The following is a 57671-nucleotide window of genomic DNA, read 5'->3' as shown; positions in this document are numbered from 1 at the left end:
AAAAACCTGACCCTGACGCCAACCTCACTACAGGGCTTGCTGATCGCGCTGCCGAAAGTGGCCGAGGTGGCGCAGGAAGAGATCGTCGAGCCGAAGATCCAGAATCCGCAGCCGGAAGAAAAGCCGCTGGGTGAAACGCTGAAGGATCTCTTCTCGAAGCCTGTTCTGCCGGAAATGACTGACGTTCATCTGCCGCTGAACCTCAATATTGAGGAGTTCAAAGGTGAGCAGCTACGCCTGACCGGCGATACCGACCTGACCGTCTACAACATGCTGCTGAAAGTCAGCAGCATTGACGGCAACATGAAGCTCGACGCGCTGGATATCGACACCAACCAGGGGTCGGTGAATGCGTCTGGTAACGCCCTGCTGCGCGACAACTGGCCGGTGGATATCACGCTGAACAGCGCGCTCAACATCGACCCGCTGAAGGGCGAAAAAGTGAAGGTCAAAGTGGGTGGGGCGCTGCGCGATAAGCTGGACGTCGGGGTCAATCTCTCCGGCCCGGTGGACATGGTTCTGCGCGCGCAGACTCAGCTGGCGGAAGCCGGGCTGCCGCTCAATCTTGAGGTCGTCAGCAAGCAGCTTTACTGGCCGTTTACCGGCGAAAAACAGTTCCAGGCCGATGACCTGAAGCTGAAGCTGAGCGGCAAGATGACTGACTACACGCTCTCGTTCCACACGGCGGTGAAGGGACAGGGCGTACCGCCCGCGAACATCACGCTGGATGCGAAGGGCAACGAACAACAGGTCAACCTCGATAAGCTGACCGTCGCGGCGCTGGAAGGGAAAACGGAGCTGACCGCGCTGCTCGACTGGCAGCAGGCGATCAGCTGGCGGGGCGAACTGAAGCTGACGGGTATCAACACCGCCAAAGAGGTGCCGGACTGGCCGTCGAAGCTGGACGGGCTGATCAAAACGCGCGGTAGCCTGTACGGCGGTACGTGGCAGATGGACGTGCCGGAGCTCAAGCTCACCGGTAACGTGAAGCAGAACAAGGTGAATGTTGAAGGCTCGGTGAAAGGCAACAGCTACCTGCAGTGGGTGATCCCGGGTCTGCACGTCGCGCTGGGGCGCAACACGGCGGATATCAAAGGCGAGCTGGGGGTAAAAGATCTCAATCTTGACGCCACCATCGACGCGCCGAACCTGGATAACGCCCTGCCGGGCCTGGGCGGGACGGCGAAAGGGTTAGTGAAAGTGCGCGGTACGGTCGACGCGCCACAGCTCCTTGCGGATATCACCGCCAATAATCTGCGCTGGCAGGAACTGAGCGTTGCCCGCGTCCGCGTGGAAGGGGATGTGAAATCCACCGATCAGATCGGCGGTAACCTGAACCTGCGCGTGGAGCGCATTTCTCAGCCGGACGCGAACATTAACCTGGTCACCCTGGACGCCAAAGGGAACGAAAAACAGCATGACCTCCAGCTACGCGTGCAGGGTGAGCCGGTTTCCGGGCAGCTTCACCTGACCGGCAGCTTCGACCGCAAAGCGGAGCGCTGGAAAGGGACGCTGGACAATACCCGTTTCAACACGCCGGTGGGGCCGCTGGCGTTGTCACGTTCTCTCTCGCTGGACTACCGTAATGCGGAACAAAAGATCGCTATTGGGCCGCACTGCTGGATCAACCCGAATGCAGAACTGTGCGTGCCGCAGACCATTGATGCGGGCGCGGCAGGGCACGCGCAGGTAAACCTCAACCGCTTTGATCTGGCGATGCTGAAACCGTTTATGCCGGACACCACGCAGGCCAGCGGCGTCTTCAGCGGGAAAGCCGATGTCGCCTGGGATACGACCAAAGAGGGGCTGCCGCAGGGTAGCGTCACGCTTTCGGGCCGTAACGTGAAGGTGACGCAGGAGGTGAATGATGCGTCGCTCCCGGTGGCATTCGATACCCTCAACCTGAGCGCAGACCTGCATAACAACCGTGCTGAGCTGGGGTGGCTGATCCGTCTTACTAACAACGGTCAGCTTGACGGACAGGTACAAATTACCGATCCGCAAGGACGGCGTAATCTGGGCGGCAACGTCAATATCCGTAACTTCAACCTGGCGATGGTGAACCCGATATTCGCCCGCGGGGAGAAAGCCGAGGGTATGCTGAACGCCAACCTGCGTCTGGGCGGCAACGCGCAAAGCCCGCAGCTATTCGGTCAGATGCGCCTCAGCGGCGTGGACATCGACGGCAACTTTATGCCGTTTGATATGCAGCCCAGCCAGATTGCGATGAACTTCAACGGCATGAGCTCGACCCTGAGCGGTTCGGTGTTAACGCAGCAGGGGCAAATCAACCTGAGCGGTGAAGCGGACTGGAGCCAGCTCGATAACTGGCGTGCCCGCATCGCGGCCAAAGGCAGCAAGGTGCGCATTACCGTACCGCCAATGGTGCGCCTGGATGTCTCGCCGGATGTGGTCTTTGAGGCGACGCCAAGCCTCTTCACCCTGGACGGGCGCGTCGACGTGCCGTGGGCGCGTATTGTGGTTCACGAGGTTCCGGAAAGCGCCGTCGGTGTCTCAAGTGATGAAGTTATGCTCAATGAAAATCTGAAACCTGTCGAACAGAAGAGCGCTGGCATACCGATTAATAGTAACCTTATCGTACACGTGGGGAATAACGTGCGGTTGGATGCGTTTGGGCTGAAGGCGAGGCTCACGGGCGATCTGAAAGTGGCCCAGGATAAACAAGGGCTTGGCCTGAACGGGCAGATCAATATTCCTGAAGGGCGTTTCCATGCCTATGGTCAGGATCTGATTGTGCGTAAGGGCGAGCTGCTGTTCTCCGGTCCACCGGATCAGCCTCTGTTGAACATCGAAGCGATTCGTAACCCGGAAGCGACGGAAAACGACGTCATTGCAGGCGTACGCGTCACCGGCTCTGCCGACGAACCGAAGGCGGAGATCTTCTCTGACCCGGCGATGTCGCAGCAGGAAGCTCTCTCTTACCTGCTGCGTGGACAGGGTCTGGACAGCGGTCAGAGCGACAGTGCGGCGATGACCTCAATGTTAGTCGGCCTGGGGGTTGCACAAAGTGGGCAGGTTGTGGGTAAAATCGGCGAGACGTTCGGCGTAAGCAATCTGGCGCTGGACACCCAGGGCGTGGGTGACTCCTCGCAGGTGGTGGTCAGTGGCTATGTACTGCCGGGTCTGCAGGTAAAATACGGTGTGGGGATCTTTGACTCACTGGCAACACTCACGCTACGCTATCGCCTGATGCCTAAGCTATATCTGGAAGCAGTGTCCGGCGTAGACCAGGCACTTGATCTGCTCTATCAGTTTGAGTTTTAGCAATGCGAATATTTGTCTACGGCAGTTTACGAACCAAGCAAGGCAACAGTCACTGGATGACCAATGCCCTGCTGCTGGGGAATTACAATATCGAAAATTACCAGTTGTACAGCCTGGGCCACTATCCAGGCGCGGTTCCCGGCGAAGGAACAGTACAGGGTGAAGTTTATCGTATTGATAATGCTACACTTGCCGAACTTGATGCCTTGCGCACCAGGGGCGGTGAATACGCTCGCCAGTTGATCCAGACGCCGTACGGAAGTGCGTGGATGTATGTCTACCAGCGTCCGGTCGATGGGTTAACGCGGATTGTAAGCGGTAACTGGTTAGACAGAGACCAGTACTGAAAAACGACAACGCCACCGGAAGGTGGCGTTGTTTTTTTACTCTTTCAATTATCTTCTGTATTACGGCGTCTGGTTAAGAACAGAGGAACGAACAGCATGACGTACGGGGCAATAATCCATAAAAAACACAAGGCGCGTGAACGGCCATAGTAGTTTATGCACCGCGTATTGCTTGAAATGACGGGCAGGAAAAACAGTAAAAACAGCAGAATCGCATAATCGCTTCGATAAGGGATCCATAAGTAAAACAAAAACCAGGCAAGCTGGAATGTTATGATGCAGAGATACTGCCATTTGCTGTCTTTGCCGTAACAGTCAAACGCCTTTATGTAACCCATCTTTATGCTTTGAAGAAAGAAACTTAGCATGTATAACGCTCACGATCGCGACGGTCAGGAGTGTGCTCGTCAGCAACGCCCCTAAAAAATAGCTGTGGGTGATATCAGTAGCACCCGAGCCTAAAGTATGCAATTTACTATATCCTCTCTCTACTGCAACAAAAAGTGTATATAGCCCGATGTTGATACAGAACTGAAGTAGACAAGAAGCGACGATATTTTTGGGAATTCTTTTTAATAACATAAGTGATGCGTAGATAATACTTGCTGAAAGAGCAAAATAGAGTCCGTTAAATAAACTTGATAGTAAGGCGATATTAACTTCATTGAAGACTAAATTATCGCTTCCATAGTACCATGCCAGGTATTCAACATACGTGCTTCTGCCAAAGATAAAGGCAGCAATAATAAGGATGAATAGACTCAAGATATGGCTTTTCTTACTCATAATTTTGCTCCCTTAGAAAGCAGTTCCTTCATTGTTTTACCAGCTTCCAGCTGATCTTTGATTATGGCAAGGTCACGAGTATTGTGGTTATACTTTGCAATAGCGGTTGGCGTACCTTTACCACCATTGTCCATAAAGAAGACAATATCCTTACGACCATAAAGAAGTACCTGTGGGATGGGATCACGCCCATAACTCACTGCTTGCGGAAGGGAGTGAATAGACTCTGTCGTGAGGAAGCGAGGAATGCTTTCATGCTCAATATTGCCTAAAGGTGTAGTGGCAACAAGGGAGCCGATAAAATCGGTCGTATACACTAACGCATCGGTATCTTTAGTCGTGACTTTTGAACCCGTAAGATATTTTATCTGTTGCCAAAGGGTAATATCTTTTGGGATTACTTTTATACCATCCATAAACATATCTTGCTTACGTTTTAGCTGAATGACTGTACGATGCACCTGTGTCAAAGAGGGGCTTATTTCCCCAATAGAAGGCATAAGTCCATCGCGGGAATACAGTCGTTCAATGATAAAATAAATTCCAGTTGGGCGGGCAACATCAATGTTAATGGATGACATATGAATCCTGTTATGAATGGGGATTAATGATCATCATTACAGTATGTTATTAATTTCCATGCTATTCAACCACTCCCACCATAAATGATAGGGTGTCCTTTTTTTAAGAATATACAAGATAAAAGAAATGGGATTTATCTTAAAAACTCATGTGGTGCTTTTAACTAATCTATAAAAAAGCCCCGACTCGCGGGGCCTTCATTATCAGCGTAAGAATTACTTCTTAGCCGCGCGCTCGAAAGAGGCGATGATTTCTGCTTTCGCCGCTTCTGCGTTGTCCCAGCCGTCAACTTTAACCCACTTGCCTTTTTCGAGGTCTTTGTAGTGCTCGAAGAAGTGAGTGATCTGCGCTTTCAGCAGTTCTGGCAGGTCGTTCACATCTTTAATGTGATCGTACTCTTTGCTCAGCTTGGTGTGCGGTACTGCAACCAGCTTCGCATCTTCACCGGATTCGTCGGTCATTTTCAGCACGCCAACTGGACGGCAGCGAATGACTGCGCCTGGCTGCAGCGGGTATGGCGTTGGGACCAGTACGTCAACCGGGTCACCGTCCAGAGACAGGGTGTGGTTGATGTAACCGTAGTTGCATGGATAGAACATCGCGGTAGACATGAAACGGTCTACGAACAGGGCGCCGCTCTCTTTGTCCACTTCGTATTTGATCGGATCTGCGTTTGCCGGGATTTCGATAACTACGTAGATGTCTTCTGGCAGTTCTTTACCCGCTGGGACGTTGAGTAAGCTCATGTCGGTGTCCTTTAAAATGGATGGTAAACAAGTGGCAGGTATTATAGCCAACTCACGCTGAATGTCTCCGCCTGTTTTCGCATTCTCTCCCCGCCAGCACCACTTTTCAGACCGATTCCATGACAGAAAAATCCATAAACTCAGCCGCATTTTTAATGGTGAAATGAAAGCGATTACAAACTTGTGATTAACGTTTTATTCACTTTTCCGAAGTGTGATGTAACGCAATTCGTTACATATTTCATTGGCTATAGTCATTTCGCAGAACATCTTTTAACCAACAATAAACACCCCTACGAGGACGCTCATATGTGGAAGCGCTTACTTCTTGTCACAGCAGTTTCGGCAGCCATGTCGTCTATGGCGATGGCCGCCCCTTTAACCGTAGGTTTTTCGCAAGTTGGCTCTGAATCCGGCTGGCGTGCGGCAGAAACCAACGTTGCGAAAAGCGAGGCTCAGAAACGCGGCATCACGCTGAAAATCGCCGATGGTCAGCAAAAGCAGGAAAACCAGATCAAAGCCGTGCGCTCATTTATTGCTCAGGGCGTGGATGCCATCTTTATCGCGCCAGTGGTGGCGACCGGCTGGGAACCGGTTCTGAAAGAAGCCAAAGATGCTGAGATTCCGGTCTTCCTGCTCGATCGTTCCATCGACGTTAAAGACAAATCTCTCTATATGACCACCGTGACGGCCAACAACGTGCTTGAAGGGCAATTAATTGGCGACTGGCTGGTAAAACAGGTCGACGGCAAGCCGTGTAACGTCGTTGAACTGCAGGGCACCGTGGGGGCGAGCGTGGCTATCGACCGTAAGAAGGGTTTTGCTGAGGCCATCGCGAAAGCGCCAAACATCAAGATTATCCGCTCTCAGTCCGGCGACTTTACCCGCAGTAAAGGTAAAGAGGTCATGGAGAGCTTCATTAAAGCGGAAAACAACGGCAAGAACATCTGCATGGTTTACGCCCATAACGATGACATGGTGATTGGTGCGATTCAGGCGATTAAAGAAGCGGGCCTGAAGCCGGGCAAAGATATCCTCACCGGCTCTATCGACGGTGTGCCGGATATCTACAAAGCGATGATCGACGGCGAAGCCAACGCCAGCGTAGAACTGACGCCAAATATGGCGGGTCCGGCATTTGATGCGCTGGAGAAATTCAAGAAAGACGGCACGATGCCTGAGAAGGTGACCGTCACCAAGTCCACGCTCTACCTGCCTGACACGGCGAAAGAAGAGTTAGAGAAGAAGAAAAACATGGGCTACTAAGCCAGTGAAATTGCCGGGTGGCGCTGCGCTTGCCCGGCCTACGATACGCTCTTTTGTAGGCCGGATAAGCGTAGCGCCACCCGGCTTGATGTAGGGGGAACCATGACCACTGAACAGCACCAGGAAATCCTCCGCACAGAGGGCTTAAGCAAATTTTTCCCGGGTGTAAAAGCGCTGGATAACGTTGATTTCAGCCTGCGGCGCGGTGAAATTATGGCGCTGCTGGGCGAGAACGGCGCGGGAAAATCGACGCTGATTAAATCTCTGACCGGCGTTTATCACGCCGATCGCGGCACCATCTGGCTGGAAGGCAACGCCATTTCGCCAAAAAATACCGCCCATGCTCAACAGCTTGGGATTGGGACGGTCTACCAGGAAGTGAACCTGCTGCCAAATATGTCGGTGGCGGATAACCTGTTTATTGGTCGTGAACCAAGACGTTTTGGCCTGCTACGGCGCAAAGAGATGGAAGCGCGGGCGACGAAACTGATGGAATCCTACGGCTTCTCCCTCGACGTTCGCGAGCCGCTGAACCGGTTTTCCGTCGCGATGCAGCAGATCGTCGCCATTTGCCGCGCGATCGATCTCTCCGCGAAGGTGCTGATCCTCGACGAACCTACTGCCAGCCTCGATACCCAGGAAGTCGAGATGCTCTTTACCCTGATGCGCCAGCTGCGCGATCAGGGCGTCAGCCTGATCTTCGTCACACACTTCCTCGATCAGGTGTATGAAGTGAGCGATCGCATTACCGTACTGCGTAACGGCAGCTTTGTCGGCTGCCGTGAAACCCGCGAGCTGCCGCAGATTGAGCTGGTCAAAATGATGCTGGGCCGTGAGCTGGAGACCAATGCGCTCCAGCGCGCAGGGCGCACGCTGCTGAGCGAAAAACCGGTGGCCGCGTTCAGCGATTACGGCAAAAAAGGGATCATCTCACCGTTTAACCTCGAAGTGCGCCCCGGCGAAATTGTCGGGCTGGCGGGGCTGCTAGGGTCAGGCCGGACCGAAACCGCCGAGGTGATCTTCGGCATCAAGCCTGCGGACAGCGGTACCGCGTTGATCAAAGGTAAACCGCAAACCCTGCGATCGCCGCATCAGGCCTCCTGTCTGGGAGTGGGGTTCTGCCCGGAAGACAGGAAAACAGACGGCATTATTGCCGCCGCCTCGGTGCGGGAAAATATCATTCTGGCGCTACAGGCGCAGCGCGGATGGCTGCGTCCAATTCCGCGTAAAGAGCAAAACGCCATTGCCGAGCGCTTTATTCGCCAGCTGGGTATTCGTACGCCGAGCGCGGAACAGCCGATCGAATTTCTCTCCGGCGGTAACCAGCAGAAAGTGCTGCTGTCACGCTGGCTGCTGACCAAACCGCAGTTCCTGATCCTGGATGAACCCACGCGCGGCATTGACGTTGGCGCGCACGCCGAAATTATCCGGCTTATCGAAACGCTGTGTGCCGACGGGCTGGCGCTGCTGGTCATTTCGTCCGAGCTGGAAGAGCTGGTGGGGTATGCCGATCGCGTGATCATCATGCGCGATCGCAAACAGGTGGCTGAGATCCCGATGGATAAGCTGTCCGTTTCGGCGATCATGAATGCCATCGCGGCATAAGGAGTGAATTGTGATGTCCCGTTCGCTTTCGCAAACCGGTGAGTCAAAGCGCCGCTTTAACTGGCCAACCGGCACGCCGCAAATCGCAGCGCTGCTGGTGGTGTTACTGGTGGATAGCCTTGTCGCACCGCATTTCTTCCAGATTATTGTTCAGGATGGTCGCCTGTTTGGCAGCCCGATCGATATTTTAAACCGTGCCGCGCCCGTCGCGCTGCTGGCGATTGGTATGACGCTGGTGATAGCCACCGGCGGGATTGATCTCTCCGTCGGCGCGGTGATGGCTATTGCCGGGGCCACCGCAGCCTCCATGACCGTGGCGGGCCATAGCCTGCCGGTGGTACTGCTGGCGGCATTGGGAACCGGCGTGCTGGCCGGACTGTGGAACGGCATTCTGGTGGCGGTACTAAAAATTCAGCCTTTCGTCGCCACCCTTATTTTGATGGTGGCCGGGCGCGGGGTGGCGCAGCTGATCACCTCCGGACAGATAGTCACCTTTAACTCCCCGAGTCTGGCGTGGATCGGCAGCGGCAATTTCCTGTTCTTTCCAACACCGGTGATCGTGGCTCTGGTTACATTAGTGGTGTTCTGGCTTTTCACCCGCAAAACAGCGCTCGGCATGTTTATTGAAGCGGTGGGGATCAACATTCGTGCGGCACGAAATGCCGGGGTCAATACGCGGCTGATGGTGATGCTGACCTACGTGCTGAGCGGCGTTTGCGCCGCCATTGCCGGGGTGATTGTCGCGGCCGATATCCGCGGGGCCGATGCCAACAATGCCGGGCTCTGGCTGGAGCTGGATGCCATCCTCGCGGTGGTGATTGGCGGCGGATCGTTGATGGGCGGGCGCTTTAACCTGCTGCTCTCGGTCATTGGCGCGCTGATCATTCAGGGCATGAACACCGGGATCCTGCTCTCCGGTTTTCAGCCGGAACTCAACCAGGTGGTAAAAGCGGTGGTCGTACTCTGCGTGCTGATCGTCCAGTCACCGCGCTTTGTCAGCATCATTAAGGGGATCCGTGGCCATGATAAAACGTAATTTACCGTTAATGATCACGCTGGGCGTGTTTGTGCTGGGGTATCTCTACTGTCTGACCCAGTTCCCCGGTTTTGCCTCAACACGCGTGATTTGCAACATCCTGACCGATAACGCCTTTTTAGGCATCATCGCCGTCGGGATGACCTTTGTGATCCTCTCCGGTGGGATCGATCTCTCCGTTGGCTCGGTGATCGCGTTTACCGGCGTGTTCCTCGCCAAGGCGATCGGTTTCTGGGAGATCTCCCCTCTGGTGGCGTTTCCGCTGGTGCTGGCGATGGGCTGTGCGTTTGGCGCCTTTATGGGGCTACTGATCGACGCGCTAAAAATTCCCGCTTTTATTATTACCCTCGCCGGGATGTTCTTCCTGCGCGGCGTGAGTTACCTGGTATCGGAAGAGTCCATCCCGATTAACCACCCGGTGTACGACACGCTCTCCAGCCTGGCGTGGAAAATCCCCGGCGGTGGCCGTCTGAGCGCGATGGGGTTGTTGATGCTGGGCGTGGTGGTGGTGGGTATCTTCCTTGCCCACCGTACCCGGTTCGGTAATCAGGTTTACGCCATTGGCGGGAACGCCACGTCGGCAAACCTGATGGGGATCTCGACCCGCAGCACGACCATCCGCATCTATATGCTCTCAACCGGCCTGGCAACGCTGGCGGGTATTGTCTTCTCGGTGTATACCCAGGCGGGCTATGCCCTTGCAGGCGTAGGCGTGGAGCTGGACGCGATTGCCTCTGTGGTCATTGGCGGCACGCTGCTCAGCGGCGGAGTGGGGACGGTGCTGGGAACGCTGTTCGGCGTAGCGATCCAGGGGCTGATCCAGACCTATATCAACTTTGACGGCACGCTCAGTTCCTGGTGGACCAAGATCGCCATCGGCATTCTGCTGTTTATATTTATTGCCCTGCAGCGCGGTCTGACGGTGCTCTGGGAGAACCGTCAAAGCTCGCCTGTTACTCGCGTAAACACCTCGGTAACAGAGCGATAACACGCTGAATTTGCTTAAAGTCTAAACATTTTCCGGTAGCGGCCGATAACCTTTTTTTCTGTCCAGAAATATCTCGCTACCGGAAATAATATCATGCTTAAAACGCTATCGATTCGTACCGGCTTGCTCTCTTTACTGGCCGTTATGACCCTTCTGCTGCTGATTGTCAGCGGCATTGGCATTTATGCTCTCACACAGAGTTCTTCTTCACTGCAGCGCATTAATCACCTTCAGGGTGAGCAGATGGTGCAGCTAAATACCGGCTATACGCTGATTCTGCACGCGCGCAATGAGGCGGGCCAGGCCGTCCGGATGATGGAAATCGGCATGCTCGATGATGCGGCCAAATCGGTCAAAAACATCAATCAGGAAATCGCCGTGGCTCAGAAAACGCTGAAAGGCGTGATCGACGGCGGCGTGGCTGACGAGCAGGGGCAAAAGTTGCTGGATAACGTGGCAACCAGTCTGGCGACGTATAACCAGCAGGGCATCAACCCGATGCTAAAAACCCTGAATGACCAGAGCGCGGACAGTTATTACGACCTGCTGGAGAATACGCTGATCCCCGTGGCGAAGCAGTTTGATAACGATATGCAGGCGTTTCAGACATGGAGCGAAGCGCGAGGGAAGGCGGAAGTCACTGCCGTACAGGCGAGCAAAACCCGCGTGCTGATCCTGATTATTGTCGCCGCGCTGCTGACGGCTGGCATCATCGTGCTTGCCTGGCTGGTGCTGCGCCATATGCTGCTTAAGCCGCTCTCTGCTTCCATTGCTCAGCTGGAGAATGTGGCGGCGGGCGATTTAACCCACACGCTGAATGCCCCGGCGAGCCAGGAATTTAACCGCCTTAACGCGGCGATAGAGGTGATGCGTCAGTCGCTGATGCACTCGGTGATGCGGGTACGCGATGCCAGCTCGCAAATCGACACCGGCAGCCGTGAGCTGACGGCGGGCAACCGGGATCTTGCCGAGCGTACAGAATCCACCGCCACCTCGCTGGAGCAGACCGCTGCCAGTATGGAACAGATTACCGCCACGGTGAAACTCAACGCCGATAATGCCGAGCAGGCGCACCAGCTGGCGAAATCGGTTTCTGATACCGCCGATCACGGCAGCGAAATGGTCTGCTACGTGATTGAAAAAATGCGTGATATCTCCGGCAGTTCAGCGCGTATTGCTGACATCCTGAGCGTGATCGATGGCATTGCCTTCCAGACCAATATTCTGGCCCTTAACGCCTCCGTGGAAGCGGCGCGCGCGGGCGAGCAGGGGCGCGGGTTCGCCGTCGTGGCGGGTGAAGTGCGCAATCTTGCCAGCCGCAGCGCCGACGCGGCGAAAGAAATCCGATCCCTTATCAGCGATTCGCAGACCCACGTTAACGAGGGCAGCGAGCTGGCCCAGCAGGCGGGTGAAACGATGGATGAGATTGCCACCGAAGTGCTGCGCATGACCAAACTGATGCGCGAGATTGCGACCGCGTCTCAGGAGCAGAGCCGCGGCATTGAGCAGGTGAATATTGCGGTGAATCAGATGGACGAAACGGCGCAGCAGAATGCGGCGCTGGTGCAGCAATCCTCCGCCGCGACCCGCTCTCTGGAAGAGCAGTCGCGTCAGCTGATGGAGGCCATGTCATCATTTAAATTAACGGCTCAGACTGCGGCATAATATTTCCCAATCCCGGTACGTTCTGTGCCGGGGATTTATTTCGCCCTGAATTAATGGCCGCAATATTATCGTGAATATCGCCCATTAATATTTCCAGTGAGTGGGTTAACGCTAAGGCTTTTTCAGTTGGCTCAAGGTATAAACCTTTGCGGAAAAATAATGGCTCATCAAACAGTTGATTAAAACGCTTCAGGGCCAGGCTCACCGCAGGACGTGACATCTCCAGGCGCACAGAGGCCTTTGCCATGCTGCCGCAGCGGACGACTTCAATAAATACAGGAATAAGGTTTAAATCAATGCCGGTATTCGCCCGGGAATAATTTTTCATTGCGATGCTGCTCCACGAAATATCTGTCAAACTGTTATGGAAATAATGCAGGAGCAATGGCGAATATTAAAGCGTGTTTTTTATAAACACTTATACGGTAAAAGATATAAATGTGTTGGGGAGCCAGACGGGCTCCCCGGGAGTGAGAGATTACGCGTCCGGATACTCGCGGATAAAGCGCTCAACGTCTTCAACCATGTGGTTGTTGCCGACGAAGAAGGAACGACGCTGGTGGAGGCTTTCCGGCACGATGTCCAGAATACGCTCTTTACCGTCGCTCGCCTTGCCGCCCGCCTGTTCGGCCAGGAACGCCATTGGGTTGCACTCGTACAGCAGGCGCAGCTTTCCGTCAGGGTGGCTGGCGGTACTTGGGTAGAGGTAGATACCGCCTTTCAGCAGGTTACGGTGGAAATCCGCGACCAGCGAGCCAATATAGCGGGAGGTGTACGGGCGCTGAGTCGCTTTATCTTCTTCCTGACAGAATTTGATGTACTTCTTCACGCCGTTCGGGAATCGGATGTAGTTGCCTTCGTTGATGGAGTAGGTGTTGCCCTTCTCCGGGAAGCGCATACGCTCCTGGCTCAGACAGAAGACGCCCAGCGATGGATCGTAGGTAAAGGCGTGAACGCCACACCCGGTGGTGTACACCAGCATGGTGGAGGAGCCATAGACGACGTAACCGGCAGCCACCTGATTACTGCCCGGCTGCAGGAAATCTTCCTCGGTCACCGGCGTACCAACAGGCGTGACGCGGCGGTAGATGGAGAAAATGGTACCGACAGAAACGTTAACGTCGATGTTGGAGGAACCGTCGAGCGGATCCATCAGTACAACGTATTTCGCGTGTTCACACCCTTCGAAAACAACAATTTCATCTTCTTCTTCGGAGGCGATACCCGCAACGATGTCGCGCGCGCGCAGTGCAGCTTTCAGTTTTTCATTTGCGAACAGATCGAGTTTCTGTTGAACCTCGCCCTGAACGTTCTCGGCACCGCTGGCACCCAGGATATCGACCAGACCGGCCTTGTTGATATCACGATGGATGATCTTAGCGCCCAGCTTTATTGCCGACAGCAAAGCAGTGAGTTCACCCGTAGCATGAGAGAACTCGTGCTGCTTTTCGACAATAAATTCACCTAACGTTTTCATAACACTTTCCCTGCATCTTTGTGAGTAGAGCGATTGTATGTTCACTAAAACGACTAAAGCCCAACAATCTTAACAAATATTCAAATAGTAGCGCAGAGGTGAATCGCGCCAGCAACATACGGATTTACCTGAAATGCGTTTCACAGCCGCTAACATGTGAGTAAAATGTGCGCCACATTGAAGAAGGATAGTGACGTATGCGCATTCATATATTGGGGATTTGTGGCACTTTCATGGGCGGGCTGGCAATGCTGGCGCGCTCGCTGGGCCAGAAGTGACAGGTTCGGACGCCAATGTGTATCCGCCGATGAGCACGCTTCTGGAGAAGCAGGGTATCTCTCTGATTCAGGGCTACGATGCCAGCCAGCTGGATCCCGAGCCGGATCTGGTCATTATTGGCAATGCCATGACCCGCGGCAATCCGTGCGTTGAAGCGGTGCTGGAGCGCAATATTCCATTCATGTCCGGCCCGCAATGGCTGCATGATTTCGTCCTGCGTGACCGCTGGGTGGTTGCCGTTGCGGGTACCCACGGCAAAACCACCACCGCCGGCATGGCGACCTGGATCCTCGAAGCCTGTGGCTACAAGCCGGGCTTTGTGATCGGCGGCGTGCCGGGTAACTTCGACGTTTCTGCGCGTCTGGGCGATAGCCCATTCTTTGTCATTGAAGCGGATGAATACGACTGCGCGTTCTTCGACAAACGCTCCAAGTTTGTCCATTACTGCCCGCGCACGCTGATCCTCAACAACCTTGAGTTCGATCACGCGGATATTTTTGACGACCTGAAAGCGATTCAGAAGCAGTTCCACCACCTGGTGCGCATCGTGCCGGGGCAGGGCCGTATCATCCTGCCGGAGAATGACATCAACCTGAAGCAGACTCTGGCGATGGGCTGCTGGAGCGAGCAGGAGCTGGTGGGCGAGCAGGGTCACTGGCAGGCGAAGAAACTCAACGCGGATGCCTCCGAGTGGGAAGTGTTGCTCGACGGCGAAAAAGTGGGTGAGGTGAAGTGGGGCTTGGTGGGCGAACACAACATGCACAACGGCCTGATGGCGATTGCAGCTGCGCGTCATGTCGGCGTTCTGCCTGCGGATGCCGCCAATGCGCTGGGCACGTTTATCAATGCCCGCCGCCGTCTGGAACTGCGCGGTGAAGCGAATGGCGTGACGGTGTATGACGATTTCGCGCACCACCCAACGGCTATTCTGGCGACGCTTGCCGCGTTGCGTGGCAAGGTCGGCGGCACCGCGCGCATTCTGGCCGTGCTGGAACCGCGCTCGAACACCATGAAAATGGGCATCTGCAAAGACGATCTGGCCCCGTCGTTAGGCCGTGCCGATGAAGTCTTCCTGCTGCAGCCGCAGCATATTCCGTGGCAGGTGGCGGAAGTGGCCGATGCCTGCATTCAGCCTGCCCACTGGAGTGCGGATGTGGATGCGCTCGCGGATATGGTGGTCAAAGCCGCACAGCCTGGCGACCATATTCTGGTGATGAGCAACGGCGGGTTTGGTGGGATCCATCAGAAGCTGCTGGACGGTCTGGCGAAAAAGGCCGAGGCCGCAGAGTAAAAAAAAGCCCGGTGGCGCTAGCGCTTACCGGGCCTGGATTTTGCACGACCTTGTAGGCCGGATAAGGCGTTTACGCCGCCATCCGGCGCAAAACCGCACCGATTATCCTTCGTTCTCAGACAGCTCGCGCAGATACTGGAAAATCAGACGCGCAGACTTCGGCGGTTTATTCCCTTCTTTCTCTTTCTTCGCGTTGCGGATCAAAGAGCGCAGCTGCTGACGGTCGGCATTCGGCCACAGGTTCAGCACTTCCGGTACTGCATCATCGCCCTGTTCAATCAGACGATCGCGGATCTGCTCCAGCTTATGGAACAGCGCAACCTGCTGGTTGTGGCGGTTTTTCAGTTTATCCAGCGCCTGGCGGATCGGATCTACGTCGCGCTGACGCAGCATTTTCCCGATAAGCTGAAGCTGGCGACGACGGCCTTCTTTTTTGATTTTCTGTGCCAGTTCAATGGCATCACGCAGATCCTGGTCGAGCGGGATTTTGTCCAGCGCGTTTTTACCCAGTTCTACCATTTCTGCGCCAAGCTGTTTTAACTCTTCGGCGTCGCGTTTAATTTCACTTTTACTGACCCAGATGATCTCATCATCTTCGTCTTCGATGTCATCACCGGGAACGTCGTCGAGCCAGTCTTCGGGCTGCTTAGTCATGTCAGGCTCCTTAAAAAAAGAGGCTAATGTTACCAGTTAAGACGCGCACTGAAAAACGGTTCTCTGTTAGACTTCATTTAACTCTCTCTTACAGTATGGCATTTGCGATGAAAGTAACCTCACAAGTTGAAGCGCAGCGTAAGATTCTGGAAGAAGCCGTCTCCACCGCGCTGATGCTTGCTTCAGAAAAATCAGATGGCGCCGAAGTGGCGGTCAGCAAAACCACCGGTATCAGCGTGAGCACCCGCTATGGCGAAGTGGAGAACGTAGAATTCAATAGCGATGGCGCGCTTGGGATCACGGTGTATCACCAGAATCGCAAAGGCAGCGCGTCGTCTACCGATCTCAGCCCGGATGCCATTGCCCGCACGGTGCAGGCGGCGCTGGATATCGCCCGATACACCTCGCCGGATCCTTACGCCGGCGTGGCCGATAAAGAGCTGCTGGCCTTTGACGCGCCGGATCTTGATCTCTTCCACCCGGCAGAAGTCACCCCGGATGAAGCCATCGAGCTGGCCGCGCGTGCCGAGCAGGCTTCCCTGCAGGCCGACAAGCGCATCACCAATACCGAAGGCGGCAGCTTCAACAGCCACTACGGCATCAAAGTTTTCGGCAACAGCCACGGCATGCTGCAGGGCTACTGCTCCACCCGTCACTCGCTCTCCAGCTGCGTCATCGCCGAAGAGAACGGTGACATGGAGCGTGACTACGCTTACACCATTGGCCGCGCGCTGGGGGATTTGCAGTCGCCGGAGTGGGTGGGCAAAGAGTGTGCCGAACGCACGCTGTCTCGCCTGTCGCCGCGTAAACTCTCTACCATGAAAGCCCCGGTGATTTTTGCCAATGAAGTGGCAACCGGTCTGTTTGGTCATCTGGTGGGCGCTATCGCCGGTGGCTCCGTTTACCGTAAATCCACCTTCCTGCTCGACTCGCTGGGCAAGCAGATCCTGCCGGAATGGCTGACCATTGAAGAACACCCGCATCTGCTGAAAGGGCTGGCCTCTACGCCGTTCGACAGCGAAGGTGTGCGCACGGAACGCCGCGATATCGTTAAGGACGGCATTCTGACCCAGTGGCTGCTGACCAACTACTCCGCGCGCAAGCTGGGGCTGAAAAGTACTGGTCACGCGGGCGGTATCCATAACTGGCGTATTGCCGGGCAGGGCCTGAACTTTGAGCAGATGCTGAAAGAGATGGGCACCGGTCTGGTGGTAACCGAACTGATGGGCCAGGGCGTCAGCGGCATCACCGGAGACTATTCTCGCGGGGCGGCGGGCTTCTGGGTCGAAAACGGTGAAATTCAGTATCCGGTGAGCGAAATCACCATCGCCGGCAACCTGAAGGACATGTGGCGCAACATCGTTACGGTCGGTAACGATATTGAAACACGTAGCAATATACAGTGTGGTTCTGTACTGCTGCCCGAGATGAAAATTGCGGGTCAATAAAGATAGCGTTTTGTTAATAATAAAAAAGGAAGTGAGCAATGCGTAAACATCTGTTAGCGATCGTCGCGGCTTCAACGCTGGTTCTTGGCTCTTCTGCGTTTGCTGCCGATCTTGAAGAAGACATGGGCATCCTCGGGCAAAACCTGAAGGTGGTGCAAAAGACGGACAATGCGGCGGAAATGAAAGACGCCCTGACCAAAATGCGTGAAGCGGCGCTGGACGCCCAAAAAGCGACACCGCCGAAGCTGGAAAGCAAAGCGGCTGACAGCGCAGAGATGAAAGACTATCGCCACGGCTTTGACGTGCTGGTCGGCCAGATCGACGGCGCGCTGAAGCTGGCCAACGAAGGCAAAGTCAAAGAAGCTCAGGCGGCGGCCGAGCAGTTCGTGACGACCCGCAACACGTATCACAAGAAATACCGTTAACCGATCGCGCATCGGACCAACACCCAACGGGAGCCAGTGGCTCCCGTTTTTTTTTGCGTGGTGATAAGTAAACCCTATCGCCATCACATTTTTGCATTACCACGCCTGAACGTTTTCGTTGCCTCTGCCCGCCTTTGACCGCTGGAATCAGTGATATTCATCACGTAAATGCATTGATTTGACCGCATTCACCGTATTTATGTGGCACAGATCACTGCCGCGGCTTGCCTTTCCACTTCGAAGTGGAAAACAACTCTCTACAAACCCTTCCTCCCCACCGTTAGTTTTATTCCAGAGCCATTAACGGGGTAAGACGAGTGATTAACGGAGCGGTAATGAACGATGTTGGGGAACAGGCGGTGCAAACAGAACAGCTCGCGAACACCATGCTACAGCAGGTCTATGCCCTGCTGGCCCGGCACAACATCATCCCCAACGCAGTACAGGAGCAGATGCTCACCTCCCACGTTCGCGCCATGGCGCACCGGTCCGTGACCGGCGAGCCGCTGCCGGAGGTTGAAGCAGAGCTGTTTGACGAAATTTCACCGGATTCAATGCGGCTTGCCCGTGAAGTGGTGGCGCAGTTTGGCAACCTTCCTGATGAAGAGGCCTGGCTGCTCTCCGTTCACTTTGAAGTCGCGAAAGACAACCTTTAAGGAGCAACACATGGAACAGATTACAGTCGTGATTGGCGATCGCCTGGGTAAAGGTCAGAAAGTGGCGGCCGGGGTGGAAAAAGCAGGTGGACGCGCGGTGGTTGTGCCGGGCATGGCAGCGGATATGAAGCTCGGCGACGTAATGAAAGCGGAAAACGCCACCTTCGGCATCTCCTTCTGCGGCAGCGGCGGCGCGGGCGCGATTACCGCGCAAACCAAGTATGGCTACAAAGCCAAATACGGCATGCGTTCGGTGGATGAAGGCGTCACCGCCATCAACGAAGGCTGCAACGTGCTGGGCTTTGGCTTTATGGACAAAGAAGAGCTGGGCGAGCGTCTGGTGCAGGCGTGGCAGAAGAAACACGGCGCATAAGCATGAAAGAACAGTTCACAACCACGGTGAGAGTGAAGGGGAAGGGCGACGCCAAAGCGCGCGCCTTTGCCGACGCGCTCAACCACGTTCAGGCCGCGGTGATGAAAGCCTCACCGCATATCTTACTGCGTATTGAGCCACAGGATGTGCAGGTCGTTCAGGCGCAAGAAGCGGTGCGTAAAGAAGCGTTTCTGTTCTTCTTTTTGCGCCGGGAAAGACGCACCTACAGCGTGGAGCTGGATGTGATCGTCAACGTGACCGCCATCAATCTCGATCGGGTGGACTTCGTCACGCAACGCTGATTATTCATAAAAGGGCAGACTGATGTTCTTAATTATATTAATAAAATCGCTCATTATCGGCGGCCTGGTAGGCGTCGGTGTTGGGGCCGGGGCTGCACGCATGTTTCATGCGCCTACCACTCAGGGTATGGGCGCGTTTCGTACGTTGGGGGAACTGAACTCCTGCGAAGGGGATCCCGCTTCTCACTTCTCCTTTGGGTTAGGTTTCTTCTTTAACGCCTGGGCCTCTTCCGTGGCCGCGGGTGCTTTCACACAGGACGTTGACCACCGCATCATCCCAAACTGGGGCGCGGCGGCACTGATGATCAAAAACCGTAACGTCGGCGAAACGCTGCACGATCCGCGCAAAATGGCGATTGCCTGTGGCGTGATCGGCATGATCGTCGTGACTTTCCTTAACCTGACGGCCTCCTCCGTACCGGCTGCGCTTCAGGTCACCGCCGTGAAGGTGCTGGTGCCCGCTGCGAACCTGCTGGTCAACACCGTGATGCCGGTGATCTTCTGGCTGGCGGCCATCGACGCCGGTAAAAAATCGGGCTTCTGGGCCACCATCTTTGGCGGCGCGGCACAGCTGATCATGGGTAACGCCGTACCGGGCCTGGTGCTGGGGATCCTGATCGGTAAAGGCGTTGAAGAGTGCGGCTGGAACCACGTCACTAAAGTGATGATGGCGGCGATCGTTCTGCTCTTCGTGCTGAGCGGCTTCTTCCGCGGCTTCGACATGAAGATGATCGAATCCTTCCATCTGACCGTGCCGAACTGGCTCGACATGATCCACAACTCGCTCAGCGGTAAATAACAGGAGCCTCGACATGGAACAGAATAAAGGTTTTTGGTATGCCGACTGGTCGTTCCCGATCTTCGTTGGCCTGCTCTCCTCCGGCGTGTTCGCCGGGACGCACATGTACTACCTCTACGGCATCGGCGCGTTTAACGAAGTGGCCTTCGTGGCGATGCTGAAAGCGGGAATGGACACCGGCGTGTACGGCGCGGTCGCCGCGTTTGGCGCCAGCTTCCTGTTCGCGCGCATTATTGAAGGGTCGCTGGTCGGTATTCTGGATATCGGCGGGGCGATCCAGACCGGCGTAGGCCTTGGTGTACCGGCGCTGCTGCTGGGCGCGGGAATTATGTTCCCGGTGACCAACTTTATTGCCGCGCTGATAACCGGCCTGGTGATTGGCCTGGCGATTGGCTACGTCATCATCCTGGCGCGTAAGTTCACCATCAACCAGAGCAACTCCACCTACGGGGCTGACGTGATGATGGGCGCGGGTAACGCCTCAGGCCGCTTCCTCGGGCCGTTGATTATCCTCAGCGCCATGACCGCCTCTATTCCTATCGGCGTCGGTTCGCTGGTGGGCGCGCTGCTGTTCTACATCTGGCAGAAGCCGATCACCGGTGGCGCCATCCTCGGTGCAATGATTTTGGGCTGGCTGTTCCCGGTCGCCCTTTAATACCCGCGGGCGCTCAGGCGCCCGCCTTATCAGGAGAACCCCATGTTTGATTTACTCCTGCGCCGCGCGCGCCTCGCCGACGATACCCTGACCGATATCGCCATTCAGGACGGGAAAATCGCCGCGCTGGGTGACATTGACGCTCCCGCCCGTAAAACGGTTGAGCTGAACGGTGATGTGTTCGTCAGCGCAGGCTGGATTGACTCTCACGTCCACTGCTACCCGAACTCGCCGATTTATCACGACGAGCCGGACAGCGTAGGCATTGCCACGGGCGTCACCACCGTGGTGGATGCCGGCAGTACCGGGGCAGATGACGTGGATGATTTCTATGAAATTACCCGCAAGGCCGCCACCGAGGTGTTTGCCCTGCTGAACATCTCCCGCGTCGGGCTGATTGCCCAGAACGAACTGGCCAATATGGCGAATATTGATGCCGATGCCGTGAAGCAGGCAATAAAACGCCACCCTGATTTTATCGTCGGCCTGAAAGCGCGCATGAGCAGCAGCGTGGTCGGTGAAAACGGCATTACGCCACTGGAGCGCGCGAAAGCCATCCAGAGCGAGAACGGCGATCTGCCGCTGATGGTGCACATCGGCAACAACCCGCCGAACCTCGACGAGATTGCCGAACTGCTCAGTTCCGGCGACATCATCACCCACTGCTACAACGGCAAACCCAACCGTATTTTGACGCCCTCCGGCGAGCTGCGCGCCTCCATCACCTCCGCCCTGAAGCGCGGCGTGCGTCTGGACGTGGGGCACGGTACGGCGAGCTTCAGCTTTGAGGTGGCGAAACGCGCCATCGCGATGGGCATTCTGCCGCACACCATCAGCTCGGATATCTACTGCCGTAACCGGATTAACGGACCGGTCGGGTCGCTTGCAAGCGTGATGTCGAAGTTTCTCGCCATCGGCATGTCTTTGCCGCAGGTCATTGACTGCGTCACCGCCAACGCCGCGGACGGTCTGCGCCTGACGCGTAAAGGCCGCATCCAGCCCGGCCTCGACGCCGACCTGACGCTGTTCACGATTAAACGCCAGCCAACGGTGCTGACGGATGCCGAAAACGACAGCCTGCAGGCTGAACATATTCTGGTGCCGCTTGCCGCGATCCGCGCGGGCAAGGGCTACATGACCGAACAAGGGAGCACGGAACATGCCTTCGATTTATGAGAAGTACCACTTAAAGCAAGTTATCAACACCTCGGGCCGCATGACGGCGCTGGGCGTTTCCACGCCGCGCCCGGAAGTGGTGCAGGCCGCAATGGACGGCATGAATCACTATTTTGAGATGAAGGATCTGGTCAACAAAACCGGGGAATACATCGCGAAGCTTCTTGATGTGGAGGGCGCGACGGTGGTCTCCTGCGCGTCGGCGGGCATTGCCCAGTCCGTAGCGGCAGTGCTGGTCAAAGACAGCGACTGGCTGCTGGAAAACCTGCACGTGACTCCGATTGCGAACAACGAGATTGTCCTGCCGAAAGGCCACAACGTTAACTTTGGCGCGCCGGTGGGCACCATGGTCGCGCTGGGCGGCGGAAAACTGGTCGAAGCGGGCTATGCCAACGAATGTTCCGCCGATCAGCTGGCGGCGGCGATCACCCCGCGCACGGCGGCGATCCTCTATATCAAATCTCACCACTGCGTGCAGAAAAGCATGCTCAGCGTCGAGCAGGCGGCAGTAGTCGCTCGTAAACACGATCTGCCGCTGATCGTCGATGCCGCAGCGGAAGAAGATCTGCATGTTTACTACCGTTCCGGCGCGGATCTGGTGATCTACAGCGGTGCGAAGGCGATCGAAGGGCCAACCAGCGGGCTGGTGATCGGCAAAACCCAGTACGTTGAGTGGGTGAAACGCCAGACGGCAGGTATTGGCCGCGCGATGAAGGTGGGTAAAGAGGGCATTCTCGGCCTGACCTGCGCCATCGAACACTACCTCACGGCGACCAAAGAGAGCGGTGCCGAGATGGTGGCGAAGATGACGCCGTTTATCGACGCGCTTAACACCCTGAACGGCGTCACCGCGCGCGTAGTCTGGGACAGCGCCGGGCGCGATATTGCCCGCACCGAGATTAAATTTGACGAAGCGACCACCGGCGTGGGCACCGGTGACTTGGTGAATAAGCTCAAGCAGGGTGAATACGCCATCTATTTCCGTGGCTACAAGGCCAACGAAGGGATTATCGAAGCGGACGTGCGCAGCGTAAATGCTGACCAGCTGAACATCGTGTACCGCCGCATTAGCGAAGTGTTAGGACAGGAGAAAAAGGCATGAAACTGACCCCCAATTTTTACCGTGACCGCGTCTGCCTGAACGTGTTGGCAGGTTCGAAGGCCAATGCCAGCGCCATTTACGAGGCGGCGGAAGGCCATGTGCTGGTGGGCGTGCTCTCCAAAAATTACCCGGACGTGGCAAGCGCGGTGGCGGATATGCGCGAGTACGCGGCGCTGATTGATAACGCGCTTTCCGTGGGACTGGGCGCGGGCGACCCGAACCAGTCGGCGATGGTCAGTGAAATCTCCCGTCAGGTACAGCCGCAGCACGTCAACCAGGTCTTTACCGGCGTGGCGACCAGCCGCGCGCTGCTGGGGCAGAACGACTCTGTGGTGAACGGTCTGGTCTCGCCGACCGGCACCGTCGGTATGGTGAAAATTTCCACCGGTCCGCTGAGCAGCACGGCACCGGATGGTATCGTCCCGGTGGAAACCGCGATTGCCCTGCTGAAAGATTTTGGCGGCAGCTCGATCAAATACTTCCCGATGGGCGGCCTTAAGTGCCGTGACGAATACCAGGCGGTAGCGGAAGCCTGCGCCCGTCACGACTTCTGGCTGGAACCGACCGGTGGGATCGATCTGGAAAACTTTGAGGCGATCCTGCAGATCGCCCTCGACGCGGGCGTGAGCAAGATCATCCCGCATATCTATAGCTCGATTATCGACAAGGCCAGCGGTGATACGCGTCCGGAAGATGTGCGTACGCTGCTTGAGATGACGAAGAAACTGGTTAAGTCATAACACCCAAAGGAGCCACCATGCACACCCGTAACCTGCTTGTTGCTTCACTCTCTTTGCTTGCTACCGCCGCCGTCGCGCAAACCCAGTATGCCTGGGTCGGCACCTACAACCCCAACGGCGAAGGGCTGTACCGTTTTATCGTTGACGCGCAAACCGGCGCGCTCGGCAACAAAACGCTGGTGAGCAAACTGCCGAACGCCGCGCAGTTGGCCGTCTCACACGACGGCAAAACGCTCTATCTGGCAAGCGAAGTGGAGCAGGGCGTGGTGCAGGCGCTGCGGGTGGAAGATAACGGCGAGCTGAGCGAGTTGAATCAGGTGGCCTCCGGCGGCGCGGGGCCGGTTTATCTTTCGCTGACGCCGAATGGCCAGCACCTGCTGGTGGCAAACTACGTCAGCGGATCGATTGCCGTTTTGCCGGTCAAAGCAGACGGCAGCCTGGGAGATGCCACGGATAAACATCAGGATCAGGGCGAACCGGGTGCAGCAAAACCAGAAGCCGCTGTAGAGGGCAGTTTTGCTATCAGCGATCACAACGGTCCTCATGCGCACATGATCGCCGCCGATCCGAGCGGGAAGTACGTATTTTCGACCGATCTGGGGTTAGATCGCATCTATCAGTACCGTTTTGACGATCGAAGCGGAAAGCTGACCCCCAACGATCCGCCGTTTATCAGCGCCTCCTCGAAAGGGGCCGGACCTCGCCATTTCGTCTTTACGCCGAAAGGGGATGCCCTGTGGCTGATTAACGAAGAGGCCTCAACGCTCACCCATTATACCGTGAATACCAACGGCACCTTGAAAGCGGGTAAAACACTCTCTGCCCTGCCAAAAGGGTACAAAGGCACCAGTTTTGCTGCCGGGCTGGCGTTAAGCGCCGACGGTAAACAGCTGTATGTGGCTAACCGTTTGCATAACAGCATCGGGCACTTTACCGTAACAGCAGAAGGCACGCTGAGGCATCAGGATGACGTGTGGACGCGTGGCGACTACCCGCGCACCCTGACGCTCGATAAACAAGGACGCTGGCTGTACGTTATGAACCAGCGCAGCGATAACATTACCCGTTTTCGCGTGGCGCAGGATGGGAAGTTGAGCTTCGAGCCAGACTATACGCCGGTCGGCAGCCCATCCCAGATGGTCATTTCACCCTAAGCCGTAAGAGGACAACGACGTGCGATTTCCGAACCAACGTTTAGCGCAACTTTTCGATCTGTTGCAAAACGAGACGCTGCCGCAGGACGAGCTGGCGCAGCGGCTGTCGGTCTCCACGCGAACCGTCCGTGCTGACATCACCGCCCTGAACGCGCTGCTGGCGAGCCACGGGGCGCAGTTTATTCTGAGCCGTGGAAATGGCTATCAGCTTAAAATTGACGACGCCGCGCGTTATCAGCAGCTCCAGGCCTCCCATCCGCGCGCCCTGCGTATTCCCCGTACGGGCGCGGAGCGCGTGCATTATCTGGTGGTGCGTTTTCTGACGTCGGCGTTTTCGCTTAAGCTGGAGGACCTGGCGGACGAGTGGTTTGTCAGCCGCGCCACGCTGCAAAGCGACATGGCGGAAGTGCGCGAGTGTTTTCATCGCTATAACCTGACGCTGGAAACCCGTCCACGCCATGGCATGAAGCTGTTTGGCAGCGAAATGTCGGTTCGCGCCTGCCTGACCGATCTGCTCTGGGAGCTGGCGCAGCAGGACAGCCTGAACCCGCTGGTGACGGATGTCGCGCTCAATGCGGGCGTGGCGGAAAAGATGGTACCAGTGCTGCACGACGCGCTGACGCGTCACCACATTCGCCTGACGGACGAAGGGGAGTTGTTCCTGCGCCTGTACTGCGCGGTATCAGTGCGACGCATCAGCGAAGGCTATCCGCTGTCGGAATTCCATGCGGAGGATGTGGAGGAGAACGTGCGGGAAGCGGCGAAAGATATTGCTGTGGCCATTCAGGAACTGGCGGGCAAAGCGCTTGCACCCTCGGAGGAGAACTGGCTCTGCGTGCACATCGCTGCGCGGCAGATCCAAGAGATCGCCCCAAGCGCCATTAACGCCGATGACGAAGAGGCGCTGGTGAACTACATCCTGCGCTACATCAACACCCACTACAACTACAACCTGCTCAGTGACGCGCAGCTGCACGCGGATCTGCTCACGCACATCAAGACGATGATCACCCGCGTGCGGTATCAAATCATGATCCCCAATCCGCTGCTGGATAATATCAAGCAGCACTACCCGATGGCCTGGGACATGACCCTGGCGGCGGTATCGAACTGGGGAAAATACACGCCGTATGCGATCAGCGAAAACGAAATTGGTTTCCTGGTGCTGCACATTGGCGTCGGGCTGGAGCGTCACTACAACATTGGCTACCAGCGCCAGCCGCGCGTGCTGCTGGTCTGTGACGCCGGTAATGCTATGGTGCGTATGATTGAGGCGGTACTCCAGCGTAAATACCCGCAGATTGAGGTCACGCGCACGCTCACGCTGCGCGAGTACGAGCAGGTGGAATCGCTCAGCGAGGACTTTGTTATCGCCACCGCGCGCGTCAGTGAAAAAGCAAAACCGGTAGTGATGATCGCACCGTTTCCGACTGATTATCAGCTGGAGCAGATTGGCAAGCTGGTGCTGGTAGACCGCACCCGCCCGTGGATGCTGGATAAATACTTCGACGCCGCCCATTTCCGCATCATCGACGCGCCGATTGACCAGCAAACGCTGTTCCGCGAGCTGTGCGAACAGCTTGAAGGTGAGGGGTTTGTGGGGACGGCGTTTCTGGAGTCGGTGGTTGAACGTGAAGCCATCGTCAGCACCATGCTCGGTGACGGCATTGCGCTTCCGCACTCCCTCGGTCTGCTTGCCCAGAAAACCGTGGTCTACACCGTACTCGCCCCGCAGGGGATTGCGTGGGGTGACGAAACCGCGCACGTGATTTTCCTGCTCGCCATCAGCAAAAGCGAGTATGAAGAGGCGATGGCGATCTACGATATCTTCGTCACCTTCCTGCGCGAGCGCGCCATGACGCGGCTCTGTAGCTGCGGCGATTTTGCCGAGTTTAAAACGGTGGCGATGGAGAGTTTGAGTCGGTTTTGAGAGGCGTTATCCAGAATTCGATGTAATGCGAATGTAATGCTAAACTGCATTACACATTCACTTCTACTGGGGGCATAATGGCCACGCTGAACGTCCGTCTGGATGACAAACTCAAAAATGAGGCTTATGCCGTGCTGGAAAAACTCAATATCACGCCAACGGAAGCTGTGCGTTTACTGTTTCAGTATGTCGCGGAAACGGGACGCATGCCGGTGAAAACGGTCACCATTAGCGACAGTGAAGATGCACTGATACAGACAGTCCGGGAGCGACTGGCTAATCCGCAAAAGGGAATCAAGGTCAGTCTGGATGACTTATGAACTGGTATTTGACCCGAGGGCGTTAAAGGAGTGGAGCAAGCTGGGCGATACCGTAAAAAACCAATTTAAGAAGAAGCTTGCGGACGTGTTGGTGAATCCCAGGGTTGAATCGGCTCGCCTGCATGGCCTGCCTGATTGCTACAAGATAAAACTGAGATCCCAGGGTTATCGTTTGGTCTATCAGGTTCAGGATGACGTTGTAACGGTATTTGTTATTGCTGTCGGTAAGAGAGAGAAGTCAGCCGTTTATCATGACGCAAACAAACGGCTTTAGCGATTACCGCAAATGATGCACAACCTGGTTACTGCTGCCGCGCCAGATCAGCGCGGGGTCTTTTAAATCCTGAACGAACTTGCCGTCGACCAGCACGTTAATCAACTCCACCACTTCCATCTGAGCAGCATTCAGTTCATCCAGCCTGTAACCCGTCCAGACCCAGATATCCTTTCCTGCGCACTCGCGGCGAATGCGTTTTACCAGTTTCAGGATCTCCGGCACGTTTTGCGGGTGAAGAGGATCGCCGCCAGAGAGCGAAATTCCCTGTCGTTTGATGCGCGTATCGTTGAGATCGTTAATGATCCGGTCTGCCATTTCCGCGGTAAACGGCATACCGGAATTTAAGCGCCAGGTGCTTTTGTTATAGCAACCCGGGCACTCGTGGACGCAGCCTGACACGAACAGGGTGCAGCGGGTGCCGGGTCCGTTGACGATATCGACAGGGTAGTATTGATGGTAATTCATAGCGTTAACCTGATGCCCTCACCCCGGCCCTCTCCCACAGGGAGAGGGAGAAAACCGGAGCCTGGCTCAACAATATGCTCGATCGGTTCCCTCTCCCTTGAGGGAGAGGGGTAGGGTGAGGGGGAGAACCCAGCGCAGAACTTACCCGATCTGCCCATTCCCCAGATGCTTCACGCGGCGTTTCACCTCTTCCTGCTTACCGGCGTTAAACGGACGCGCATCCGGGCTACCGAGATAGCCGCACACGCGGCGGGTTACCGACACGCGTGCCGCGTCGTGGTTACCGCATTTCGGGCAGGTAAAGCCTTTGCTGGTACACTCGAACTCACCGGTAAAGCCGCACTCGTAGCATTCGTCGATGGGCGTGTTGGTGCCGTAATACGGCACATGCTGATAGCTGTAATCCCACACGTCTTCCAGCGCCTTCAGGTTGTGCTGAATGTTCGGGTACTCGCCGTAGCAGATGAAGCCGCCGTTGGCGATCGGCGGATACGCCGCTTCAAAGTCGATCTTGTCGTACGGGTTTACCTTCTTCTCCACGTCGAGGTGGAAGCTGTTGGTGTAGTAACCTTTATCGGTCACGCCTTCCACGATGCCGAACTCGGCGGTGTCCAGACGGCAGAAGCGGTCGCACAGGTTCTCGCTTGGGGTACTGTACAGGCTGAAACCGTAGCCGGTTTCCTCTTTCCACTGGTCCACGGCATCGCGCAGGCGCTGAACAATCGCCACGCCTTTTTCACGCAGCGCGTCGCTGTCATACATATGCGTACCGCCAGACAGGGCATTGATGGTTTCATGGATGCCGATATAGCCCAGCGAAATCGACGCGCGGCCGTTTTTGAAGATCTCAGACACGTCATCGTCCGCTTTCAGGCGCACGCCGCAGGCCCCTTCCATATAGAGGATAGGCGCCACGCGGGCTTTGACCCCTTCAAGGCGAGCGATACGGGTCATCAGCGCCTTGCGCGCCAGCTGCAGACGTTCATCCAGCAGCGTCCAGAATTCCGCTTCATTGCCTTTCGCCTCCAGCGCGATGCGCGGCAGGTTCAGGCTGATGACGCCGAGGTTGTTACGCCCGTCGTGGATCTGCTCGCCGTTTTCATCTTCGTATACGCCGAGGAAGCTGCGGCAACCCATTGGCGTTTTAAATGAACCGGTTACTTTTACGACCTGATCGTAGTTCAGAATATCCGGGTACATGCGCTTGCTCGCGCACTCCAGCGCCAGCTGTTTGATGTCGTAATTCGGATCGCCAACTTTGTGGTTCAGCCCGTCGCGAATGGCGAATACCAGTTTCGGGAACACCGCCGTTTTGCGGTTCTTACCGAGGCCGGAGATACGGTTGCGCAGGATGGACTGCTGGATCAGACGCGATTCCCAGCTGGTGCCCAGGCCAAAACCGAAGGTCACAAACGGCGTCTGGCCGTTGGCGGTATGCAGGGTATTCACCTCATACTCCAGCGACTGGAACGCGTCATAGCACTCTTTCTCGGTGCGCGAGTGTGCATAACCGTCGGCGTCCGGGATCTGCCACTCTTCGGCCGTTTTGCGGTGCTTGTTGAAGCTTGCGGTCACAAACGGGGCCAGCACTTCGTCAATGCGGTTAATGGTGGTGCCGCCGTAAATGTGGCTGGCGACCTGGGCGATAATCTGTGCCGTGACCGCAGTGGCGGTGGAGATGGATTTTGGCGGTTCAATCTCGGCGTTACCCATTTTAAACCCGTGGGTCAGCATGCCTTTCAGGTCGATCAGCATACAGTTGAACATCGGGAAGAACGGTGAATAGTCGAGATCGTGATAGTGGATCTCACCGCGCTCGTGCGCTGAGACCACATCGCGCGGCAGCAGGTGCTGACGGGCATAGTGTTTGGCGACGATACCGGCCAGCAGATCGCGCTGGGTGGGGATCACTTTACTGTCTTTGTTGGCGTTTTCATTGAGCAGGGCAGAGTTGGTCTGCTCTACCAGGCCACGGATCTCCTGGTTCAGGCGGCCGCGCTTTTCACGCTGCACGTCACGATCGTGGCGGTACTCAATGTAGGCGCGGGCCAGCTGCTTGTAGGGGCCCGCCATCAGCTGATTTTCAACCGCGGTCTGGATCTCGTTGATATCAACCTGGCTGCGTTCATTCATCTGGCTGCTAACGACTTCTGCGACGGTGGCGCAGTAATCTGCGTCATCGACTCCCGCTGCTTTAGCTGCACGCAGAATGGCTTCCTGGATGCGCTCTGATTTAAACGGCACTTTACAGCCATCACGTTTCATCACATGCGGTGTCATGATCACTCCATTTTTAAAAACAGTTTATCCACAGAGGTGGAGAAGTATTCACCGGGCGCATTCCCCGCCAGGCCAAAGACTTCCCGCGTTCCCGGCTCGTGTTATCCACAATTCCGGCCAGCGTAAGCGCCGTCTTGTTGTTGGAATAGTAGACGATTAATACAACATGTTGGGTCGGCGATCATTTTAAGTGCTACATATAGTGATTTGCATCAAACTTGTTTGCGATTTATTTGATGCAGAACAAAGTAAAAAGACGAGAGTACAAACGGCGGGCGCTTCAGCGATTGTAAAGACCAGAAGGAAAAATCTGATTAATTATTCAACAAAAACAAGCGCTCAGCACGGTCTGTACTGAGCGCTACGTGATTAATGGATGCCGCGCACCCAGCTTAAACCTGCCTGTAAAAAGGCGGCGATAGCGACAGTGCCCAGCACCAGTGGGATGAGAAGGGAACGCGCGGGCACCGCATCCTCAATGTGCGGTTCTTCCGTACTCAGGGCAGACAGCGCCTCTTCCCGGGTGCGTGCCGCCAGAAGCTGCTCACGCACACGGTCTTCTGTCAACAGGCTGGTTAGCGTCGTGAGCAGCTGCATATGCGTGCTGCCTGCTTCTGCAGGGGGAATGGCGAGCAGGAAGACCATTCTGACCTCTTCATCCCCCTCCAGCCCCGGCCAGCGTATCGGGTCGTCAAAGAGCGCCAGACAAAACGCCGCCTGATGCACCGTCTCGGTTTTACCGTGTGGAACGGCAAGTGCTTCGCCCAGAGCCGTGGGACCTTCACTTTCACGCTGTAAAACGCTCTGGATAAATGTCTCTTGATCGCCGATGACGTTTCGCCTGACGAGCGGTTCGGCGAGCCAGCGGATCAGCGCTTCAGGGGTACGGTGCGGCGGGTTGATAAAAACCAAATCGGGGTGCGTCAATGCAAGCAAGTTCATATTAAGCCTCTAACAAAAAATCGCAGGTCGCGGAAGGGGGGATCGCCGTGACCGGCTGCACGGGCTCTTCCAGATAGTTGATCTGAGGAAGCCCCACGAAATCTGCCGGAACGGGAACCGGCTGCGTGCCAGCGTTAAACACGCGGATGACCGTGCCATGCGACTGTTGGGCATGGGGCAGGGCAGACAGAATAAGCGGCTCCGGTAGGGTCAACAGCGAGAAGTGTGCCGGAAGCTGGCGTTCGGGCAGGCGCAACGAAAAGCGCTCAAGGCGATGATCGAGCGTGTGCAGCGTTTGCCGTTGATAGGTAAACGGCTGCCCGGTCGCGAGATTTTCCAGCTGGCGTAGCGTCAGATGATCGGCACTGTCGGCCAGCGCGACGCTGAATGAAAAGTGCAACGGCTTCAGCAACTGGGCATCGGGGGTCTCAACCACCGTATTATTAATCCCGGATGCCCGACCCGGTCGCCAGTCAAGGTCGTTTCGTCCGAGCACACCCGTTGACTTAAACAGCGTCAGGGCAATCACTGCCGGTTCGTGCCCGAGGATCTGAAACTCCTTCATGCCGCGGCTATTCACCACCAGCGCTTTGCCTTCTTCTGCGACAGCGATAATGCCCTCGCTGGTTTCGAGATCCACGGGCAGCTCGCGATAGCGTTCCTGCCAGTTTTCATCGTCATACCCCGTTTCGCGTTGGATGATCGCAAAGGGCTGTGAGGCGATAGCGTGATGCGTGTGAATATCGCTGTTGATCAGCAAGCGCAGCCGGTGATCGCAGTGGCTGTTTTCCAGCGCACCGTCGACATACAGGTTCGGATCGTCATGGCGCAATTCACACGCCAGACGCAGGCATAACGGTTTTCTGACTGCATCCTGATGTCCGGCGAGATCCGGCGGCAGAAGCAGCGTCGCCTCAATAATCAGCTTTTCGACAAGAGGCGTTTTCAGGCAATCAATGAGTGTGAAATGGGAACAGCGCGTTGGCGTATCGCCCGCAAGCGGGGAGAAATCGTAGCTGTCGCCCGCATCCGCGCAGTCTTCGAGGGTAAAGAACGCGGGGATGCATCTGCCCGTGTGTTTGTCCTCAAGGGTAAGTGTTCCGGCGTCCAGCATCAGCCGATAATGCGCATTTTCTATTTCGCGGCCCTTTTCCTGTTCAGGCTGCCGTAACGGCGCAGGGTTATTCTCAACGTTCACGGTGAGATAGCCAACCGACGGCAGAACCGGCGTCTGCACAGCAATGTGCCAGCGGAAATAGGGAGGAAGGGGCGTTTCACACTCGCCTTCGGCAGTGAGGGATATCGCCGTTCCGCCGGGTAAAATGTCTCTTTTCAGGACGTCGAAGCGCACGGGCTGCCCCTGATACGTCAGCGCGATATGTTCAGCCCGGCTATACAGCGTGGTTTTAACCACGCGCCGCATTGGGGTTGTCAGCGGATTGAAGATCAGCAGGTCCCCTTCCTGAGCACAGGCGGCCAGCGTTTTTACCACCAGATTCCACAGGCTGTGACACAGCTGCTCGGTTTGTTCCAGCCGATGCAGAATGTCGCGATTGGTCGCATCGCTATTACAGCCGCCGATAGAGTCGTGGGCGTGGCTTCGCAAAAGCGTCTTCCAGAGGGTATCGACCACAGAGAGATTGACCGGTAGCCCCTGATGCCGCGCCATGGCAATCGTCGGCTCCAGCTGTCGCAGGATAAACTGCTCAATCTCATCATTTTTCTTTTTAATGTCGTAGCGCACGGAGCCGATCGTTTTATGGATGCGGGTGTAGCGTGGCGATTTCAGCTCGCCTTCCCAGCATTCAAACTGCTCACGCTGCGCGCGCAGGATGTCGACGTAACGCTCCAGCGAACTGATGGTGTACCAATCCTGGTTGGGAGAGTGTTTGCTGGCGACCTGCAGGATAGTCGGCAGCGCCGGGTCGATGCTGACCTGATCGCCGCCGCAGGGCAGGAGCAGGTCATCGATACCGGCCCGTGAACGCAGCAAATCGACCATCGGGTAGATTTTCCCCTGCAGATGGCTGGCTTGCGAAGCGATATTTTTAGCCGCGCCATACCCGAGCGCCATCGCGCAGGCGATGACGCTCGCCCCTGACGGCGCGCGCCAGATAAACTGGCTGCGTTTGGCATGCCGGTCGTGATCGATACCGCGCCAGAAGACGATGTTATCGATATTGCAGCCCTGCAAAATCGTCGGCATTTGCGCATTGTGGCCGAAGGTATCCGGCAGATAACCGACCTGCATCGCATGTCCCAGCGTTCGTGCGGCGAAGATGCCGTACTTCAGGTTGCGGATAATGGATTCGCCATGCACGTTGTAGGTATCCGTCTGGGTATACCACGGCCCGACGAAAATCCTTTTTTCTTTGACCAGCTTTTCCAGCCTGGTGCGATAATCGGGATTGATCGCAAGAAAGTCCTCCACGACCGCCATCTGCCCGTCAAGGTGATAGCAGGCATAAGCCGGGTCCTGCTCCAGCGTGTTGATAACATCCGCAAAGTTATATGACGCCAGCACCATGCTGTCCTGACGGGTGAAATACCACTCCTGATCCCAGTGCGTGTGGGCAATAACGTGGATCTGACTCATGATGTTTCCCTCACCTGACGTTCTTTGGGCTGACATAAAGCACGCCCAGGGCGCAAATCAGTGCGCCAATAAAGACGCTCGCCAGATAGCCCGCCACATTGGTCGCCAGCGGCCAGCCCCAGATGGCGGGCAGAGGCAGCGTCTGCTTCACGCCGAGTGCAATCGCCACCAGCGCACCGGCGACGGCACCGGTCATGAATACCGGGATCAGGCGTGGGTTTTTCAGGATGAACGGGATAGCGCCTTCTGAGATCCCGATTACGCCCAGCAATAACGAGGTGCTGCCAACGGTTTTTTCTTCCCGGCTGAAGACATCCGGCAGACCAAAGCGGCCGTTGAGGAATGCGGCAAAACCGACGCCAATGGAGGGGATCACGATAGAGAGTTCGCGGGCGGTTAAATCAAACGTCTCGTTCATGCCATTCAGGCCGAGCGCGACCGAGCCTGCCGCCTTATTGACCGGACCACCAAGGTCGAAAGCGGTGCCCGCGGCGATCATTGCGGAATAGAACCCGCGTCCGGTGTCACCTGCCGAGGTAAAAAAGACCACCATCAGCTGATTAAGCGAGCCAAAAATCGGGTTAATCAGATATTCCATGACCATCACCAGCGTAATGCCGGTGATCAGCGGGACGATTAGCATGGTTTTAATGGTGGTGAGCTGCTGGCGGACATGAATCGAATCGTTGAGCCAGCGCACCAGATAGCCCACAAAGAAGCCAATCCCAATCGCGCCAAAAAAGCCGGAGGGCATAAAGCCCTCGATATCAAAGAAGCGCTTGTAGACTTCGTCTGACATGATGCCGCCGATAAGCCCGGGGATCAGCGCCGGTTTTCCGGCAATAGCAAACGCCAGATACATGGCGAAGACCGGATACATGAACTTGATGGTCATAAAGCCCACTTTATCCAGCACGCTGAACGGCGAATGTTCAATGTTAATAAACTGGCCGGTAATTTTGGCCGTCGCCATCATCAGGCCACCCATGACCACGACCGGTAACATATAGCTGATGGCCGCCATGATATGGCCAATAAATATCTGGTAAGCCGAACGCCGGAGATCGTCTTCGTCTTCATCTGCTACAGCGGTCGCATTTTTTTCCATTGCCAGCGCCTGACGCAGATAGCGGTCGGTGTGCTTGATCAGCTCTTGTGTTCGTGTCTGAAGGTGAGGAATGTCATCAAAACGTTCGGCATCCTGAATGGGGACGTCGGTTGCCAGAATAATGGCGGTGGCAGAGGCAATTTCCTGTTTTGTTAAGCGATTTTTAACACCGTCGCTACCCTGCGTTTCGACCTTTACCTCAATGTTATGCGCTTTAGCCCATGCGATAATTTTATTCGCGGCCATAAACGTGTGTGCAATGCCTGTCGGGCAGGCCGTTACCGCGACAACTTTTTGTTTCGTCATTGTCATAATTCCCTGGATGTGAAAACAGGGAAAGTATAAAGAGAAGCCAAAACAGTTTTTAATGTTTGCTAATACTTATTACGTATCGTCATACGCGGGCTTGCAATATGTGAAGCGCCTTCCAGAGGATATTTTTCGGCTGTGGTAAAATCATGGCAGGATTAAACAGGGTGTAATATATGAATTCATTTCAGGGAAGTGAGCGTTTGATATTTGAATACATTCAGCATCACGCTACTCATATTTCTACTATATCGGCAAAAGAGATTGCCCGTGATACTTTTACCACGACAACCTCCGTTAATCGCGTGTGTAAGAAAATGGGCTATAAGAGCTATACAGAGCTTCGGTATCGTTTTTTACGCGATCATTTTACCCCTGCGCCTGTAAACCCTGACGTGGGGCCGCAGGCGGAGGAGATTGTGGTGGAGATGTCCAGGTTGCTGACCCATTCCAGCCATATTTTTCTCTATGCACGGGGCGCATCACTCACCAGCCTCAACTACCTGTCGCGTTTTTTATCTCTGGCGAGCCTGCCGCACCTTATTCTCAACGATATGCACCAGCTGACGCGGGTATCGAAGGGAACGCTGGTGTTGATCAGTAAATCCGGAGAGACGCAGTCGTTAATTGAAATGGCGCGTAACGCGCTGCGCAAAGGATTAAAGATTATTGCGATCACGCGAGAGGGGTCTACGCTGGCCGCGCTCTCTTCTCTATGCTGGCCGTTGTTGATTGATATCAACGCGGTATCGTTATATCAGCGGGAAGGGCAGCTGGAACTGTTAAGTGCAGTAGACCGTATCGGCTGCAGGCTGCTGCAGCACGATACGGTGTAGTCAGGTCGTCAGAGCTGCTTCACTATCCCCAGACGGACGGCATAATCATTTTCATGGTTGCCGTCATCGTTGATATAGGTTTTATCCAGTGAAACCAGTTCGACGTAAGGCGTCCAGCCATCGTCGAGCTTGTAGTTGAAGGCGACGGTATGTTCCCAGTAGGTATCATCCCCGGTTCCCTGATCGACACCATCCTGCCAGCGGAAGCGCGGGTTGTAGGACATCCCGAATTTGCCAATGTTATACGCGAACCAGATGTCGAACTGGTGTGACTGGCGGCGGGTATACCCGCTGCCGTCGAGTTCTTTGTCGCTGTGCGCGTCATTGACGGTGTTATAGCGATAACGGGCGGCGAGATTCAGACCGTTATCGAACGCTTTCCAGCCCTGAATGAAGGGGCGGTAATGGGTATTGCTGGCGGTGAAAACCGTCACCATGCCCGGCGCTACGGCAAAGCCGTTTCCAAGATCGAAGCGCCAGCGCGTTTCAATCTCTTGTGCCGCCTCCGTTAAGCCTTTTTCGTCTGGGTTATATCGGTCGGTATCGCCAAAAAAGGTATCATTGTGGTTTTGTGCGGCTTCAACGGAGAAGTGAAAACCATTCTCCGCCTGATGCATGACCTTAATACGGGAATCATTGACGTCTGAGTTTGTGTTGTGACCAAAACGAAGGTCGACGGATGTATTTCCGCACCATCCCTGTGTGCTTAATAATAGTGCGCTAATACACGTTGCTTTAATAATTCTCTTTTTCATAATGTCCTGCCGAGGTTATTTGATTGGCAGGGCTATTTTTATTTTCGGCACGCCACGATGTAAAAGTTATCGTCGTACATTTAGCGTATCGCTAAACATAAAAAAAAGAGATACAGCATGCTGTATCTCCTGATAGTTATTCCTGCACCCACCAGATAGCTTCAAACGGGCGCAAGAGCAGCGTGTCGGGACGGGTGGGGACATCATCATAGTTGCTGAGTGCGACCCGCCATGCGCCCTGTACCGGCTCCGGTTGCCACTGCTGACGCTCGCGGCTCAGGTTCGCCACCACCTTCAGCGTCTGCCCCTGCCACTGACGGCGATAACACCACAGGGAAGGATGGTCCGGGAGCAGATCCTCGTAGTCGCCCCACGTGAGCAGCGGCAGCGTGTTGCGCAGGCGAATCAGCGACTGGTAGGTGTAAAACACCGAGTCCTGGTCGTCCAGCGCCGCGCGGGCGTTCACGGTTTCGTAGTTATCGCAGACGCCAATCCACGGCTCGCCCTCGCTAAAGCCGGCATTGTGCGAGGCGTCCCACTGCATCGGCGTGCGGCCGTTATCGCGGGATTTGCTTGCCAGAATCGCCAGCAGTTCGTCAGGATCGCGACCGTTTGCCCGCATTTCGGCGAACATATTCAGGCTTTCCACGTCGCGATAATCGGTGATGCGGCTGAAGTGCGGGTTGGTCATACCCAGCTCCTCGCCCTGATAAATGTACGGCGTGCCCTGCATACCGTGCAGCACCATGCCCAGCATTTTCGCTGCGGCCACGCGATGTTCCCCTTCGTCGCCAAAGCGTGAAACGATGCGCGGCTGATCGTGGTTACACCAGAACAGCGCGTTCCAGGCTTTGTTGTGCATCCCCTGCTGCCAGTGGCGGAAGAGGGTTTTCAGCGCGACAAAGTCCGGTTTCGCCTTCGTCCATTTTTCACCGCCCGGGTAATCCACCTTCAGGTGATGGAAGTTAAAGGTCATCGACAGCTCGCGCCCGTCGAGCGAGGCATACTGCTGGCAATTCTCCAGCGAGGTCGAGGACATTTCGCCCACCGTCATCAGGTTGCGCGGGGTAAAGACGTCGCGGCTCATCTCCTGAAGATATTCGTGGATGCGCGGCCCGTCCGTGTAGAAGCGGCGACCGTCGCCCGTTTCGTCATTCGGGAAATCCTGATCTTTTGAAATCAGGTTAATGACGTCCAGACGTAAGCCGTCCACGCCGCGATCGGCCCAGAACTCGCATACCTTTTTCAGCTCGGCGCGCACCTCCGGGTTTTCCCAGTTGAGATCCGCCTGCTCCGGCGCGAAGAGGTGCAGGTAATACTGCTCGCTCTCGGCGTGCCAGCGCCAGGCGTTGCCGCCAAACTTGGAGCGCCAGTTGTTAGGCAGTTGCTCCGGCGTACCGTCGCGCCAGATGTAGAACTGGCGGTACGGGCTTTCCTTATTCAGTGATTCCCGGAACCAGGCGTGCTGGGTTGACGTGTGGTTGAACACCATATCCAGCACGATGCGAATACCGCGTTGATGCGCCCCGGCGACCAGTTCGTCAAAATCATCCAGCGTACCGTACGCCGGGTCGATGGCGATGTAATTCGCCACGTCATAGCCGTTATCCACCTGCGGCGAGATATAAAACGGCGTCAGCCAGATGGCGTCAATGCCGAGGGTTTTCAGGTAGTCCAGCCGCGCGGTCACGCCGCGTAAATCGCCGGTGCCACTGCCGGTCGTGTCCTGAAAACTCTTTGGATAGATCTGATAGATGACGCCGTTCTGCCACCAGTGAGGAAGGGTATTCATAATGCGTTCCTGCAAATGCGAAGGGGCGCAACTGCGCCCCGAAAGATGAAGTTAAACAATCTGCAGCGCGCCCTGACGGAACTTACGCTGATAAACCACGGTGGTGAGTGCCATTGGGACGATAATCGCAATCGCCATTGCCAGGGCAAACACCTGCCAGTAAGCGGGCTGGATGGAGAGAATGCCCGGCAGACCGCCCACGCCAATCCCGTTAGCCATCACGCCGTTCAGACCACACACCAGGCCTGCCAGACCGGAACCGATCATCGCGCAGAGCATCGGGAAGCGGTATTTCAGGTTGATACCGTACATCGCCGGTTCGGTGACGCCGAGGTAGGCAGAGATCGCGGCCGGAACGGAGATCTCGCGCTCGTTGTGCTTACGGCTGACGATGATGATGCCGGTCACCGCAGACGCCTGCGCAATGTTAGACAGGGCGATAATCGGCCAGACCGGCGTGCCGCCGAGGCTCTGGATCATCTGCATATCAATGGCCAGCGTGGTCTGGTGTACACCGGTAATCACCAGCGGGGCGTACAGGAAGCCAAACAGCGCGGCGCCAATCGGTGCGAAGCTGCCGGTCATCAGGTGGCGCACCGCGAAGGCCACGCCGTCGCCGATCATGCGGCCAAACGGACCGATAAACGCATGTGCCAGGAAGACGGCCAGAATCAGCGAGCAGACCGGAACGACCACCAGATAGAGATAATCCGGCACGATGCGCTTCAGGCGTGTCTCAATAAAGCCCAGCATCAGCCCCGCCAGCAGGGCCGGGATGACCTGCGCCTGATAGCCCACTTTGGCGATGGTGAACAGACCGAAGTTCCACACTTCAGGCACCTGCTGACCAAGTAAGTAAGCGTTCATTAACTGCGGAGAGACCAGCGTGACGCCCAGCACGATACCGAGAATCGGCGTACCGCCCATTTTGCGCACCGCGGACCAGCAAATCCCGACCGGCAGGTAGAAGAAGATCGCTTCACCAATCAGCCACAGGAAGTCGTAAACGGTTTTCAGCGCCGGATACATCTGCGCCAGCGTTTTGCCGTCGCTCATCGGCACATCACCGATGACGTTACGGAAACCGAGAATTAAGCCCCCGCTGATCAGCGCCGGCAGCAGCGGGAAGAAGATCTCCGCGAAGTGGGAAATCAGCTGCTCGTGCCACTTCATATTCTGGCGTGCAGCCTTCTTGGCCTGCTCTTTGTCCGCCGCGCTATGCCCGGTGGTTGCCAGCAGAGCCTGATAGTAATCGCCCACTTCGGTACCAATGACCACCTGGAACTGCCCGGCGTTGGTGAAGCAGCCTTTAACCATTTTGAGTTCTTCAATGGCTTTCGGGTTCGCTTTTGCCGGATCGTTCAGCACGAAGCGCAGGCGGGTAATGCAATGGCTAACGGTTGCGATGTTTTCGCGGCCGCCGACCAGGACGATCAGCTGATCAATATCTGCTTGTTTGACTTTACTCATCATGAAATCTCATGACAGATGGTGAGGGGTGTAATGACCTGAGCGCAAGCCTACTCTTTCAGCGTGACGGCGAAAATGGGAACGTTCCCGAAATCGGGCAAAGATCACAATAAACGCTTCAGGGGGGCTATGAAAGATGAGCGGGAATCACGATCTGCCGCGGCTCGCTCCGCCCGTTGATCTGCTCGATCAGCTGCGCGGCGGCCTGTCTGCCGGACTCGGCATAACCCGGATCGACGGTGATGATCTCCGGGTGCAGAAACTTCATCAGCGGCGTGCTGCCGACGCTCGCCACCTGCAGGCTGTCGATGCGCTGCTCCTGGAGGTATTTGCTGGCTCCCAGCGCCAGCGTATCCGTGGCGCACACCAGCGCGGTTGTCTGCGGGGTCAGGACACTGGCAACCTGCTCGTAGCCTTGCTTCATGCCCAGACCCGGCAGGGAGGCGACGGCCGGGAGGTTGTGCTTTTTGCAAAACGCCAGATAGGCCTCATGGCGACGCTTGCCTGTGGTGACGTCGGTGTGGGGTACGCCGAGGAAGCTGATATGGCGATGGCCTTTATCGTACAGACGCTGCATCAGGGTGATAATCGCCCCCTCGTCGTCATAACAGACAGAGGCAAAACCGTGGGCGTCGCGCGCCATCATGACCAGTGAGGGCTGCCAGGGTTTTAGCATCTCGTCTTTAATGCCGGTAAAGCCGAACAGCACCACGCCGTCAATGTTGCGTCGCTGGAGCATGCCCAGATGCTCTTCAACCAGCTGCGGCGAGAACTGGCTCTCCATCATGATGGGGTCATATCCCTGCTCGTAAAAGGCGGGCAACATGGTCTGCACGGCAAGGTTCTCCGAGAGCGAATCCAGACGAGAGACAATAATCGCGACCACTTTGTCACTCTGCCCGCGCATAGCGCGCGCGGAGCGGGAAGGGGAAAAGCCGTGCTGATTCATCACCGCCTCGACGCGCTCGCGGGTGCGTTCGCTGACACCGCTTTCGTTATTCAGCACCCGTGAGACGGTCGATTTCCCCACGCCGCTTAAACGCGCGATGTCTTTAATGGTAAGGCGGTTCTGCATGCTGTTTTCCCTGTAACAACGACAAAATGATCAATTGAGCCTAATGCTATAGCGCGATTTCGCTATGGGCAAAGTCTGGTTTACGTTCGGTTTATTTGCAGGGGGGTATAATACCGCCCGAATCGTCACAAAGGGTACGCTTAAATCCTTATACTGCGCGGCGACACCCTGTTTTTACTTACCGGAGGCTCCATGGATCCCGATCCCACACCTCTCCTGAACGGGAGAACACATTCTTTCCGGTAAGCCAGCTTTTGCTGTCTCACCGGTGATGTGAGGCAGCAACGTCCCAAACGTTCCTGCTTGAAAAATTGAGTGCCTGACAGGTACGGCTTTGCCACGCCTGAAGGGAATGCTGCGTCCGCCGTTGCGGATGCGGAGGAATGACTATGTTTAAAAATATCACCCGGCAGCTGCAGGCCCTGCTGAGCCGCCACCTGCCACATCGTCTTATTCAGCGCGACCCGCTGCCCAATGCAAAAAACATCGCGGGTGCAGCGATTCCCGCTTCCCTGACCGAACGCTGCCTGAACGTGGCGGCAATGGATGAGAACGAAGTCTGGCGCGCCTTTGGCGGCCACCCGGAAGGGCTGAACGCGACGGAAGTGGACAAAATCCGCGCCGTGCACGGCGATAACCAAATTCCGGCGCAAAAACCGTCTCCGTGGTGGGTGCACCTGTGGCTCTGCTACCGCAACCCCTTCAACCTGCTGCTGACCGTGCTCGGCATCATCTCCTACGCGACGGAAGATCTCTTTGCCGCTGGGGTGATTGCCCTGATGGTGGGGATTTCCACGCTGCTGAACTTTATTCAGGAAGCCCGCTCCACCAAAGCGGCGGACGCCCTGAAAGCGATGGTCAGCAACACCGCGACCGTCTCGCGCGTGATTAACGACCTCGGCGAAAACGCCTGGGTGGAGCTGCCCATTGACCAGCTGGTGCCGGGTGACCTGGTGAAGCTGGCCGCGGGGGACATGATCCCGGCGGATTTACGCATCATTCAGGCGCGGGATCTGTTTGTCGCCCAGGCCTCCCTGACCGGGGAATCCCTGCCCGTTGAAAAGGTGGCGCGCAGCCGTGATCCGCAGCAGATGAACCCGCTTGAGTGCGACACCCTGTGCTTTATGGGAACCACGGTCGTCAGCGGTACGGCGCAGGCGATTGTCACCGCGACCGGGGGCAACACCTGGTTTGGTCAGCTTGCCGGACGCGTCAGCGAGCAGGAGAGCGAGCCGAATGCCTTCCAGAAAGGGATTGGCCGCGTCAGCATGCTGCTGATCCGCTTTATGATGGTGATGACGCCGATTGTGCTGTTGATCAACGGCTACACCAAGGGCGACTGGTGGGAGGCGGCGCTGTTTGCCCTCTCCGTGGCCGTTGGCTTAACGCCGGAAATGCTGCCGATGATTGTCACCTCCACGCTGGCGCGTGGGGCGGTGAAGCTCTCGAAACAGAAAGTAATCGTCAAGCACCTCGACGCTATCCAGAACTTTGGCGCGATGGACATTCTCTGCACCGACAAAACCGGCACCCTGACGCAGGATAAAATCGTGCTGGAGAACCACACCGATATCGCCGGTAAAACCAGCGAACGCGTGCTGCACAGCGCGTGGCTGAACAGCCATTACCAGACCGGGCTGAAGAACCTGCTCGACGTGGCGGTACTGGAAGGGGTCGATGAGGAAGCCGCCCGCACGCTCTCCGGTCGCTGGCAGAAGGTGGATGAGATCCCGTTCGACTTTGAACGCCGCCGCATGTCGGTGGTGGTGAGCGAGCAGCCGGACGTGCACCAGCTGATCTGCAAAGGCGCGCTGCAGGAGATCCTGAATGTGTCGACGCAGGTGCGCCATAACGGTGAGATCGTGCCGCTGGACGACACCATGCTGCGCCGCATCAAGCGCGTTACCGACAACCTGAACCGTCAGGGGCTGCGCGTGGTGGCGGTGGCGAGCAAGTTTCTGCCCGCGCGCGAGGGGGACTATCAGCGTATCGACGAATCCGATTTGATCCTCGAGGGTTACATCGCATTCCTCGATCCGCCGAAAGAGACCACCGCGCCTGCGCTAAAAGCGCTGAAGGCGAGCGGTATCACCGTTAAAATCCTCACCGGCGACAGCGAGCTGGTGGCCGCGAAAGTGTGTCACGAAGTCGGGCTGGATGCGGGCGAGGTGGTCGTGGGCAGCGACATTGAGCACCTGTCCGACGACGAGCTGGCGAAGCTGGCGCAGCGCACCACGCTGTTTGCCCGCCTGACACCGATGCACAAAGAGCGCATCGTTACCCTGCTGCGTCGTGAAGGGCACGTGGTCGGCTTTATGGGCGACGGCATCAACGATGCACCCGCCCTGCGTGCCGCGGATATTGGCATCTCCGTGGACGGCGCGGTGGATATTGCCCGCGAAGCGGCGGATATTATCCTGCTGGAAAAAAGCCTGATGGTGCTGGAGGAGGGCGTTATCGAAGGGCGTCGCACCTTTGCCAACATGCTCAAGTACATCAAAATGACCGCCAGCTCCAACTTCGGTAACGTGTTCAGCGTCCTGGTGGCCAGCGCGTTTCTGCCGTTCCTGCCGATGCTGCCGCTGCACCTGCTGATCCAGAACCTGATGTACGACGTGTCCCAGGTAGCGATCCCGTTTGATAACGTCGACGACGAGCAGATCCAGAAGCCGCAGCGCTGGAACCCGTCCGATCTGGGGCGCTTTATGCTGTTCTTTGGGCCGATCAGCTCCATCTTCGACATCCTGACCTTCTGCCTGATGTGGTTTGTGTTCCATGCCAACACGCCGGAACATCAGACGTTGTTCCAGTCCGGCTGGTTCGTGGTGGGTCTGCTGTCGCAAACGCTGATTGTGCATATGATCCGCACGCGCCGCATTCCGTTCATCCAGAGCCGTGCCGCATGGCCGCTGATTGTGATGACGGGCATTGTGATGGCGCTCGGCATCGCGCTGCCGTTCTCGCCGCTGGCAAGTTACCTGCAGCTTCAGGCGCTGCCGCTGAGCTACTTCCCTTGGCTGGTGGCGATCCTCGCGGGCTACATGGTGCTGACGCAGATGGTGAAAGGGTTTTATGCGCGTCGGTATGGGTGGCAGTGATTTTTTGCCGGGTGGCGGCTTCGCCTTACCCGGCCTACTCCCGTCACGTAGGCCCGGTAAGCGCAGCGCCACCGGGCAATAGCTTTCTTCCCAAATTCAACAACCTGTGATCGCCGTCGGCGCATTCGCTTGACGACAATTTGTACGCATGTTAACAGAATGTTTTGCCTTTATTTGGCCCGTCAGATAAGGAACATTCATGTTACGGTACAGTCTCTTAACCGCCGGGCTGCTGCTCGGCGCCTCTGCCTTTGCCGCCCCGGCAGGGGATCTCCCGTTAATGCCCTGGCCTGCGAAGGTGGAACGCCCGACTACGCAGGGTGCACTGATGCTCACCAGCCAACTTTCCGTGACCGTCAGCGGCGACGATCTCGGCGACGCGGTCAACCGCCTGCGTCAGCGTATCGCCCTGCAAACCGGCTGGACGCTACAGCCGCAGGCTGAGCTACCGGACAAACCGACCATTCGCATCGCCATCGCCAAAAAGGTGAAGCCGCAGCCGCTGCCGGACAGCGATGAAAGCTATAAGCTCACGGTGGATGCCAACGGTGTGAATATCTCCGCCAACACCCGCTTCGGCGCGCTGCGGGCGATGGAGACGCTGCTTCAGCTGGTGCAAAACGGCGCGGAAAACACGTCGCTGCCGTGGGTGACCATTGAAGACGCGCCGCGCTTCCCGTGGCGCGGGCTGCTGCTCGACTCGGCGCGCCATTTCATTCCCATCGTGGATATCAAACGCCAGATTGACGGCATGGCGGCCGCAAAGCTTAACGTCCTGCACTGGCACTTAACCGACGATCAGGGCTGGCGCTTCAGCTCGAAGCGTTACCCGAAGCTGACGCAGCTTGCCAGCGACGGGCTGTTCTATACCCCTGAGCAGATGCGCGAGATTGTTCGCTATGCCACCGAGCGCGGCATCCGCGTGGTGCCGGAGATCGACATGCCGGGCCACGCCTCGGCGATTGCTGTGGCCTACCCGGAGCTGATGAGCGCGCCGGGGCCCTACAAAATGGAGCGCAACTGGGGCGTGCTGAAGCCGGTGCTTGATCCGACCAAAGAGGCCACATACGCCTTTGCTGACGCGATGGTCAGCGAACTGGCGGCGATCTTCCCGGATCCGTATCTGCACATCGGCGGGGATGAGGTGGACGACAGCCAGTGGAAAGCGAATCCTGCCATTCAGCAGTTTATACGTGACCACACGCTGGCGGACAGCCACGCGCTGCAGGCCTATTTCAACCGCAAGCTGGAGACGATCCTCGAGAAACATCATCGGCAGATGGTCGGCTGGGATGAGATCTATCATCCTGACTTACCGAAAAGCATTCTGATCCAGTCCTGGCAGGGGCAGGACGCGCTGGGTAAGGTGGCGCAAACCGGCTACAAGGGCATTCTTTCGACCGGTTTCTACCTCGATCAACCCCAGTCCACCGCCTATCACTACCGCAATGAAATCGTTCCCCAGGGGCTGAATGGCGTGGACGTGATAGCAGACACCGACAGCGCCCAGAGTTGGGCCTTCTCCATGCCGCGTCTGAAAGGCAAGCCAGTCGAGGGGAGTTTTACCCTGGTGAAAGGGGACGCCGGCTGGCGCGGTTTTATTGATTTTGCCGGGAAATCCCGCCGTGCGGTGCAGGATATTGCGTGGCGCGACGACAATCAGGTGACGTTTACCGTTGACACCTGGATGGGCGAAACGCGCCCGGTCGTCTCTGTCGATAACGACAAGCTCACCGGTTACTTCCTGGTGGGCAATACCCGCTATCCGATTAGCGGTACCCGTCTGGACGAGGTGCCGAAAGGGATCCCACCGGTAGTGCCGGACGTGGCGAATCAGGCTAATTTGCTCGGCGGAGAAGCTGCGCTGTGGGCGGAAAACGTGGTCGCACCGGTGCTGGATATCCGCCTGTGGCCGCGGACGTTTGCGGTGGCGGAGCGGTTATGGTCCGCGCAGGACGTCAATGATGTCGACAACATGTATACCCGCCTGCAGGCGATGGACAGCTGGACGACGGTGTCGGTTGGCCTGCAGCAGCATACCCAGCAGCAGGTGCAATTCACGCGGCTCGCGAATAATGCCGACACGTTGCCGCTGCAAATCCTCGCGCAGGCGCTTGAACCGGCCCAGTATTACACCCGTCAGCACCTCAAGTTCCAGGCGGGAAACTATCACCAGTTTGAGCCGCTTAACCGCCTCGCGGATGCGCTGAATGCGGAAAGCATCACCGTGCGTCAGATGAACAAATGGGCGGACCGTCTGGTGAGCGATGCGGAAGACACGGAAAGCGCCGACGCGCTGCGCCACGTCTTTAATCGCTGGCAGAGCAACACCAGCGACGCGCTGGCGCTGAGCGAAAACAGCTATCAGCTGAAGGCGATTAAACCGGTGATCCTGGAGGTGGATAAGCTTGCCACAATTGGCCTGAGGCTGACGGATCTGGTGGCGCGACAGGGCACGCTGGATGACAAAGAGATCGCCTCGATTCAACGCGAGCTGGATAACGCGGCGAAGGTGCAGGACGAAGTGGTGATTGCTGCGGTGTATCCGCTGGAGACGCTGCTCAGGGCGACGCGAAACCAGTAACATAAGCGCCCGGTGGCGCTACGCTTACCGGGCCTACGTGACGTGTAGGCCCGGCAAACGAAGTGCCGCCGGGCGTAAAGGCAACTCAGTTCTTCAATATCCACGCCTCTTTCCAGTCTGAACCCACGCCGGGCTCGAACTGGGTAGAGGTCGAACTGTACTGCTTGCAGTACCCACTGTACGGGAATGGCTTGCACTCGTAGGTCTTACCGTCTTTGGGCTGCAACACCACGGTGCCTGCCTTATAAGAGGCAAGATTATCCGGGAAGATAAAATCAGATTTACCGGTATCGCCGGAGGTTGCTTCACCTTCGAGCATCATATCCAGCACGTCCTGCGCGAACAGGGTGCCGGCTTTATTGGTGGCGTAGTATTTCAGCATGTGGTGCCCTGGCGTGACGTTTGTCAGGTTCATGGTCACATCCTGGTTGCTGTTATTCATATCCTGCTTCAGATAACCTTTTTCCGCTCCGGGATGGTTCAATACGTGTGCTTCAAGGTTCACGTCACCCTGCATATTGACGTGGAATGTCACCGTAGCGGCACCGTGAGTCACTTTGCTGTAATGCAGGTCAGTCACGGCAATGGATTCATTAACCACCGCTTTTTGCTCTTCATAAGAGATAGCCACTGACTTCAGCGTACTGTCTTCTTTTACGAAGACGCTGTTTGCGCCGTGAACCGGGCTAACGTCTCCGCTTTCATCCTTCACGCCGACGCGCACGTCGTGATGAGCGCTGTTAATTTTTTGCGCAAGATCGTAGGCCCACTGGTTGGCATCTCCCTGTTGAGCCGAGGCGATAGTCAGCTCGGTCGCCATGGAGGCGATTTCGCCGTTGGCATCGAAGAAGCGAGCAATCACTTTATCGCCCACGTTGAGGTTGTTACCTGCAACCTGGCCGCTCAGCGTTTTGCTCCAGACGGAGGTGGCGGCCGGGGTTTCATCCGGCGTGACGTTGCCGCCGTTACCGAAGTCCACGTCGATGGCCTGATAGAAACTGTTGGGCGTATCGGCAATTTCCCACACGCCGTAAATCACCTGATAACCGGTACGTTCCGGCACGTTACAGTTCATCGATTGGGTCATTGCGGGCGCCTGGCCGTTGCCGTTTACCGTACAAAACGGCGTTAAGTCGAACTGGTCGCGGGTCAGCGGCTTATTCGGGTTCCAGTTTTGTTTGGTGATGTAATAGCGCCAGTTGGTGGTTTTGTGCGGCGCGGTGTGATGCCAGACAAACTGATGTACCCCGGCGGTCATCGGCGTTTTGGTCCAGGCATTCTGGCTTTGCTTATCAAGCTGCGAGTAGTTGGCAATCCCGGCGCTGGCGAGTTCGCCATCCGGCGGCAGGCTCCCTGACGGGAAACCGGAGGCACGTTCTACGCTCTGGGGTTCATATTCCACCAGACCGCAGTCAATATTTTGTCCCTGTTTACACATATAAGCGCGGCTGGCAGGGGATTCGATATAGCCGTGTGCCAGCGCAGAAGAGGCTACCGTAAGAGTGGCAATAGCCAACGCAATTCTGGAGATTTTCATTTTTGTCCGAAGCGGGAATTTATAAAGGTGTGCGAGTGTATTTATTCCCGGACCGCGTCGTCATCGTATTACGAAGGTAAAAATAGCCAAATAAAAAAGGCAGCCGAAGCTGCCCTGGTTTGCCTGAAATTGATTAGCGGCGCACGGCGATCGCTTCGATTTCAATTTTCACGTCTTTTGGCAGACGCGCCACTTCAACGCAGGAGCGCGCCGGGAAGGTCGCGTTGTGTTCGGTAAAGAATGCTTCGTAAGTGGCGTTAACGGTCGCGAAATCGTTCAGATCTTTCACGAACACGGTCGTTTTCACGATGTCGCCCACTTTCAGACCGGCAGATTCAACGATAGCCTGCACGTTTTCCAGCGACTGACGCGCCTGTGCCGCTACGTCGGCTGGCACTTCACCGGTTTTTGGGTTCACCGGGATCTGGCCCGAGGTGATGATCATGCTGCCCAGATCAACGCCCTGAACGTACGGGCCGATAGCCGCGGGTGCATTTTCCGTCGCGAGTACTTTGGTCATGATTTCTCCAGAATAACAGCTGATTAAATGTTCCCGGCCATTATAGGGAGGCCGGGATCCTTTACCAACCTCAATTAGTTGGCCAGCACCACATAATGAGAAAACTCTTTTTCGCAGTATTTGCATTTGAGTGCGATGTCATCAGCGCGTTTTTTCACTGCAAAACTGGATGAAACCGGCTCAGCATGACTGATGCAGTTGCTGTTCGGACAGACCAGCACGCTCTCAATACGATCCGGCAGGCCAGGATGGGATTTGCCGACCACTTCATACTCGTCGATGCGGTTGACGGTGGCATCCGGTGCGTACAGCGACAGCTGGTTGACCTGCTCGTCGGTCAGGAAGGTATTCTCGATTTTGATCAAGTCCTTGCGGCCCATCTCGCCCGACGGCAGGTTCAGGCCAATGGTGATGCGCTGATCGGTCTCGGTCAGTTTGAACAGCGTCAGCAGCTTAAAGCCCACCTGCGCAGGGATGTGGTCAATCACGGTGCCACGTTTGATGGCTTCAACCTGGAGTTTGTTATCGTGTGTCATGGTCGTCTCCCCTTACAGAGCTAAGTCGCGATTCAGAACCAGTGCCAGTAACGCCTGGCGGGCGAAGATACCGTTCCCGGCCTGCTGGAAATACCAGGCGTGCGGCGTTTTATCCACGTCTGTGGTGATCTCATCGATGCGCGGCAGCGGGTGCAGCACCTTCATGTTGTCGCGCGCGCCGTCGAGGTCGCTGGCGCGCAGGACAAACTGCGCCTTCACGTTGGCGTACTCGGAAGGATCCAGACGCTCTTTCTGCACGCGGGTCATGTAGAGAATATCCACGTGGCTCATCACCTCTTCGATGCTGGCGTGCAGGCTCCACGCAATGCCTTTTTCGTCCAGCATATCGAGAATGTACTGCGGCATCGCCAGCGCATCTGGGGCGATGAAGAAGAAGCGGTTGCCGTTAAATTTCGCCAGCGCCTGGGTCAGGGAGTGGACGGTGCGGCCATATTTCAGGTCGCCGACCATGGCGATGTTCAGGTTCTCCAGCGTGCCCTGCGTCTCCTGAATGGTGAACAGATCCAGCAGGGTCTGCGTTGGATGCTGGTTAGCACCGTCCCCGGCGTTCAGTACCGGGATGCCACCGGAAAACTCGGTCGCCAGGCGCGCCGCGCCCTCCTGCGGGTGGCGCATCACAATCGCGTCTACGTAGGTGCTGATCACTGAAATGGTATCCGCCAGGGTCTCGCCTTTTTTACCCAGCGACGTGTTGCTGCTGTCTGAGAAGCCCACCACGCTCGCGCCCAGGCGGTGCATGGAGGTTTCAAAGGAGAGGCGGGTGCGGGTCGAGGCTTCAAAGAAGCAGCTCGCAATCACCTTGTGCTTCAGCAGCTCCGGTTGCGGATTGGCCTTCAGTTTTGCCGCGGTTTCCAGAACCAGTTCCAGCTCTTCGCGGCTGAGGTCGTTTATGGAAATGATGTGTTTTTGATAAAGCGGATTCATGTTTATCTCCTGACGCCGGGCAAAAAAAAGCCCCTCAAATGAGGGGCTCTGGGAATAGATTAAGCAACGGGAAGAAAAACGGCAGGCCAGCGTCTGATTTCAGACGCGGTAAGACGTTATGTCGTACACGCTTGACCATGCTTCCTCCCGGCAAATTGTCGGGCATTATACGCAGCTCGCTTTGCGGATCAAGCGATTTAATGCACGCTTTACTCAATGCAAACGGTTCTTTATGAATATTAATGCGTTCTGAGTAAATAATTAATTTGCTTATGCACCAGCGCGGTGCGCTTCACCACCCGAGGGGCGACCCAGACGATACTGCTTCCGGCCACCACGCCTAAAATTTCCGGTAACTGGTGATAATCCAGGATACGCGCCACCGCGCGGCCATATCCGGCAACGGTATGGATAAGGATAAATTCGCTATTGTGCTCAACGCTCACCACCATTTCGGACACGGTGCGCGCGGCATCAGGAGCCGGGCGCAGCTGGGGATTCAGCGAATAAATCTTTAGCCCTTTGGCATTTCGAATTTTTATGACACCGAGCAACTTGAGCAGACGTGAAACGGTGGACTGGCTGATGGTCTCAAAACCCCGCTCCTGTAAGTCGCGGCGGATCTCCTCCTGAGAGAGATAGCCCTTTTCCGCGATCAGACGCTGGCAGACCGTTAGCTGTAGTTGCTCTTTGGGAGAGTACTCTTCGTAATCCATCATAGTTCCCATATCAGTTCCCGAAATAACCGGTGACACCGCACCGATCCACAGGCCGGATAAGCGCAGCGCCATCCGGCAAATTACAACAACGCCCCCAGACTTAACGCCACCATAATCACCACCGTTAAAATCCCCAGCAGCGGCGCGACCCATTTCAGATAGCGCACGTAAGGCACGCGGGCGATAGCCAGCCCGCCCATTACGACGGCAGAGGTGGGAGTGATCAGGTTAACGATACCGGACGCCGACTGGTAAGCCGTAACCACCAGGTCGCGGTTGACGTTAGCGAAATCGGCAAGAGGCGCCATGATCGGCATCGTCAGAACGGCCAGGCCGGACGAAGAAGGCACAAGAAACGACAGCACCACCTCCAGCCAGTACATCACGTTGATGAACGCCACCGTCGATAAGCCGGTAACCATTCCCTCGGCGCTGTGCAAAATGGTGTGGGTAATCATGCCCTTATCCATGATCACTACGATACCGCGCGCGATACCGATAATCAGCGCGACGCCCAGCAAATCTCGCGCGCCGTTGATAAAGGTTGAGGTCAGTTCCTCTTCGCTCATGCGGGCGATCAGGCCGACGATTATTGCACTGGCGAGAAATACCGCTGAGATCTCCGCCATCCACCAGCCGAGCACCGCCACGCCGTAGATCATGACCGCGAAGGCAAGGGCGAAAATCACCAGGATGATTTGGCGCACCGGGGTGAATTCCAGCGACTGTTCGCCCTTGTTGCCGAGGAAGTGGGCGAGGTTCTCCTCCTGTTTGTCCGCAACGATGGAAAGAGACGGATCCTTGCGCACTTTGCGGGCATAGCGCATCACCCACGCCACGCAGATGATCCACCCTATGACCAGCAGCGCCACGCGCAGGGCGATACCGTTGGTGAAGGGGATCCCGGCGGCGTTGGCGGCGATCACTGTCGCGAACGGGTTAATGGTGGAGCCAAGCGTGCCGATCCCGGCGCCGAGCAGCACGGTGGAGGCGGCTACCACCGGGTCGAAACGGGCGGCCAGCATCACCGGTACCAGCAGGGTATAGAACGGCAGGGACTCTTCGGCCATGCCGTAAATGGTGCCGCCTGCGGCAAACAGCGCCATCAGGATCGGGATCATCCACTCTTCGCGACCGCGCAACCGGGTGGTGACGCGTTCGATCCCGGCGTCAATGGCCCCGGTTTTGGTGACGATCCCGAGGAATCCCCCGATGATCAGTATAAATAGCGCAACGTCGATCGCCCCGGCCTGGCCGGACTCGGGATCGTACAACCCGGCAATCGGGGCCATCAGCACGGAAACCAGCCCCTGCGGATGGGCCGCTACGTGCGCATAGGTTCCGGCAACCGGCACGTCCTTGCCGAGCGCCTCGTTCATGGCCATGTGATACTGCCCGGCCGGAACAATCCACGTCAGGACGGCAACGACGGCAATCAGAAAAAAGAGAATGGTGTATGCGGAGGGAAATTTGAACTTGCCCATGATGTTCTCCTGAAACCCGGCGCACCCCGCGGCGCGCCGGGCGGTGATTAGTCGCCGAGTGTCGCCACCATGACCGCTTTAATGGTATGCATGCGGTTTTCTGCTTCATCAAAGACGATAGAGTTCGGGGATTCGAAGACCTCTTCCGTCACCTCCAGCCCTTTCAGGCCATAGGCCATTTCGATTTCGCGGCCCACTTTGGTGTGCTCGTTGTGAAACGCCGGCAGGCAGTGCATGAACTTGACGTTCGGGTTGCCGGTGGCTTTCATGACGTCCGCGTTGATTTGATACGGCTTCATCAGGCTGACGCGTTCGGCCCACGCCTCTTTCGGCTCGCCCATGGAGACCCACACGTCGGTGTAGAGGAAATCCGTCCCGCGCACGCCTTCTTCCACGTCGTCGGTCAGGGTGATGCGCGCGCCCGTTTCTTTCGCGATGGCACGGCACTGCTCAACCAGACCCGCTTCCGGCCAGAAGGATTTCGGTGCCACCAGGCGGATGTCCATCCCCATTTTGGCCGCGCCGACCATCAGGGAGTTGCCCATGTTGTTGCGTGCGTCGCCGAGATAAGCAAAGCTTAGCTCCGGCAGGGTTTTGCCCGGCGCGTGCTCCAGCATGGTCATCAGATCGGCGAGGATCTGCGTCGGATGGAATTCGTCGGTCAGGCCGTTCCACACCGGTACGCCCGCGTATTCACCCAGCTCTTCAACAATCGCCTGGCCGTAGCCGCGGTATTCGATACCGTCATACATACGCCCCAACACGCGGGCGGTGTCTTTCATCGACTCTTTATGGCCGATCTGCGATCCGCTTGGGCCGAGGTAGGTCACCTGCGCACCCTGGTCAAACGCGCCCACTTCGAAGGCGCAGCGGGTGCGGGTGGAGGTTTTTTCAAAGATCAGGGCGATGTTTTTGCCGACCAGGGTTTGCTTTTCGCGTCCGGCTTTTTTGGCCGCTTTCAGCTCGATGGAGAGGTCGATCAGGTACTGGATCTCCGCCGGGGTGTAGTCCAGCAGTTTCAGGAAGTTGCGGTTTTTCAGGTTGATGGTCATATGGGAAATCCTTTTTAAATGTATGTTCAGTTACGAATCAACGTGCCTTTCTCGCCCGCCAGAATCTCTGCCCCATCGGCCAGCGCGCCGATCCCGGCAATGCCGTTGCAGGCTTCAACAAACTCGCGGCAGGCGGCCACTTTCGGCCCCATCGATCCGGCGTCAAACTGCATGCCTCTGAGCAGTTCTGGCGTCACCTGCGCCAGCGGGCGCTGGGTCGGTTTTCCCCAGTCGAGGTACACCGCGTCGGCATCGGTGAGGATCAGCAGGGCGTCGGCCTCAATCTGGCGCGCCAGCAGGGCGGCGGAGAGGTCTTTATCGATCACCGCCTCAATGCCGTGATAGCCGTTGGCGTTTTCCACCACCGGCACGCCGCCGCCGCCGTTGCAGATCACCAGGTGGTCGCGCAGGATCAGCGCCGTGATGGCGTCGCTCTCGACGATGCGTTTCGGCTGCGGTGACGGCACCACGCGACGGAAGTAGCTGCCGTCGGCCTTAAACACCCAGCCTTTTTCCGCGGCCAGCGTTTTTGCCTGGGCTTCGCTGTACACCGGGCCGATGTATTTGGTCGGGTTGCTGAACGCCGGGTCGGCGGCGTCCACTTCCACCTGCGTGAGCAGGACGCTCACCTCACGCTGCGGCAGGCTGTTTTTCAGCGCCTGCTGGAGCATGTAGCCGATCATCCCCTGGCTTTCGGCACCAAGAACGTCCAGTGGGTAAGGGGTCACTTTGTCGTAGGCGCTGTTCTGCAGCGCCAGCAGCCCGACCTGTGGACCGTTGCCGTGGACCAGCACCACGCGCCACTGCGCCGTGAGCCCGGCGATGGTGCGGGCGGCCTGCTCAATGTTCTGGCGCTGGATCTCTGCTTCCAGCGGCTCGCCGCGCTTCAGCAGCGCGTTGCCGCCAAGGGCCACAACCAGAGTGGGTTTTCGTTCCATGATGGCTCCTTTAAATTCCGTCGCGTTCCAGTGGGCAGCTCATGCAGCGTGCGCCGCCGCGGCCGCGTCCCAGCTCATCGCCCGGGATGGGCAGCACGGTGATGCCGGCTTTGTCGTACTTCTCGTTAGTCCAGACATTGCGCTCGTAGCCAATCACCACGCCGGGACGGATGGTCAGAACGTTGTTGGCGTCGTTCCACTGTTCGCGTTCGGCTTCAAAGGCGTCGCCGCCGGTGGTGATCAGGCGCACCTGGTTAATGCCGAGCGCTTTCTCGATGGCGTGCAGCAGGTCGGTTTCCTGGGTACGTTGCAGGCCGCCGCGCCCGTCCGGGGTGAGCGTCCAGCACTGGGCGTCTTTGCGCACCACTTCCGGGTAGACGGAGAAAGTGTCCACGTCGATGTGGGTCATCACGGTGTCGAGGTGCATGCAGGAGCGGTGTTTTGGCAGCTCAACGGCGATCACGCGCTCGGCCTGGCGGTGTTTGAACAGGCTGTTGGCGAGGAACTCCACGCCCTGCGGCGTCGTGCGTTCAGACATGCCGATCAATACCGCCCCGCGACCAATCACTAATACGTCTCCGCCTTCCAGGGTAGCGTGGTCGTAATTAATATTTTCATCGCCGAAATACTTAATAAAATCGCCGTCGGCAAATGCCGGATGCCAGCGATATATTGCCCGAAGGTTATTGGTTTCACGCTGACGGGCGGGTTTAGCCATCGGGTTAATGGACACGCCGTTATAAATCCAGCAGGAAGTGTCGCGGGTAAATAAATGGTTCGGCAGCGGCTTCATAATAAAGTCATTGGCCGTGTGGGTATCTACCACCATATTTTTGATGGCCGCCGGAATTTCGCCGTAGGTTAATCCGCCGCTTAATCTGCGCGCCAGTTCACGGTGCGGCATGTCCGCCAGCCAGCCGCGCACGTCGCCCGCAAAGGTAGGCCCGAGGCGATAGTCCGAGATTTGCGTCTCCAGCAGCCAGGCTTTCGCTTCTGTAATATCAAGCGTTTGTGTCAGGAGGTCGGTTAACAGCAGGACTTCCACACCCTGCTCGCGCAGCGTGTTTGCGAAGATATCATGCTCTTCACCCGCCCGTTCAACCGAGAGCACATCATCGAAAAGCAGTTCCTGACAATTCGATGGCGTTAAACGTTTCAGACTTAAATTTGGGCGGTGCAGCATAACGCTACGCAATTGACCAATTTCAGAACCGACGTAATGCTTTTCCATAATTATTCCTTTAACTGTTTTCAGAATAAAAAGGGCATGCGCCATGTGATGTGTTTAATTTCATGGCGGCTAAGCTCAATTGATTTCGTGGTTCATACTAGGCGGTTAAATAATCATTATTGTGATGCAGTTCACGCGAAAATGGATATTAAGGTGTTTGTTTTCATTTGCATGATTCGCATCAGATAATGATTAATTTCATATTATTGATACGTGAATAGCTAAGCAGCATTCGGTGGCAATATTTGTATTTGTTATTATTTTGTAGAATTTAATGTTTCGAAATAATTAGTTATATCATTGATTTTAAAAGTTAAAATTTGGTGTCTGGAATAGCTATGCAATAATGGCAGTTAACTATTTTTGACTTAAGGAAAATCCATAAATAATTATGGGGTTATAAAGGAAATTATTAAAGTGATAAAATGTGATACGGCAGCAGGTTTTGTGATTTACGCTTTCGATTCAGGAGGTTATGTTGGCGCTATCGCGCGCGCGAAATGAGGTTATGCATAACCGCTGCATAATTGCCTGTGTGTGATTAACAGTGAATTAACACCTTTCCCGATAAACATGCGCTCGCGCAAAGGTCACAGAAAAAGGGCTGGTATGGCAGCGCGAACTCTCGTATAAAAGACAAAAATGAAACGTTGTTTTACATTGAGGGTTTTCTCATGATCATCGGCAACATCCACCATCTCCAGCCCTGGCTGCCTGACGAACTGCGCCAGGCCATTGACTATATAAAGCGGCACGTCACCGACGCCACGCCGCCCGGCAAGCATGATATCGATGGCAACACTCTGTTTTATCTGGTCTCGGAAGACATGACTCAGCCGTTTGCTGAACGCCGCGCCGAGTTTCATGCGCGCTATCTGGACATCCAGATCGTGATGAAGGGTCAGGAAGGGATGACTTTCAGCACCCTGCCGCACGGTACGCCGGATACCGACTGGCTGGCGGACAAAGACATCGCGTTCCTGCCGGAAGGCGAGCAGGAGAAAACCGTGGTGCTGAGCGAAGGGGATTTTGTGGTGTTCTGGCCTGGCGAAGTCCATAAGCCGCTGTGCGCGGTGGGGGCGCCTGCTAAGGTGCGAAAAGTCGTGGTGAAAATGCTGATTGAATAACTCCCTTACCCCTCACCCTAACCCTCTCCCCACAGGGGAGAGGGGACTGCACCGAGCCGTCTTTTCTCCCTCGCCCCTTTGGGGAGAGGGCCGGGGTGAGGGGGACAATCTGTGATCCAGCTTAAATTTCCCGCACTCCCTCCTCATCTCCCATTTACCTGCGCTTTTTCTGCGTCATAGTATGATCGTTAAATTATTGAACGCTGTTCTATAATGTAGAACAAAATGATTCAGCAAGGAGATCTCATGCCGCAGCCTGTGTTGTTTACGGGAATCATTCCCCCTGTCTCCACCATTTTTACCGCCGATGGCCAGCTCGATAAGCAGGGCACCGCCGCGCTGATCGACGATCTGATCGCCGCAGGCGTTGATGGCCTGTTCTTCCTCGGCAGCGGCGGCGAATTCTCCCAGCTCAACGCCGAAGAGCGTAAAACCATTGCCCGCTTTGCTATCGATCATGTCGATCGTCGCGTGCCGGTTCTGATCGGCACCGGCGGCACCAACGCCCGGGAAACCATTGAACTGAGCCAGCACGCGCAGCAGGCGGGCGCGGACGGCATCGTGGTCATCAACCCCTACTACTGGAAAGTCTCGGAAGCGAACCTGATTCGCTATTTCGAACAGGTGGCCGACAGCGTCACGCTGCCGGTGATGCTCTATAACTTCCCGGCGCTGACCGGGCAGGATCTCACGCCAGCGCTGGTGAAAACCCTCGCCGACTCGCGCAGCAACATCGTAGGCATTAAAGACACCATCGACTCCGTCGCCCATCTGCGCAGCATGATCCACACCGTCAAAGCGGCCCACCCGCACTTCACCGTGCTGTGTGGCTACGACGATCATCTGTTCAATACCCTGCTGCTCGGCGGCGACGGAGCGATCTCGGCGAGCGGCAACTTTGCGCCGCA

Annotated in this window: 51 protein-coding genes and 2 pseudogenes (2 of these 53 only partly in view); 28 read left to right on the top strand and 25 right to left on the bottom strand. The window is 56.4% G+C overall.

Going from position 1 to position 57671, the window contains the following annotated elements:
* Positions 1-3285, top strand: partial view of an autotransporter assembly complex protein TamB gene (gene tamB / locus O1723_RS19340; protein WP_023336690.1) — the 3' portion only. Its footprint begins 492 nt before the window's first position; only the last 3285 of its 3777 coding nucleotides appear in the window; its start codon lies beyond the left edge, outside the window; its stop codon occupies positions 3283-3285.
* A 2-nt stretch (positions 3286-3287) separates the two neighbouring features.
* The gene (locus tag O1723_RS19335) at positions 3288-3632 is read left to right on the top strand and encodes a gamma-glutamylcyclotransferase family protein (protein ID WP_014882267.1); all 345 of its coding nucleotides are present in this window, start codon (positions 3288-3290) and stop codon (positions 3630-3632) included.
* A 315-nt stretch (positions 3633-3947) separates the two neighbouring features.
* Here O1723_RS19335 and O1723_RS19330 read toward each other — a convergent pair whose 3' ends face one another.
* The 3 genes from O1723_RS19330 to ppa form a co-directional block, all read right to left on the bottom strand.
* Positions 3948-4418, bottom strand: a complete 471-nt coding sequence (locus tag O1723_RS19330; RefSeq protein WP_023336692.1) for a hypothetical protein — start codon at positions 4416-4418, stop codon at positions 3948-3950.
* Positions 4415-4999: a hypothetical protein gene (locus O1723_RS19325; protein ID WP_014882270.1), complete on the bottom strand. Its 585-nt coding sequence runs from the start codon at positions 4997-4999 to the stop codon at positions 4415-4417. Before O1723_RS19325 ends, O1723_RS19330 begins: the two co-directional genes overlap by 4 nt.
* 216 nt (positions 5000-5215) lie before the next feature.
* Entirely contained in the window at positions 5216-5746 is a 531-nt protein-coding gene (gene ppa, locus O1723_RS19320) for an inorganic diphosphatase (RefSeq protein ID WP_008501423.1), read from the bottom strand.
* A 309-nt stretch (positions 5747-6055) separates the two neighbouring features.
* Here ppa and ytfQ point away from each other — a divergent pair, with 309 nt between their 5' ends.
* From ytfQ to O1723_RS19295, 5 genes are all read left to right on the top strand, one after another.
* Positions 6056-7012, top strand: a complete 957-nt coding sequence (gene ytfQ, locus O1723_RS19315; RefSeq protein ID WP_014882271.1) for a galactofuranose ABC transporter substrate-binding protein YtfQ — start codon at positions 6056-6058, stop codon at positions 7010-7012.
* A gap of 102 nt (positions 7013-7114) precedes the next feature.
* Positions 7115-8617: a galactofuranose ABC transporter, ATP-binding protein YtfR gene (ytfR, locus tag O1723_RS19310; RefSeq protein ID WP_014882272.1), complete on the top strand. Its 1503-nt coding sequence runs from the start codon at positions 7115-7117 to the stop codon at positions 8615-8617.
* A gap of 10 nt (positions 8618-8627) precedes the next feature.
* Positions 8628-9653 (top strand): galactofuranose ABC transporter, ATP-binding protein YtfT, encoded by a 1026-nt coding sequence (ytfT, locus tag O1723_RS19305; RefSeq protein ID WP_014882273.1) that lies wholly within the window; start codon positions 8628-8630, stop codon positions 9651-9653.
* Positions 9640-10641: a galactofuranose ABC transporter, permease protein YjfF gene (gene yjfF, locus O1723_RS19300; protein ID WP_014882274.1), complete on the top strand. Its 1002-nt coding sequence runs from the start codon at positions 9640-9642 to the stop codon at positions 10639-10641. The genes ytfT and yjfF overlap by 14 nt, the downstream gene beginning before the upstream one ends.
* A 93-nt stretch (positions 10642-10734) precedes the next feature.
* Positions 10735-12306 carry a methyl-accepting chemotaxis protein gene (locus O1723_RS19295; RefSeq protein WP_023336693.1) on the top strand — a complete coding sequence of 524 codons (1572 nt, stop codon included), beginning with the start codon at positions 10735-10737 and terminating at the stop codon, positions 12304-12306.
* Here O1723_RS19295 and O1723_RS19290 read toward each other — a convergent pair.
* Together O1723_RS19290 and fbp are read right to left on the bottom strand one after the other, a co-directional pair.
* Complete coding sequence (locus O1723_RS19290) at positions 12278-12634, bottom strand: helix-turn-helix domain-containing protein (protein WP_014882276.1); 357 nt, start codon at positions 12632-12634, stop codon at positions 12278-12280. The two genes, O1723_RS19295 and O1723_RS19290, sit on opposite strands and share 29 nt — an antisense overlap.
* A gap of 150 nt (positions 12635-12784) precedes the next feature.
* Positions 12785-13783 (bottom strand): class 1 fructose-bisphosphatase, encoded by a 999-nt coding sequence (gene fbp, locus O1723_RS19285; protein ID WP_014882277.1) that lies wholly within the window; start codon positions 13781-13783, stop codon positions 12785-12787.
* A 197-nt stretch (positions 13784-13980) separates the two neighbouring features.
* Here fbp and mpl point away from each other — a divergent pair.
* Positions 13981-15353 (top strand): annotated as a pseudogene (gene mpl / locus O1723_RS19280) (UDP-N-acetylmuramate:L-alanyl-gamma-D-glutamyl-meso-diaminopimelate ligase).
* A gap of 102 nt (positions 15354-15455) precedes the next feature.
* Here the strand turns inward: mpl and yjgA are convergent.
* A complete protein-coding gene (gene yjgA / locus O1723_RS19275; protein WP_014882279.1) occupies positions 15456-16007 on the bottom strand; it encodes a ribosome biogenesis factor YjgA in 552 nt (183 codons plus the stop codon).
* Positions 16008-16102: 95 nt separating this feature from the next.
* Between yjgA and pmbA the strand changes: the two genes are divergently transcribed.
* From pmbA to O1723_RS19205, 14 genes are all read left to right on the top strand, one after another.
* Positions 16103-17455, top strand: coding sequence for a metalloprotease PmbA (gene pmbA / locus O1723_RS19270; RefSeq protein ID WP_023336694.1), 1353 nt, complete (start codon positions 16103-16105; stop codon positions 17453-17455).
* A gap of 38 nt (positions 17456-17493) precedes the next feature.
* Positions 17494-17880 carry a cytochrome b562 gene (gene cybC, locus O1723_RS19265; RefSeq protein WP_014882281.1) on the top strand — a complete coding sequence of 129 codons (387 nt, stop codon included), beginning with the start codon at positions 17494-17496 and terminating at the stop codon, positions 17878-17880.
* Between the two features lie 317 nt (positions 17881-18197).
* Complete coding sequence (locus tag O1723_RS19260) at positions 18198-18536, top strand: glycine dehydrogenase (protein WP_086527803.1); 339 nt, start codon at positions 18198-18200, stop codon at positions 18534-18536.
* 10 nt (positions 18537-18546) lie between these two features.
* A complete protein-coding gene (locus tag O1723_RS19255) occupies positions 18547-18909 on the top strand; it encodes an SFCGS family glycine-rich protein (RefSeq protein WP_006179053.1) in 363 nt (120 codons plus the stop codon).
* Positions 18910-18911: 2 nt separating this feature from the next.
* Positions 18912-19211, top strand: a complete 300-nt coding sequence (locus tag O1723_RS19250; RefSeq protein ID WP_014882283.1) for a DUF4312 family protein — start codon at positions 18912-18914, stop codon at positions 19209-19211.
* Positions 19212-19233: 22 nt separating this feature from the next.
* Complete coding sequence (locus O1723_RS19245) at positions 19234-20010, top strand: DUF4311 domain-containing protein (protein ID WP_014882284.1); 777 nt, start codon at positions 19234-19236, stop codon at positions 20008-20010.
* A gap of 13 nt (positions 20011-20023) precedes the next feature.
* Complete coding sequence (locus O1723_RS19240) at positions 20024-20665, top strand: DUF4310 family protein (RefSeq protein WP_014882285.1); 642 nt, start codon at positions 20024-20026, stop codon at positions 20663-20665.
* Between the two features lie 42 nt (positions 20666-20707).
* Positions 20708-21841, top strand: coding sequence for an amidohydrolase/deacetylase family metallohydrolase (locus tag O1723_RS19235; protein ID WP_014882286.1), 1134 nt, complete (start codon positions 20708-20710; stop codon positions 21839-21841).
* A complete protein-coding gene (locus O1723_RS19230) occupies positions 21825-22943 on the top strand; it encodes a DgaE family pyridoxal phosphate-dependent ammonia lyase (RefSeq protein ID WP_014882287.1) in 1119 nt (372 codons plus the stop codon). The genes O1723_RS19235 and O1723_RS19230 overlap by 17 nt, the downstream gene beginning before the upstream one ends.
* The gene (dagF, locus tag O1723_RS19225; protein WP_023331886.1) at positions 22940-23683 is read left to right on the top strand and encodes a 2-dehydro-3-deoxy-phosphogluconate aldolase; all 744 of its coding nucleotides are present in this window, start codon (positions 22940-22942) and stop codon (positions 23681-23683) included. Before O1723_RS19230 ends, dagF begins: the two co-directional genes overlap by 4 nt.
* A gap of 17 nt (positions 23684-23700) precedes the next feature.
* On the top strand, positions 23701-24837 hold the full coding sequence (locus O1723_RS19220; protein ID WP_014882289.1) for a lactonase family protein: 1137 nt from the start codon (positions 23701-23703) through the stop codon (positions 24835-24837).
* Positions 24838-24856: 19 nt separating this feature from the next.
* Complete coding sequence (locus O1723_RS19215; RefSeq protein WP_248191068.1) at positions 24857-26767, top strand: BglG family transcription antiterminator; 1911 nt, start codon at positions 24857-24859, stop codon at positions 26765-26767.
* 77 nt (positions 26768-26844) lie between these two features.
* The gene (locus O1723_RS19210; RefSeq protein WP_008501400.1) at positions 26845-27087 is read left to right on the top strand and encodes a type II toxin-antitoxin system RelB/DinJ family antitoxin; all 243 of its coding nucleotides are present in this window, start codon (positions 26845-26847) and stop codon (positions 27085-27087) included.
* Positions 27077-27361, top strand: coding sequence for a type II toxin-antitoxin system RelE family toxin (locus tag O1723_RS19205; protein WP_014882291.1), 285 nt, complete (start codon positions 27077-27079; stop codon positions 27359-27361). Before O1723_RS19210 ends, O1723_RS19205 begins: the two co-directional genes overlap by 11 nt.
* A gap of 3 nt (positions 27362-27364) precedes the next feature.
* On the opposite strand, the gene nrdG is transcribed toward O1723_RS19205, so the two are convergent.
* The 5 genes from nrdG to O1723_RS19180 all read right to left on the bottom strand — a co-directional run bounded on the left by nrdG (position 27365) and on the right by O1723_RS19180 (position 35061).
* Positions 27365-27829, bottom strand: coding sequence for an anaerobic ribonucleoside-triphosphate reductase-activating protein (nrdG, locus tag O1723_RS19200; protein ID WP_014882292.1), 465 nt, complete (start codon positions 27827-27829; stop codon positions 27365-27367).
* 141 nt (positions 27830-27970) lie between these two features.
* The gene (nrdD, locus tag O1723_RS19195) at positions 27971-30109 is read right to left on the bottom strand and encodes an anaerobic ribonucleoside-triphosphate reductase (RefSeq protein ID WP_014882293.1); all 2139 of its coding nucleotides are present in this window, start codon (positions 30107-30109) and stop codon (positions 27971-27973) included.
* Between the two features lie 369 nt (positions 30110-30478).
* On the bottom strand, positions 30479-31051 hold the full coding sequence (locus O1723_RS19190) for a PTS sugar transporter subunit IIA (protein WP_014882294.1): 573 nt from the start codon (positions 31049-31051) through the stop codon (positions 30479-30481).
* A 1-nt stretch (position 31052) separates the two neighbouring features.
* Positions 31053-33647, bottom strand: a complete 2595-nt coding sequence (locus O1723_RS19185) for a glycoside hydrolase family 38 N-terminal domain-containing protein (RefSeq protein ID WP_014882295.1) — start codon at positions 33645-33647, stop codon at positions 31053-31055.
* Between the two features lie 10 nt (positions 33648-33657).
* Positions 33658-35061, bottom strand: a complete 1404-nt coding sequence (locus O1723_RS19180) for a PTS fructose transporter subunit IIC (RefSeq protein WP_014882296.1) — start codon at positions 35059-35061, stop codon at positions 33658-33660.
* 179 nt (positions 35062-35240) lie between these two features.
* Here O1723_RS19180 and O1723_RS19175 point away from each other — a divergent pair, with 179 nt between their 5' ends.
* Positions 35241-35900 (top strand): MurR/RpiR family transcriptional regulator, encoded by a 660-nt coding sequence (locus tag O1723_RS19175; protein ID WP_014882297.1) that lies wholly within the window; start codon positions 35241-35243, stop codon positions 35898-35900.
* An 8-nt stretch (positions 35901-35908) separates the two neighbouring features.
* Here O1723_RS19175 and O1723_RS19170 read toward each other — a convergent pair whose 3' ends face one another.
* The 4 genes from O1723_RS19170 to treR form a co-directional block, all read right to left on the bottom strand.
* Positions 35909-36655 carry an oligogalacturonate-specific porin KdgM family protein gene (locus tag O1723_RS19170; protein WP_248191327.1) on the bottom strand — a complete coding sequence of 249 codons (747 nt, stop codon included), beginning with the start codon at positions 36653-36655 and terminating at the stop codon, positions 35909-35911.
* Between the two features lie 136 nt (positions 36656-36791).
* Positions 36792-38447, bottom strand: a complete 1656-nt coding sequence (gene treC / locus O1723_RS19165; RefSeq protein WP_023336697.1) for an alpha,alpha-phosphotrehalase — start codon at positions 38445-38447, stop codon at positions 36792-36794.
* A gap of 51 nt (positions 38448-38498) precedes the next feature.
* Positions 38499-39917 carry a PTS trehalose transporter subunit IIBC gene (gene treB / locus O1723_RS19160; protein WP_023336698.1) on the bottom strand — a complete coding sequence of 473 codons (1419 nt, stop codon included), beginning with the start codon at positions 39915-39917 and terminating at the stop codon, positions 38499-38501.
* Between the two features lie 127 nt (positions 39918-40044).
* Positions 40045-40992, bottom strand: coding sequence for a trehalose operon repressor TreR (gene treR, locus O1723_RS19155; RefSeq protein ID WP_014882301.1), 948 nt, complete (start codon positions 40990-40992; stop codon positions 40045-40047).
* Between the two features lie 389 nt (positions 40993-41381).
* Between treR and mgtA the strand changes: the two genes are divergently transcribed.
* Positions 41382-44090, top strand: coding sequence for a magnesium-translocating P-type ATPase (mgtA, locus tag O1723_RS19150; RefSeq protein WP_014882302.1), 2709 nt, complete (start codon positions 41382-41384; stop codon positions 44088-44090).
* 199 nt (positions 44091-44289) lie between these two features.
* Positions 44290-46674 (top strand): beta-N-acetylhexosaminidase, encoded by a 2385-nt coding sequence (locus O1723_RS19145; RefSeq protein ID WP_014882303.1) that lies wholly within the window; start codon positions 44290-44292, stop codon positions 46672-46674.
* A gap of 85 nt (positions 46675-46759) precedes the next feature.
* Here O1723_RS19145 and gbpA read toward each other — a convergent pair whose 3' ends face one another.
* From gbpA to O1723_RS19120, 5 genes are all read right to left on the bottom strand, one after another.
* Positions 46760-48211, bottom strand: coding sequence for an N-acetylglucosamine-binding protein GbpA (gene gbpA, locus O1723_RS19140; protein WP_014882304.1), 1452 nt, complete (start codon positions 48209-48211; stop codon positions 46760-46762).
* Positions 48212-48344: 133 nt separating this feature from the next.
* On the bottom strand, positions 48345-48731 hold the full coding sequence (ridA, locus tag O1723_RS19135; RefSeq protein WP_014882305.1) for a 2-iminobutanoate/2-iminopropanoate deaminase: 387 nt from the start codon (positions 48729-48731) through the stop codon (positions 48345-48347).
* 74 nt (positions 48732-48805) lie between these two features.
* Entirely contained in the window at positions 48806-49267 is a 462-nt protein-coding gene (pyrI, locus tag O1723_RS19130) for an aspartate carbamoyltransferase regulatory subunit (RefSeq protein WP_014882306.1), read from the bottom strand.
* 12 nt (positions 49268-49279) lie between these two features.
* Positions 49280-50212 carry an aspartate carbamoyltransferase gene (pyrB, locus tag O1723_RS19125; RefSeq protein WP_014882307.1) on the bottom strand — a complete coding sequence of 311 codons (933 nt, stop codon included), beginning with the start codon at positions 50210-50212 and terminating at the stop codon, positions 49280-49282.
* 34 nt (positions 50213-50246) lie between these two features.
* The gene (locus O1723_RS19120) at positions 50247-50351 is read right to left on the bottom strand and encodes a pyrBI operon leader peptide (RefSeq protein ID WP_022646880.1); all 105 of its coding nucleotides are present in this window, start codon (positions 50349-50351) and stop codon (positions 50247-50249) included.
* On the opposite strand from O1723_RS19120, the pseudogene O1723_RS19115 reads away from it, so the two are divergent.
* Positions 50331-50448: pseudogene (locus tag O1723_RS19115) on the top strand (hypothetical protein). The gene O1723_RS19120 and the pseudogene O1723_RS19115 sit on opposite strands and share 21 nt — an antisense overlap.
* Before the next feature lie 3 nt (positions 50449-50451).
* On the opposite strand, the gene O1723_RS19110 reads toward O1723_RS19115, so the two are convergent.
* The 5 genes from O1723_RS19110 to arcA form a co-directional block, all read right to left on the bottom strand.
* Positions 50452-50931 carry an arginine repressor gene (locus tag O1723_RS19110; protein ID WP_014882308.1) on the bottom strand — a complete coding sequence of 160 codons (480 nt, stop codon included), beginning with the start codon at positions 50929-50931 and terminating at the stop codon, positions 50452-50454.
* A gap of 80 nt (positions 50932-51011) precedes the next feature.
* Entirely contained in the window at positions 51012-52415 is a 1404-nt protein-coding gene (locus O1723_RS19105) for a YfcC family protein (RefSeq protein WP_014882309.1), read from the bottom strand.
* Positions 52416-52462: 47 nt separating this feature from the next.
* The gene (gene argF / locus O1723_RS19100) at positions 52463-53467 is read right to left on the bottom strand and encodes an ornithine carbamoyltransferase (protein WP_023336702.1); all 1005 of its coding nucleotides are present in this window, start codon (positions 53465-53467) and stop codon (positions 52463-52465) included.
* A gap of 26 nt (positions 53468-53493) precedes the next feature.
* Positions 53494-54405 (bottom strand): carbamate kinase, encoded by a 912-nt coding sequence (gene arcC / locus O1723_RS19095; protein ID WP_023336703.1) that lies wholly within the window; start codon positions 54403-54405, stop codon positions 53494-53496.
* 10 nt (positions 54406-54415) lie between these two features.
* Entirely contained in the window at positions 54416-55636 is a 1221-nt protein-coding gene (gene arcA, locus O1723_RS19090; RefSeq protein WP_014882312.1) for an arginine deiminase, read from the bottom strand.
* A 674-nt stretch (positions 55637-56310) separates the two neighbouring features.
* On the opposite strand from arcA, the gene O1723_RS19085 reads away from it, so the two are divergent.
* The gene (locus O1723_RS19085; RefSeq protein ID WP_023336704.1) at positions 56311-56763 is read left to right on the top strand and encodes a YhcH/YjgK/YiaL family protein; all 453 of its coding nucleotides are present in this window, start codon (positions 56311-56313) and stop codon (positions 56761-56763) included.
* Positions 56764-57009: 246 nt separating this feature from the next.
* On the top strand, positions 57010-57671 hold the 5' portion of the coding sequence (gene yagE, locus O1723_RS19080) for a 2-keto-3-deoxygluconate aldolase (protein ID WP_014882314.1). Its footprint extends 247 nt past the window's final position; 662 of the gene's 909 nt are visible here — the first part of the coding sequence; its start codon is at positions 57010-57012; the stop codon falls past the right edge of the window.

This window comes from Enterobacter cloacae complex sp. HYC080_NIDB (assembly GCF_056673325.1).
This window is presented reverse-complemented; position numbering and strand designations above follow the sequence as displayed.

Bases quoted from the DNA above. Each gene is read 5' to 3' on its own strand.
- O1723_RS19335 (WP_014882267.1), top strand. From the start codon at position 3,288: ATGCGAATATTTGTCTACGGCAGTTTACGAACCAAGCAAGGCAACAGT.
- O1723_RS19330 (WP_023336692.1), bottom strand. From the start codon at position 4,418: ATGAGTAAGAAAAGCCATATCTTGAGTCTATTCATCCTTATTATTGCT.
- O1723_RS19325 (WP_014882270.1), bottom strand. From the start codon at position 4,999: ATGTCATCCATTAACATTGATGTTGCCCGCCCAACTGGAATTTATTTT.
- ppa (WP_008501423.1), bottom strand. From the start codon at position 5,746: ATGAGCTTACTCAACGTCCCAGCGGGTAAAGAACTGCCAGAAGACATC.
- ytfQ (WP_014882271.1), top strand. From the start codon at position 6,056: ATGTGGAAGCGCTTACTTCTTGTCACAGCAGTTTCGGCAGCCATGTCG.
- ytfR (WP_014882272.1), top strand. From the start codon at position 7,115: ATGACCACTGAACAGCACCAGGAAATCCTCCGCACAGAGGGCTTAAGC.
- yjfF (WP_014882274.1), top strand. From the start codon at position 9,640: ATGATAAAACGTAATTTACCGTTAATGATCACGCTGGGCGTGTTTGTG.
- O1723_RS19295 (WP_023336693.1), top strand. From the start codon at position 10,735: ATGCTTAAAACGCTATCGATTCGTACCGGCTTGCTCTCTTTACTGGCC.
- O1723_RS19290 (WP_014882276.1), bottom strand. From the start codon at position 12,634: ATGAAAAATTATTCCCGGGCGAATACCGGCATTGATTTAAACCTTATT.
- fbp (WP_014882277.1), bottom strand. From the start codon at position 13,783: ATGAAAACGTTAGGTGAATTTATTGTCGAAAAGCAGCACGAGTTCTCT.
- yjgA (WP_014882279.1), bottom strand. From the start codon at position 16,007: ATGACTAAGCAGCCCGAAGACTGGCTCGACGACGTTCCCGGTGATGAC.
- pmbA (WP_023336694.1), top strand. From the start codon at position 16,103: ATGGCATTTGCGATGAAAGTAACCTCACAAGTTGAAGCGCAGCGTAAG.
- cybC (WP_014882281.1), top strand. From the start codon at position 17,494: ATGCGTAAACATCTGTTAGCGATCGTCGCGGCTTCAACGCTGGTTCTT.
- O1723_RS19255 (WP_006179053.1), top strand. From the start codon at position 18,547: ATGGAACAGATTACAGTCGTGATTGGCGATCGCCTGGGTAAAGGTCAG.
- O1723_RS19250 (WP_014882283.1), top strand. From the start codon at position 18,912: ATGAAAGAACAGTTCACAACCACGGTGAGAGTGAAGGGGAAGGGCGAC.
- O1723_RS19245 (WP_014882284.1), top strand. From the start codon at position 19,234: ATGTTCTTAATTATATTAATAAAATCGCTCATTATCGGCGGCCTGGTA.
- O1723_RS19240 (WP_014882285.1), top strand. From the start codon at position 20,024: ATGGAACAGAATAAAGGTTTTTGGTATGCCGACTGGTCGTTCCCGATC.
- O1723_RS19235 (WP_014882286.1), top strand. From the start codon at position 20,708: ATGTTTGATTTACTCCTGCGCCGCGCGCGCCTCGCCGACGATACCCTG.
- O1723_RS19230 (WP_014882287.1), top strand. From the start codon at position 21,825: ATGCCTTCGATTTATGAGAAGTACCACTTAAAGCAAGTTATCAACACC.
- dagF (WP_023331886.1), top strand. From the start codon at position 22,940: ATGAAACTGACCCCCAATTTTTACCGTGACCGCGTCTGCCTGAACGTG.
- O1723_RS19220 (WP_014882289.1), top strand. From the start codon at position 23,701: ATGCACACCCGTAACCTGCTTGTTGCTTCACTCTCTTTGCTTGCTACC.
- O1723_RS19210 (WP_008501400.1), top strand. From the start codon at position 26,845: ATGGCCACGCTGAACGTCCGTCTGGATGACAAACTCAAAAATGAGGCT.
- O1723_RS19205 (WP_014882291.1), top strand. From the start codon at position 27,077: ATGACTTATGAACTGGTATTTGACCCGAGGGCGTTAAAGGAGTGGAGC.
- nrdG (WP_014882292.1), bottom strand. From the start codon at position 27,829: ATGAATTACCATCAATACTACCCTGTCGATATCGTCAACGGACCCGGC.
- nrdD (WP_014882293.1), bottom strand. From the start codon at position 30,109: ATGACACCGCATGTGATGAAACGTGATGGCTGTAAAGTGCCGTTTAAA.
- O1723_RS19190 (WP_014882294.1), bottom strand. From the start codon at position 31,051: ATGAACTTGCTTGCATTGACGCACCCCGATTTGGTTTTTATCAACCCG.
- O1723_RS19185 (WP_014882295.1), bottom strand. From the start codon at position 33,647: ATGAGTCAGATCCACGTTATTGCCCACACGCACTGGGATCAGGAGTGG.
- O1723_RS19180 (WP_014882296.1), bottom strand. From the start codon at position 35,061: ATGACGAAACAAAAAGTTGTCGCGGTAACGGCCTGCCCGACAGGCATT.
- O1723_RS19175 (WP_014882297.1), top strand. From the start codon at position 35,241: ATGAATTCATTTCAGGGAAGTGAGCGTTTGATATTTGAATACATTCAG.
- O1723_RS19170 (WP_248191327.1), bottom strand. From the start codon at position 36,655: ATGAAAAAGAGAATTATTAAAGCAACGTGTATTAGCGCACTATTATTA.
- treC (WP_023336697.1), bottom strand. From the start codon at position 38,447: ATGAATACCCTTCCTCACTGGTGGCAGAACGGCGTCATCTATCAGATC.
- treB (WP_023336698.1), bottom strand. From the start codon at position 39,917: ATGAGTAAAGTCAAACAAGCAGATATTGATCAGCTGATCGTCCTGGTC.
- treR (WP_014882301.1), bottom strand. From the start codon at position 40,992: ATGCAGAACCGCCTTACCATTAAAGACATCGCGCGTTTAAGCGGCGTG.
- mgtA (WP_014882302.1), top strand. From the start codon at position 41,382: ATGTTTAAAAATATCACCCGGCAGCTGCAGGCCCTGCTGAGCCGCCAC.
- O1723_RS19145 (WP_014882303.1), top strand. From the start codon at position 44,290: ATGTTACGGTACAGTCTCTTAACCGCCGGGCTGCTGCTCGGCGCCTCT.
- gbpA (WP_014882304.1), bottom strand. From the start codon at position 48,211: ATGAAAATCTCCAGAATTGCGTTGGCTATTGCCACTCTTACGGTAGCC.
- ridA (WP_014882305.1), bottom strand. From the start codon at position 48,731: ATGACCAAAGTACTCGCGACGGAAAATGCACCCGCGGCTATCGGCCCG.
- pyrI (WP_014882306.1), bottom strand. From the start codon at position 49,267: ATGACACACGATAACAAACTCCAGGTTGAAGCCATCAAACGTGGCACC.
- pyrB (WP_014882307.1), bottom strand. From the start codon at position 50,212: ATGAATCCGCTTTATCAAAAACACATCATTTCCATAAACGACCTCAGC.
- O1723_RS19120 (WP_022646880.1), bottom strand. From the start codon at position 50,351: ATGGTCAAGCGTGTACGACATAACGTCTTACCGCGTCTGAAATCAGAC.
- O1723_RS19110 (WP_014882308.1), bottom strand. From the start codon at position 50,931: ATGATGGATTACGAAGAGTACTCTCCCAAAGAGCAACTACAGCTAACG.
- O1723_RS19105 (WP_014882309.1), bottom strand. From the start codon at position 52,415: ATGGGCAAGTTCAAATTTCCCTCCGCATACACCATTCTCTTTTTTCTG.
- argF (WP_023336702.1), bottom strand. From the start codon at position 53,467: ATGACCATCAACCTGAAAAACCGCAACTTCCTGAAACTGCTGGACTAC.
- arcC (WP_023336703.1), bottom strand. From the start codon at position 54,405: ATGGAACGAAAACCCACTCTGGTTGTGGCCCTTGGCGGCAACGCGCTG.
- arcA (WP_014882312.1), bottom strand. From the start codon at position 55,636: ATGGAAAAGCATTACGTCGGTTCTGAAATTGGTCAATTGCGTAGCGTT.
- O1723_RS19085 (WP_023336704.1), top strand. From the start codon at position 56,311: ATGATCATCGGCAACATCCACCATCTCCAGCCCTGGCTGCCTGACGAA.